The sequence below is a fragment of the Uliginosibacterium gangwonense DSM 18521 genome, from assembly GCF_000373965.1.
Classification (GTDB): Bacteria; Pseudomonadota; Gammaproteobacteria; order Burkholderiales; family Rhodocyclaceae; genus Uliginosibacterium; species Uliginosibacterium gangwonense.
Genome location: NZ_KB892834.1, coordinates 162,134 through 219,804 on the forward strand (window position 1 = coordinate 162,134; position 57,671 = coordinate 219,804).

Consider the following 57,671-nt stretch of genomic DNA (forward strand, 5'->3'; position numbering starts at 1 on the left):
ATGGGTTTCAACCGGGAAGGAGCCACCCTCATGATTGTATTCACGCGCGCCGACCGCTGCCTGAAACACCTGCGCCAGTACGGGCGAGAGCTGGCGGGCGGTCTCTGCACTCTTGAAGCGCGCCATGAAGAGCGGCGTCGCCAAGTGGGATTTGGCATACCAGCACACCCCGGCAGGGCCATCCAACCCGGCCACCAGAGGCGCCAGATCAATCTTCTTGCTGCCGTCTGCGGCCTTGTTCATCACCTCCTGCACGGCCTTCCAGTCTGCGGGCAAGGCAAAGCAGGCGGCGGGTTGGCCGGGTAGTGACTGCCACAAGGGGGCAAAGCCGGCGTTCAAGGCTTTGCCATCGGCCAGCACCTGACTGCTCCATTCCGTGCCGTTGAACTCAAAACCCAGGGCATCCACGCCAGGGAAGAAGGACTGGTATCCAAAAGAGAGGAATTGCGCCCCCAGGGCCACACGATGCCCGTTGGCAGGCACGCCTTCAAATTTGAAACGCTTGGCAATGAAGTTGTCGCCGGGCTTGCCTTCAAGCAGGCCGATGATCTTGTTGATGCGGCCATGGTCCAGCCCGGCCAGGGTATCCGGCTCGGCCATCACCGGGGCTTGGGCATAGGGCATGCCAAAGTCGTCTGACTGGGGTTGCTGCTCGGTCTTGGGCTTTTCCGCCGATTTGCGCTCGCCAAACAGCAATTCCGCATCGGAGAGCACCACCATCCGGTCCCCGGCGGCAGCAAACAGCAGGGTGCGCGCTGAATTCAGATGCAGGGCATAGAGCGTCGTCTTGGTACCATTGATCTTGAATTCCCCAGCGATGCGTAGCTGGCTGTCACTGACTGCGGCCTTGGCAAGGCTGTCGAGTACCTGGGTGAGCGCATTGCGGCGCATGGAGAGCACCCAATAGCGCAACTTGCCATCCGGGGCACGCCACAGGGCCAGATCGGCAGGTTCATCAAGCATGCTTGCCAGAATGCGGTCGGAGATGCGCAAGTCATGCTCAAAGGCGAGACGGCGGATTGCACCATCAACAGACATGCCGGTGTCGGTATGGGCATAGTAGAAGACGAAATCCTCCGTAAGCACATCACGAAGCATGGGCACTTTGAGGATATCAGCAGGCAGGCGCGATAGATGGGCACTGGAAACCAGCGCATCCGGGCGGTCCATGTCGATATCGACCAGTTGGCTACCGCCCAGGTGGGCCCAGGGGCGCCACAGCGCCATGACAGCGGCGACGCTCCCCAACACCAGCACCACCACGACAATCGAGATTTTGGCAACGCGCGACAAGATGTCCCCCTCGAAGCATATGAACGCTGGCTGACGCCCAAAACATTATTCCAGCATAGCGCGTGAGTATAGCCGCAAGAGGTCGCCCTCTTGCTCCACCATTGGTCGGGATTGGGCTTTATGCTGGCCCGTTTATTGCTAAAACGAATCCGGCGAAAGGAAATTCCCCACAAGGGATTCCTGAATCGGACAGAGCCCATTATTCTGTTTCACGCGTCTGGTTTTTTGCCGGATGGATCAGCCTGACGCGTATCCGTATTCCACCTATTGAATGAGCGGAGACCCACTTCATGATGAAGAAGAAATTGATCGCAGTTGCGGCACTTGCCTTATCAGGCAGCCTGAGCGCAGGCTTGGCACAGGCGGATGATCTAGTCGTCAAGATTGGCCATGCTGGGCCGCTGACAGGCAATATCGCCCACCTGGGCAAGGACAACGAAAACGGTGCACGTCTGGCGCTTGAGGAATACCAGGCCAAGGGCGTGACCATCGGCGGCAAGAAGGTCAAGTTTGAACTGATCTCTGAAGACGACCAGGGAGACCCCAAAACCGGCAACATCGTCGCCCAACGTCTGGTCGACGCAGGGGTGAAGGGGGTGGTTGGGCATTTGAACTCTGGTGTGTCGATTCCGGCTTCACGCATCTACAACCAAGCCGGGATCGTGATGGTCTCGCCCTCTTCAACCAACCCGACGCTGACCCAGCAAGGCTTCCCCTTCGTGTTCCGCACGATGAGTAACGACATTCAGCAAGGCACGGTGCTTGGTAAGTTCGCCACCGCCAAGCTGGGCAAGAAGGTCGCCATCATTGACGACCGCACCGCCTATGGCCAGGGGCTGGCCGACGAGGTGGAAAAAGGGGTGAAGGCCACCGGGGGCGCCGTCTCCTCGCGTGAATTCACCACCAACCAGTCGACCGACTTCATGGCGATTCTCACCAAGGTCAAGTCGCAGAACCCAGACGTAGTGGTCTACACCGGTATGGACGCCCAGGGCGGCCCGATGCTCAAGCAGATGCGCCAGTTGGGCATTGCCGCCAAATTCATGACAGGCGACGGCGGCTGTACGCTGGACTTCATCAAGCTGGCGGGCGACGCCATGAACGACAAGGCCTACTGTTCGCAAGCCGGTCTGCCGCTGGATCAACTGACGGACAAGACCTTCCGTGAGCGTTACAAGAAGCGCTTCGGCATTGAAGTCCAAGTCTATGCACCGTATGCCTACGATGCTGCATCCGCCATCGTGGAAGCCATGAAAGCAGCCAACTCGGTTGAACCAGCCAAGTACCAGCCCTTCCTCAAGAAAGTCGCCTTCAAGGGCGCAGGTGGCAATGTGGCCTTTGATGACAAGGGCGACGTGAAGGCAGGCGCCATCACGGTGTACCAGTTCCGCGCTGGCAAGTGGGAAGCCCTGAAGTAAGTCCCGAGCGCTGACTCATCAGCTAGGGCGACGCATCCCCGGCGTCGCCCGCTCTGCGTAATCAAAATCAAACGAATCATTAATTCGTCCTGGCAGACATCGCCAAAGTCCGCACTTCAAGAGATAATGGCTGATTTACTCCGATTTCGGGGTTCATGCAGCCTTGGCTGCATGCTTATGCTGCGCTAGGCGTCGATGCCAAGTCATTGATCCTGCCGCGCCGTGGAAGTTCCATTCCGGCGCGTCTATATCTATTGGCACCAAGCGATGCGCTCGTTTTGTACAACTTACTGACTCAAGTTACGCCGACTCTGAATACTATGGAAACTCTGCTACAACAGATCGTCAATGGCTTGGTGGTGGGCAGCGTGTATGCGCTGGTCGCGCTGGGCTATACCATGGTCTACGGCATTCTCGGCCTGATCAATTTTGCCCACGGAGATGTGCTGATGGTAGGTGCGCTGGTCGCCCTGCAAGTCGCCGCCTACCTGCAAAATACCTGGCCCGGCCTTGGAACCACCGCCATCCTGCTCATCAGCCTGGGGGCTGCGGTGCCCGTCTGCATGCTGATGGGTTACACCATTGAGCGTGCCGCTTACCGCCGCCTGCGCAACGCGCCCCGGCTGGCTCCGCTGATCACCGCCATCGGGATGTCCTTCCTGCTCCAGACACTGGCGATGATCATCTGGGGGCGGGCCTACCACAGCTTCCCGCCGCTGTTCCCCACCGCCCCGCTGCAACCCATTGAAGGGGTGTTCATCACCCCGGTACAGGTGACGATCCTGGTGGCCTCAGCCGTGCTGATGGTGGCGCTGGTGCTGTTGGTCAACAAGACTTCACTGGGCCGCGCCATGCGTGCAACGGCTGAAAACCACCGCGTTGCCAGCCTGATGGGGGTGGATACCAACAAGATCATCTCCACCACTTTCATCATCGGCTCTGGCCTGGCTGCCGTGGCCGGGGTGATGATCTCCTCCAACTATGGGGTGGCGCACTACTCCATGGGCTTCATGCCGGGGCTCAAGGCCTTTACCGCTGCGGTGCTGGGCGGGATCGGCAACCTGGGCGGCGCCATGGTCGGCGGAATTGTGCTGGGTCTGGTGGAATCCATCGGTGCTGGGTATATCGAGCAACTCTCGTTTGGCCTGCTCAACTCCAGTTATCAGGACATCTTCGCTTTCGTCATCCTTGGCATCGTACTGATCTTCCGCCCCACCGGTTTGCTGGGTGAGCGGGTATCTGATCGCGCCTGATCCAGTCACGACCCAATTGGAAGATTACCTACCATGAATGAACTTGCTCAAGCCATTCCTTACTTTGGCAGCCGGAACCCGCGCGTGGCTCGCGGGATTGTCCTGGCGCTGATGCTGCTCGCCCCACTGCTGGCGGGCATGATCGGCAACACCTGGATTCGCGTGCTGGACGCCGCCCTGCTCTACGTGATGCTCGCCCTCGGCCTGAACCTCGTGGTCGGCTTTGCTGGCCTGCTCGACCTGGGTTACATCGCCTTCTACGCCGTAGGCGCCTACACCTGGGGCTTTCTTGCTTCGCCCCACATGGGCGTGCATCTGCCGTTCTGGATCGTGCTGCCTGCGGGTGCCGGTCTGGCAGCCATGGCGGGCATCCTGCTGGGCTTCCCGGTGTTGCGTCTGCGGGGTGACTACCTTGCCATCGTAACCCTGGGCTTTGGTGAAATCGTCCGTATCTTCATGGGCAACCTGAATGTCACCAACGGCCCGCAAGGCATCAACATGCTGGATTCGCTGAACATCTTCGGCTGGGATGTATCTCGCAACATCCAGATCACCGAGAGCTTCCAGATCAACGCGCTGACTTCGTTCTACTACGTGTTCCTGCTCTTCGTGGTGGGCTCGGTGATTGTGATGCGCCGCCTGCAGATCTCCCGCATCGGGCGGGGCTGGGCAGCGATTCGGGACGACGAGCTGGCCGCCAAGGCCATCGGCATCAATACCCGCAACATGAAGCTGCTCGCCTTTGCCATGGGGGCAACCTTTGGTGGCGTCTCCGGCGGGCTGTTCGGCAGCTTCCAGGGCTTCGTTTCGCCCGAGTCCTTCACCCTGCTCGAATCGATTGCCGTGCTCACCATGGTGGTGTTCGGCGGCATGGGCAACCTGGGTGGGGTGATCGTGGGTGCGGTGGCGCTATCGCTGCTGCCTGAAGTGCTGCGCTATATCGCACTGCCCATCCAGCAGGCGATCTTTGGCAAGGTGCTGCTTGACCCTGAGGTGCTACGGATGTTGTTGTTGTCACTGGCGATGATTTTCATGATGCTGATTCGTCCGGCCGGGTTGCTGCCCGCCAATGCACGCTACTCGCGTGAGGAACTGGTCAAGGGCCTGAAGGAGAAGCAGGCATGAGCATCGTTCTCCTTGAAGCCAAAAATATCAGCAAGCGTTTCGGCGGCATCCAGGCACTCTCCGACGTGTCGCTGACCATCCGCAAGGGTGAGGTCTACGGCCTGATCGGCCCGAACGGCGCGGGCAAGACCACGTTCTTCAACGTGCTCACCGGGGCCTACACGCCGGACCAGGGCGAATTCGTCTTTGCCGGCACCGAGTTGCCCACCGGCAAGCCCCACCTGGTGGTGGAACGCGGTATTGCCCGGACGTTTCAGAACATCCGCCTGTTCCGCGAAATGACGGCGCTGGAAAACGTGATGGCAGGCCACCACATCCGCACGGATTCCTCGTTGTTCGGCATCCTGCTGCAAAACCGCCATACCCGCGAAGAAGAACGGCTCATCACCGAACGCGCCTATGAGCTGCTGCGTTACGTGGGCATTGAGCGCTTTGCCGATACGCTCTCGCGCAACCTGTCTTACGGCGACCAACGCCGTCTGGAAATCGCCCGTGCGCTCGCCACCGAACCGCAACTGCTGGCGCTGGACGAACCCGCCGCCGGGATGAACGCCACCGAAACCGCACAACTGCGCGACCTGATCGAAACCATTCGTCATGACGGCGTGACTGTGCTGCTCATCGAACACGACGTCAAACTCGTCATGGGCCTGTGCGACCGTGTTGCCGTGCTGGACTTCGGCAAGAAGATTGCCGAAGACGTCCCCGCCGTGGTGCAAAAGAACCAAGCCGTGATTGAAGCCTATCTTGGAGGGGGTCACCATGCCCACTGACAACGCAACCCCCATCCTGCAGCTCAAGGATGTGAAGATCTCCTACGGCCAGATCCAGGCCGTCAAGGGGATTGATCTCGAACTGTACAGCGGCGAACTGGTGTGCCTGATCGGCGCCAACGGTGCGGGCAAAACCACCACGCTGAACGCCATCTCTGGCACCCTGCCGATTGCCAGTGGCGAGCTGCTCTACCAAGGCCAGCGCATCAACACCCTGCCTGCCCACCTGCGCCTGCGCCAAGGCTTGGCATTGGTGCCGGAAGGCCGTGGCATCTTCACCCGCCTCACGGTAGAAGAAAACCTGCGCATGGGTGCCTACACCCGCAAGGACAAGGAAGGCATCGAAGCTGACCTGGAGCGGGTCTACAGCATGCTCCCCCGTGTCAAGGAACGTCTGGCCCAGGTGGCGGGTACGCTCTCGGGCGGCGAACAGCAGATGGTGGCCATTGGCCGTGCGCTGCTCTCCCGCCCCAAGCTCCTGTTGCTGGACGAACCCTCGATGGGATTGGCTCCCTTGGTGGTAGAGAAGATCTTTGAAGTAGTGCAGACCGTGGTCAAGGAAGGCGTGACCATCTTACTCGTGGAGCAGAACGCCAACCTCGCCCTGGAATTCGCCCAGCGCGGCTATGTGATGGATGGCGGCAAGGTCACCATTACCGGCAGCGGTGAAGATCTCCTCAAAGACCCCAAGGTACGCAGCGCCTACCTCGGTGAAGTGGACGAAGCCGCATGAGCCATAGCGACCTGCCCAGCCATCAGACCAGCATGACGGTGTTGATGACACCGGACATGGCCAATTTCTCCGGCAATGTCCACGGTGGCGCCATCCTGCGCCTGCTGGATCAGGTCGCTTACGCCTGCGCGGCACGCTACGCCAGCAGCTACGTGGTCACGCTCTCGGTCGACCAGGTCATGTTCCGCCAGCCCATCCATGTGGGTGAGCTGGTCACCTTCCTCGCTTCGGTCAATTACACCGGCTCCACCTCCATGGAGATCGGCATCAAGGTGATTACCGAAAACATCGTCAAGAAAACCGTCCGCCATGCCAATAGCTGCTTTTTCACCATGGTGGCGGTCGACGAAAACTTCAAACCCAGCAAAGTTCCCCCGCTCACCCCGAGCACGCCCGACGAAACCCGCCGCTTCGCCGCCGCCAAACTCCGCCGCGAACTGCGCCAGGAACTCGAAGCACGCTTCCGCGAGATTCGTTGAGCATCAGACACATGCTTTCAGCCCCCTGTCTCTCTACGAGAGATGTGGCGGAGTAAGACAACTTGGTTTCATCAACCCACGCGATAACGGATGACCTGCCCACCTGACTGAATCGTGGTGGGCACCCTGCTCCGGTTGATGTTGGTTGAGACTGAATACTCACGCATGGGTTACGGTTTCACCTGACTCCTAGCGGACTATTCAAGCGCTGCGGATACCAAATGTCGGACAAGCGTGATACCGGTATCAAATCTCAAATCTTTTGTTGTATGATGCCTCCGTTCAGATCGCATGGCATCTTGCCAAGGACAAAAACCGATCCCGAACAGTCACTTATAAGCAAAATGTATCGAGGAGACCATCAAGATGAACTACAAGCTCAAGACCATCGTCGCATGCGTAGCACTGGCAGCCAGTAGTCTGACTTTTGCCGGTACCGGCGGATATTCAAACGCCACCGGCGGCACGGGGGCAACAGCCGCCAACACCTTTACCTACAACAACTACGCAGACTTGGTGACCAAGCTCACTGCGCTGCAGAAGGCCAAGTCCACAACGCCCACCATCATCAACTACACGGGCAATGAAGACTCCCTGATCGCTGCGGCGCAAGCCAATGTCTGTGGTCAATACGGCAAGGCTTCCCGTACGATTGATGTGAAGCGCATCTCCAATCTGACGATCGTTGGTAGCGACAAGTCTTCGGCCAACTTCGGTTTCAACCTTGTCAGCTCTTCAAACATCGTCATCCGTAACATGACCATCGCCATGATGCCCGGCGGCCTGAGTTCGGATGGCGTGACGGTTGATTCATCCACCAACGTGTGGCTGGATCACAACACGCTCTACACCCGTAACTACAAGTGCCCGAATGCACCGGGGGATGGTCACGATGGTACGTTTGACGGCCTGATTGACATCAAGAAGACGGCAGACAATGTGACGGTGTCTTACAACTACATCCACGACCACCACAAGGTGGGCCTGGACGGTTACACCACCAGTGATGTGGCCCGTAACGTCACCTACCACCACAACTATTATGACAACGTGGGTGCCCGTCTGCCGCTGCAACGTAACGGCATGATCCACGTGTATAACAACCTCTATAGCCGTGTCGGTTACGAAGACGCAAATGCCAGTTCCACCAACCCTGGCACGGCACTCGACCTGGCTAACGCAGGTTCAGGCATCAACGTTCGCCAAGGCGGCAAGGCACTGATCGAGAACAACTGGTTCGAAAATGCGGCCAACCCGGTCACCTGCCGGTACGACAGCAGCAATTGCGGCACCTGGACCTTGCGCGGCAACAACATCACCAGCGCATCCGATTTCACCAAGTACAACATCGTTTGGACTGATGGTGGCGCGGGTTCGGTTGATGCCAAGACCTGGGCTTCGACAGCAGTCATCACTTCGCCCTCCTACATGAGTTCTGCCACCGCACCCGTTACCGCCCAATGCGTGAAGAATACGCTGAAGGACTACGTGGGCGCTGGCAAGGGCATGCAAGAGCTGTCCGCAGCCAAGTGCAAATAATCACTGCACGCTGACGGCGCAGGCAGCATGCTCAGCACCCTCTCAATGTAGAGGGCGCTGAGCGAAACAAACTGTTCCGTCTGCCACCTTCGATAGCCTGGATTGCACCGCGTATGCGGTTCATCCAGGCTATTTGTTTTGATACGCAGGAATCTTTAGCCGTTGCAAAAGCCCCTTGTTAACAAGGAGCATCCGCGTCTCTTACTGCGCCTCCAGCGTGAAGGACGCATCAATTTTCTGCTGGCTCGTGCTGACCGTTGCCCCCAGGAATTGATAATTCATATGACGCAAGTAAAGGCTGCTGTTGCCATACCATTGGAATGACACCATGCCACTGTTGCCATTGAGCGCGGCCACCTTGCGGAAGCTTGCATCACTTTTGAAGACCGTGGTGTTGACATAGGGGTCCAGCCACACAAGATTCTTTTTATCTGCCGCAGCAAACCAGCCCAAGCCCGCACTACGGTTGGCCTGGGTGGCTGCATTGCCACTTGGCCAGCGTGTGGGGTTGGCGCTATCGATGCGCAGGTAGTAGCCAGGGTATCCCACCGCCTCAAAGGAAACCAGGGTGCTGTCTGTCGGGTCAGCCAGCCCGGCCACGGGCCGCCAGTCAAAATCCACCGGCAACTGCCCATTGGCTGTATCACTCAGATTCGTGATCATGCCGTGGAACCAGGAATGGGCCACGTAGAACGGCACACTGCTCTCCGAATAGGTAGTCTTGATATGGGAGACCTTATAGCGTGCCTTGAGCGCATCCAGCTCGGCCTGTGTGACGCGTACCGTATTGGCATGGCGCACCCCGACGGGCAATGAATAATCGGTGCCGCTGGCAAGCTTGGTCCAGGTCGCCGGATCGGCATCCAGATTGGTCGTGGTCCAGCAACCGAACACCCCACCGTTGCCGTAGTAATCGGCATACAGATACCACTTCGCCTGCCCGGGCACCTTGATGATCAACGGCCCTTCGGTTCCCTGCATCACACTCTGCGTGCTGCCCCGTGTCAGGTAATTCGAAGAGATGCGGCTAAAGCTGCCCGCCGTCAAGGCGGCGCCAGAAGAGCGGGCAACCTGGATATCCTTGCCCGCGCTGGTTTCATCTTTGTAGAAGAGGTAGTTCAAACCGTTATATGACGTAACCGTAGCATCAATCTCGTCATACCCAGGGTCAAACAATACCTCCGGCGTCGCACTGACCAGGGAATTGAAATCGGTGGTATAGCTCACATAGGTGCGGTTACGGTCGGCATTGCCCGACCACACAATGGCATACTGACCACGCGTGGAGTCGAAATACGCCTCTGGAGCCCAGGCGTGCGGTTGTGTATTGCTCCCCAGGGAACTGGTCAAGGTGAGAAAACGCGGATTGCTGAAGGTGATCAGATCCGCCGAATCGGCCACAAAAATGCGGGGGCTGGGGTGATTCCAATAATTCGAATCGTTGACCGACAAGGTCCAATCAGTCGCAATATAGACAAAGCTGCCATCGTTCTTTCGCAGAATGAAAGGATCGCGGATGTGTCCAGAACCAGCAATGCCAGCAATAGTGGTCGGTGCCTCATACACAGGCTGACCACCATTCAGGCTCGTCCAGTTCAAACCATCCGCGCTATATGCCAAATGCAATGAATCGTTTGCCAGATCCTGGTTCGGCCCGAAGTAAGACATCACCCAGGCCACCGTATTGTCTGACGGTGCGCTCACTGCAGCAACACCCGCTTTGGACGAAGTTGAATCACTGGCACTACTGGAACTCCCTGCGCCACAGGCGGCAAGGAAGGCCGAGGCCAAACACATCAACGCCCCCGCCAACCAAGCCTTCACAGGCTGGATGCTTGTCTTCATAAGGTCTGTCTCCTCTGGGAATGCCCCGCGTTCTATCCGGTCGAATGCCGTGCGAGATCAAATCCATGCTAGGCGACGTACCCCTATGTAGCCAGGACGATTTGAGCCCCTGGCGAGAAAATCCATACAAAAAGCAAAACCTTAGATATCAGTCAGTGCCCCATCACCGTTAAACCGTATTGCATAATCAAAAATTGGCGGGCAGAAGCAACTTTGGCATGATTTTACTTACACCTAAAACCCATACCAATATCATGCAGTGCCAAAAATTACCGTCTCCGCCATTTCTGCGCGGCAGGCATCGCCTCTTCAATCGGAATGAGTTGCACTTGCCCGTGGCGCACACCGGTTTCTGCGATCACCCCTTGGGCGAAGGCTTTGATCTGTTCGGTGGCTCCACGCAGGATGACCGTTTCAACACAGTCCTCGTGGCTGATGTGTGCGTGCATGGTGGCAATGGCCAGATCATGGTGGTCATGTTGCATGTCCGTCAGCCGACTGGAAAGTTGGCGTTCATGATGATCAAACACATAGCTGAGTACGGCCACGCAATGCTTGGCCGCACCGGTGCCCAGGTCGCGCTCGCCCAGCTCACGGCGCAACAGATCGCGCACGGCTTCGGAACGGTTGGCGTAGCCGCGCTGGCGGATCAGTTCATCGAAGGCGTCAGCCAATTCGTCATCCAGTGAAATCGTCAGTCTTTGCATGCTGGGCTCCAAGTCTTGAGCCTCAAGAATAGCGCGTTTGGCTGATATGGATCACGCACTACGCAAAACGACACATTGACGGCTCCACATACTTCATACAAACTACGAAAACTTCTTACGGATGATGTGGCGAGCACTGGCTGCTGCCATTTGCCTGGGGAAACTAGCGATGCATATCCCTGACGGTTACCTGAGCCCTACCACCTGCGCGGCCACCTATGCGCTGGCCTTGCCTGTTTGGTATCTGGCTTTTGCCAAGCTCCAGCGCCTGTTGCATACCCGCACCGTGCCGCTGATCGCGGTGTTTTCCGCCTTCAGCTTTGTCATCATGATGTTCAACCTGCCACTGCCGGGGGGCACCACCGGCCATGCGGTGGGCATGGCCATTGCTGCGATTGTGCTGGGGCCGTGGGCATCGGTAGTGGCGATTTCGATTGCGCTACTCATCCAGGCCGTATTCTTTGGGGACGGTGGCATCACCAGCTATGGTGCAAACTGCCTGAACATGGCCATCGTGGGTAGCTGGGTCGCGCACTGGATTTACCAGCTCGTAGCCAAGGGCGCCGCTGCCGGCCCCACACGTCGCATCTTTGCCGCAGGCTTGGCGGGCTATGTTGCGATTAATGCGGCAGCCTTGCTGACAGCCGTAGAGTTTGGCATCCAGCCGATGTTCTTCCATGATGCCAGTGGCACCCCGTTGTATGCACCTTATCCTCTTGGCATTGCCATCCCGGCCATGATGATCGGCCATGTCACCTTTGCCGGGCTGGCGGAGCTGGTGATTTCGGCCGGGCTTGTTGCCTATCTGCAACGCGCCAACCCGGAGTTGCTGGGTGCGGCAGCCCGTCCTGGGGGCACCCATGCTCAGGGCGGACGGTCTGCACGGGCGCTGTGGTATATGCTAGCTGGGTTGATGATCCTCTCCCCACTGGGCCTGCTTGCCGCAGGTACAGCCTGGGGCGAGTGGAGTGCGGAAGACTTTGCGGATGCGCAGGCCCGGCAGGAGATGCTGCTTGCGTCTGCCAACGCGGCACCTCCGGCTGATGTGCCACAAGGGCTGAAGGCACTTTCCGGCTTATGGAGCGCACCGATACCAGACTATGCCCCCAGCTTTATGCACAGTGCACATTTTGGTTATATGCTCTCTGCAATAGTGGGATGTGGCCTGATTCTGCTCACCTTCCTATTGCTATCCCGATTCCGCGCCAAAAAGGAACTCGCGCCTTCGCAACAATGAGCATACGCATGGAACCTCTCCGATTCCCTCAATATCTTTTGTCGCATGTGCACGCCCGCTGCAATTCCTGAGAAGCGTCGCCCACATGGCTTCGCTGCAAAATTGGCGCATGGCCTGACGCAAGCTTTGGAACACGCGCTGGAAGCGGAATCGTTCGGCGCCCGGCAAGGATTATTGCAAGGGCTTGACCCACGCATCAAACTGGCAGGTTGTGGGTTATTGATTTTGGGTGGGGTACTCGCCAAATCACTGATCATGCTGGCCGTGCTTTTCCTGTGCTGCCTGAGCTTGGCATATGCCTCGCAGATTCCTCTGGCGCGGCTCGCCAAGCAGGTTTGGCTGGGGGTGCTGTTCTTCACCGGGGTCATCGCCTTGCCAGCCGTGGTGCTGGTGCCAGGCCAGGTGCTTTGGCATTTGCCCCTCACCGGCTGGCCGATCAGCCTGCAAGGGCTGCGCAGTGCGGCCTTTTTGATCGGGCGGGCGGAAACCTCAGCCACGCTGGCTGTGCTACTGGTACTCACCACACCTTGGCCGCATGTCCTCAAGGCCATGCGCAGCCTGGGCATGCCGGTGGTACTGGTGGCTATCTTGGGGATGACACACCGTTACATCTTTGTGCTGCTGCACACAGCCATGCAGATGTTCGAGGCCCGCCGCAGCCGCATCGCGGCCCCCATGCTCAGTCGCCAGAAACGCCAGATGACGATGGCAGCGGTGGGGGTGCTGTTGGACAAGAGCATCCAGTTGAGTGGCGATATCCATCTGGCCATGATTTCGCGTGGCTATCGCGGTGACATCCATCTGCTGGACGAATTCCGAACCCGGCAGCGCGACTGGTGGGCCTTGGGCCTCGCGCTGATCGCCCCAACCCTAATCGTGTGGCTGCAAGCATGACTGAACCCATTTTTGCGCTGGAAGATGTGTCCTTCGCCTATCCCCGCCACCCGGCGCTGGCGCATATTTCGCTGCGCATTCAGGCGGGGCAGCGCATAGCCTTGCTGGGTGCGAACGGTTCGGGCAAATCCACCCTGCTCAAGCTGCTCGATGCGCTCTACTTTCCGACTCAGGGCACTTTGAAGGCGTTCGGGGATGCCCTCAGCGAAGAGCGTTTTGCAGATGAAGCGGTGAATTTTGCATTCCGGCGCCGGGTGGGGCTGGTCTTCCAGAACCCGGACATCCAGATCTTCAACCCCACGGTGTTCGATGAGATCACCTTCGGCCCCTTGCAAATGGGTTGGCCGCGCGAGGAAATCCTGCGCCGTACCGATGCCATCCTGGCCCGCTTTGGCATTGCCCATCTGAAGGATCGGGCGCCCCATCGACTCTCCGGGGGGGAGAAGAAACGTGTGGCGCTGGCCTCGGTGTTGATTCTGGAGCCTGAAGTGCTGCTGCTCGACGAACCCACTGCCGCGCTCGACCCGGAAAGCCAGGGCGAAGTGATCCGCTTCCTGATTGAAAGCCAGGGCGGTGGGCGCACCATCATCACGGCCACGCACGACCTGGAGATCGTTGCCGATATTGCCGATTACGCCTTTGTCCTGGCCGGGGGGAAACTGGTAGCAGAAGGCACACCGGCAGAAATCCTTGCCAACGAGGCGCTCCTGCGCGACACGCATCTGGCCCACGCGCACTGGCATCGCCACGCCGACGGGGCGCTGCATGCGCATGTCCACGCCCATCGCCATGATCACGCCCATGCGGACGGGCCTTCACGCTATCGCGCGATCAAGCGCAACGCCTGAAATACAACGCGGCGCACAAAACAAAAACGGCCTATGCAGGAGCATAAGCCGTTCAAGTGGATTTGGTGGGGGCAGTAGGATTCGAACCTACGACCAATTGATTAAGAGTCAACTGCTCTACCAACTGAGCTATACCCCCAACCGAGGGCGCTACTATAGCAAAGGCCAAAGCCAATTTGAAGCCCCTTGGTGCAGAAAATCTGCTGTGCAGGGGCGTTCTTAGAGCACGACCGGTTCCATCTCCAACGCAATACCGAAACGTTCGACCACATCGCGCCGCACCGATGCCACCACGCGCAACACATCTGTCCCCAGTGCGCCGCCCATGTTCACTAGCACCAGCGCCTGATGCTCGTACATCCCAACAGGGCCATCGGCATGGCCTTTCCAGCCACACTTTTCAATGAGCCAGCCTGCGGCAATCTTCTCATGCCCATCCGGCTGCGGGTAATGTGGCATATCGGGGTTGAATTCAAGCAGCTTCTTGCAACGCTCAACGCTGACGACCGGGTTTTTGAAGAAGCTGCCTGCATTGCCGATCACCGCCGGATCAGGCAGCTTGCGCTGGCGGATGGCAATCACCGCTTCCATGACCTGGGCAGGGCGTGGCGCAACAATCCCGCGCGAGGACATCTCGCGGGCCAGATCAGCGTAGCGCAGAATGGGCAACCAGCGTTTGGGCAGGCGGAAGGTCACCGCCGTCACCGCAAAACGGTTGGCCGCATCCTGCTTGAAGATGCTGTCGCGGTAGGCAAAGCAGCAGGCTTCACGGTCAAAGCTCACCAGGGTGCCACTGCGCAGGTCAACGGCTTCGAGCGAATGAATGCATTCGCCCACCTCCAGGCCGTAGGCACCAATGTTCTGGATGGGTGCGGCACCGACCGTGCCAGGAATCAGCGCTAGGTTTTCCAGCCCCGGCCAGCCCATCTCCAGCGTCCAGGCAACAAATTCGTGCCAATTCTCACCTGCCCCAGCGCGCACGTAGTGGGCGTCATCATCGCTGGCCACCAGTTCGCGGCCAGGGATGCACATACGCAGCACCGTGGCGTCCACGTCACCCGACACGACGATATTGCTGCCCCCACCCAGCACAAAAAAGCGCTCCCCGGTGAGCCCCCCACCCCGAACCAGCTCCACGAGCTGGCCTGCGGAGACGATTTCCGCAAAACGACGGGCCCGCCCCGGCAGGCGTAAGGTGTTGAGGGTGTCGAGCGGATAGTCTTTCTGAAAAACGGTGGGCATGGCGTTCCTGTGAAAAGGATTGTGTTCAGCGCACTGCGGCAATACGCTGAACAAAATCCCCTTCACCACGCTTGAGCGCACGCTGGAACCGTTGCCGTTCAGCCTGCCGTTGGGCTTTGCCCGATTTTTGATGCGCCCCGGCGCCATTGCGCTGACGCATGGCCACGATAATGGGGTTACGTGGCTTGGATGCCTTCAATTTCATACCTTCACACTCCAAAAAGAAACCGTCCCGGCCAAAAATAGCCGGGGTTGGGATGATACTGCCTTTATGGGCCCCCGCCCTACACTACTTGGCCGCTTCGTCAGCGGCTTTGAGCCGTTGCTCGGCCTGGGCGTTGGCAGCATCAAGCTGGGCGCGGATCTGCGCCTCCTGCTGCTTGGCCTGCTCGGCCTGTTTGGCCTGGGCGGCCGCCACCGTCGCAGCGGTCGAGGCACTCTCGGTCAGCCCGCAGGCGCTCAGCCCCAGGCAGACGAACAATACTGGTACAACCCGATGCAGGCACATTATGGGCCTCCTTGAATCGAACATTCGTGACACGCGGCAAGCACAAGCGGCGTTGAGGCCTTATCATCGCAACTTTTCAGCAGCCCTCATTTGCATCTATGTGGTTCCGCAACCTTCAACTGTACCGCCTGCCCCCCCACTGGGACATGACCGCTGATCGCCTCTCCGAGCAGCTTGCCCGCCTGGTCTTCCAACCCTGCGGGAGCCAGGATCAGGCCACCCAGGGGTGGTCCGCCCCCTTGCAAGACGCCCTCGTCCACAGTGTAGACGGTCAGTGGATGATCGCCCTGGGCGTGGAGCAACGTCTGCTGCCCTCTTCAGTCGTCAAGCAGGTGGCCGAAGATCGCGCCGAGGAATTGGAAGCCCAGCAAGGCTTCAAGCCCGGCCGCAAGCAGATGAAAGAGATCAAGGAAGCCGTCACCCAGGAATTGCTGCCGCGTGCCTTCACCCGCCGCCGCAAAGTGTACGCCTGGATCGACCCGAAGGATGGTTATCTGGCCGTGGATGCTTCCAGCCGCACCGCAGCCGAGCCCCTGATCGAATGCCTGCACAAGGCGCTCGACGAATTGCCGCTGAAGCTTTTGAACACCGAGATGAGCCCCGGTGCTGCGATGACAGGTTGGCTCGCCGGGGGCGAAGCGCCCGATGGCTTCACCATTGATCAGGATTGCGAGCTGCGTGCCGTGACCGATGAGGCCAGCGCCGTGCGCTACGTGCGCCACAGCCTAGAAGGGGAGGAAATCCGCGACCACATCGCTGCGGGCAAGCAGGTTTCCAAGCTGGCGCTGACCTTTGACGACAAGGTGAGCTTCATCCTGACCGACAAGTTCGAGATCAAGCGCCTGACCCCACTGGATACGTTGACCGATGAAGGCGGCGCCTCTGATGCAGCCACGCGCGAAGAGCAGTTTGATGCCGATTTCGCGCTGATGACCGGCGAGCTGCGTCGCCTGATCCCGGCCGTGCTTGAAGCGCTGGGCGGGGAGCAGGAAACCATCTGATGCGGGCCTATCTGGCTGGCCCGGATGTTTTCCGCCCGGATGCCCTGGCCTGGGCGGAAGCCGCCCGGGCCTTGTGCCACGCCCACGGGGTGGAAGCACTCATCCCGCTGGATGGCAACGCGAGTGATGCCGTGGGGATCTACCAGCAGAACATCGCCATGATCCATGCGGCTGACGTGGTGCTGGCCAACCTGAACGCCTTTCGGGGGGCCGAGCCGGATTCGGGCACCTGTTTCGAGGTGGGCTTTGCGCTGGCGCTGGGCAAGCGGGTCATCGGCTATGTGGCCGAGCGCATCGACACCACCACGCAAGTGGCACGCTGGCAGGCCCAGGACCTGACTGCACGTGACGGGCGCCTGTTTGACCGTGATGGTCAGCAGGTGGAGCACTTCGGCCTGCCGCTCAACCTGATGCTGGCCGTCCCCGCCAAAATCGTGGAAGGCGATCTGGCCGCTGCGCTGGCCGCACTCCACGCTACCTGATTGATCAATCAATCCGCAGTTAGGAAGTTGCGATTCGCCGTGGCCAGATTCAGCTCTACTTCCGCATCATCCTTGAGCGCCACGCCGGAAATCTTGCGCCGCCGTGACTCACTCAGCAGATAACACAGCTTGTGCGCAGCAGCCGGGGCAGGCAGCCCTGCCGGGCGCACGTTGGAGATGCAGTTGCGCGTGGCATCCGTCATGCCGGGGCGGGGCGTGTGGGTGAAATAGACCCCCAGGCTATCCGGTGAAGACAAACCGGGGCGCTCCCCCACCAGCACCACCACAATTGCCGCCTTGAGCAAGGCACCAATCTCGTCGCCCACCGCCACCCGCCCCTGATTGACCAAGGCCACCGGCGCAATGCGCCAGCGCTCGGCCTGCAACAAGAGCAACACGGCTTCGAGCAAGGGGACTGCCTGACGCTGTACGGCGTAGGCCGACAAACCGTCGGCCACGACAAACGCCACATCAAAACAGATGTCGGCACCATCTTCGGCCTGCTCCATCACATTCGCATTCAGCGCCCGCGAACAAGCCTGAAGCACCTCAATTGATTTGTCATCCAGGCGACGCCCCAAGTCCGGCCTTTGCAGATAGGTGCTGCGATCAGCCGCCTTGCTTGATACGCGCAGCGTCTGCAGCCCAAGTGCTGCGAGTGCGGTTTCGATCTCATCCCAATCGGGCCGGGCATGTACTGCATCTCGTGCCCGTGCGTGCGCGAGCTGGAATTCCAGTTGCGCCTGGGTCGGCAGGCTCACCCCGGCGCGCCCCAGCGCGATACGTGCATCGGTAAAACGGCGCAACCCCGTCCAGGGGTCCAGGCGAATGACATTGGGTTTCATGCGGCATTCTCCAGCACGCGTTGAAAGGCTGGCGAGAGGCTGTCGGCCAGGCGGAAGTCCGCCCCGCCAGCGGTGATGCGCATGTACGCAAGCCAGGCATCAAACTCCGGCGCGGGGCGCAGGCCCAGTACCTCGCGCACATACAAGGCATCGTGGAAAGAAGTGGTCTGGTAGTTGAGCATCACATCGTCTGAACCAGGAATGCCCATCACAAAATTGCATCCGGCCACGCCCAGCAGGGTTAGCAATACGTCCATGTCATTCTGATCGGCTTCAGCATGATTGGTGTAACACACATCACAGCCCATCGGCAGGCCCAGCAGCTTGGCGCAGAAGTGATCTTCCAGCCCGGCACGGATGATCTGCTTGCCGTCATACAGATATTCCGGGCCAATAAATCCGACCACCGTATTCACGAGAAGTGGCTTGAAATGGCGGGCCACGGCATAGGCGCGTGCTTCAATCGTTTGCTGGTCGCAGCCGTGATGGCCGTTGGCCGAGAGCGCACTGCCCTGCCCGGTCTCGAAATACATCACGTTGTCACCCATGACACCGTCAAAATCCGCCCCTCGCCGCAGACTCAATGCAGCCGCCCGTGCCTCCCCCAACACCGCGAGATCAATGCCGAAACCACGATTGGCAGCCTCGGTGCCCGCAATCGACTGGAAGACCAGATCCACCGGCGCTCCGCGTTCAATCGCCTGAATGGTATTGGTGACGTGGGTGAGCACGCAGGACTGGGTGGGTATCTCGTAGCGCTGGATGATGGCATCGAGCATTTCCAGCAGCCGGATCACCTGCGGGACATTATCGGTCGCGGGGTTGATGCCGATCACCGCATCGCCACTGCCATACATCAAGCCATCGAGCACACTGGCCGCAATGCCTGCGGCATCATCCGTGGGGTGATTGGGCTGCAGGCGCGTGGACATCTTTCCACTCAATCCGATCGTGTTTCTGAAGCGTGTAATCACCCGGCATTTCTTCGCTGCCAGGATCAAGTCCTGGTTGCGCATGATCTTGGAGACTGCGGCCACCATTTCTGGCGTCAGCCCCGGTGCCAGGGCGCTTAAGGTGGCGGCATCCACGTCTTCGGCCAGCAACCAGTTACGAAAATCCCCCACGCTCAGATGGGCCACGGGTGCAAAAGCCTCTGCATCATGCGTATCCATGATCAGGCGGGTGACCTCATCACTCTCGTAGGGCACCACGGCTTCATCCAGAAAGCGGCGCAGCGGCACGGCGGCCAGGGCCATCTGCGCAGCCACACGTTCCTCAGCCGTGGCGGCGGCTACGCCTGCCAAGCAATCGCCCGAGCGCAAGGGCGTTGCGCGTGCCATCAGCGTGCGCAAATCCTCGAACACGTAATTTGCTCCACCGACCGTATGCTTGTATGTCGTCATCACATCCCACCTTGGCTCATGGCATGGCCGTTGCTAGATAAACCGTGCCAGCACTCTTTGGATACAGCTTATTGAGGCTTGGCACCCAGCGTTATCGAAATTTGGCAATTCGGCAGGAGGTCGTCATGAACCCGCATCCAGACTATGGCATAAGCCACGCAAACATTCCAGATGCATTACGTCTGCGCAGTGTGAATGCCCATGATGTGGATGAGCACGCCGACAACCTCAGCGCCTGGGAGCAGCACTACGACCAGCTTTCGGCAGGGCGCTTTTCCGGCACACTCACCGAGTTCTGGACGCCGAACACACAGGTATTTTTTGAGCATACCAGCCAGGCGGTGCGCCAATCCTGCAAGGTCTGGAAAGAGGCTTTGTGGTTCGGCATTCCTGTGCATCACGACGGCACCAGGGTGGACGGACGTGAAGCCCCTGATGGCGCCATTCTGGTGCGCCCTGGAGACGCCGACTTTGAACTGGTGACCCCGGACGAGCATCGGATTTTCGGCTTGGTCGTGCGCCACGAAGCGCTGGACAACTTCTGTCAGGCCCAGGGCATCACGCCCGACTGGAGCAACCTGGAACACGCCCGCTGGATCGCCCTAAACACCGATCTGCGCAAAGCGGCAGTCGGCCTGCTCCAGCATCTTTTCAGCGAGTTGGCCCAACACTCGGTGCCCAATCCGCACCATGCGGCCTGCCGCGACCTTGAACATACGGTGATGGAACTCCTGCTGCCCTTTGTGGGCGCGGCCGGTTCCTGTCAGGATGTCGGCCACGACACCTGCGCCAGCCTTGCCCGGAGGCGGCAGGTGGTGGGCCAGATTCTCGAATACGCTCACCAGCACCCGGACTGGGTGCCCAGCGTGCCGGAACTCTGCGAGCGTTATCACCTAAGCCGACGCAGCCTGCAATATGCCTTTGAGGATGTGCTGGGCACCAGCCCGGCGGTGTACCTGCGTGCGATGCGGCTCAACGGAGTGCGCCGCTTCCTGCGCACGGGGCGCTGTACATCGGTGCAGGATGCGGCAACCGCCTGGGGCTTCTGGAATCTGAGCCAGTTCTCGGTGGACTACCGGCGCTTCTTTGGCGAGCGCCCCTCAGACACCCTGCATCAGTTCGAGACGCTGGCACCTGCGCCGCGTTACCCTGCGCGCAGGCATTAATAATCAGGACCTATTGAGAATCTGGTCAATCACCCAATCCGTCCGTGCCGCGCTCTCCCCTGTGCTGGGGCATTCGCCACGACCCAGCAAGGCATCCACCACCATCTGGACGAGGGGTTGCTGCACGTGGTCGGGGTTGGGGATGGTAAATTGCTCCACGCCTGCGGCCGTGATCAGGTTAACGGAAAAATCGTTGAAGGTGGCAAAGGCCAGCCGCCCCTTGTCACCCACAATTTCGCAGTGATCCAACTGATCCCCGGCAGCAAAACACCATGCGCCACTACCCAGCACACCATTGGCAAAGCGGAAGCTCGCCGTTACGGTGTCTTCCACCGCGTAGGCGCCACTCTGGCAGGCTGACTGGCCGTGCACCTCGGTGATCGGGCCAAACAGGTAATCCAGATAATCCAGTTGGTGTGAGCCCATGTCCACAAAGCGCCCGCCGCCTGCCAGCGCCGGGTCAACCCGCCAAGGCTGGGTAGCTGCATTGGCGTCCTCTGCCGGCATGGGTTGGTGCAGGGCCAGATTCACATACCGTACTGCGCCAACGGCACCATCGAGCACCAGCTCACGGATTTTCTGAAAACGCGGCATGGCGCGCCGGTAATAGGCCACAAAGAGCGGCACACCCTTGGCCGCAAAGGCCTCGCACATCGCGCGGCTCTGCGCCTGATTGAGCGCCATGGGCTTTTCCACATAGCAGGGCTTGCCTGCAGCCGCGCACTGCAAGGCGAGTTCATGATGCGAGCCGGGTGGCGTGGCCACATAGACGGCGTCAACCTCGGGGTCATTGATCAAGGCCTGGGCGTCGGCATACCAGCGTGGCACGCCGTGGCGCAGGGCGTAATCTTCCGCCAGGGCGGCGTTGCGACGCATCACGGCGACCAGTTGCGAACCAGCGGCCTTCTGAAAGCCCGGGCCGCTCTTGACTTCGGTGACATCACCACAGCCGAGGATGCCCCAGCGGATTTGCTGCATATCTGTTTCCAATATCAATCAGTCTTCTTCAGGCTCGGGCAATGCGATGCCACGCGCCTCCATCAGCACCCGCACACCTTCGGGAATCGGGCGGCATCTGCAATGCCGGGCGTGCTCCAGATGCCAGGCGATGCGTTGCTCGGGCGTTGCGCGCTCCGGCATACGGTATTGGGCATGCCATTCACGATTGAGCCTGGGCATCGGGGCCTCCACAAAATTCATTACAGGTTGAGCATGGCCTCATGCTCATTGGGTAGCTCGTTGAAACCGCGCTTTTCGTAGTGGCGGAAGATGGCTTCCACGATCTTTTCCGGCTCATCAATCACCTGGATGAGTTCCAGATCATCGGCATTGATCATTTTCTGCGCCACCAGGGTGTTCCTGAACCAATCCAGCAAACCACTCCAAAACTGGCTACCCACCAGGATCACCGGAATCTTGCGGCCCTTGCCGGTCTGGATCAGGGTGAGCGCTTCCATCAGCTCGTCGAGTGTGCCGAAACCACCGGGCATAGCGATGAAGGCAGAGGCAAACTTCACGAACATCACCTTGCGCGGGAAAAAGTGGCGGAAGGTCTGCGAAATATCCTGATAGGGGTTGCCACTCTGTTCATGGGGAAGCTGGATATTCAGGCCCACCGACAAGCCCTTGCCATAGAACGCGCCCTTGTTGGCTGCCTCCATGATGCCGGGGCCCCCGCCGGAAATCACCGAGAAGCCCGAGTCCGACAGCAGGCGGGCGATCCGCTCGGTGAGTTGATAGTTGGGGTCATCCGGCTTGGTACGGGCCGAACCGAAGATGCTCACCCCCGGGCGGATGGGCTTGAGGCGTTCAATCGCCTCGACAAATTCAGACATGATGCCAAAGACCCGCCAAGCCTCGCGCGCCTGTTCGGTTTGGTCATCGGCGGAAACAGCCTTGAAAGGCGGTAATTTTGTTTTTGCACTCATGGGTTCGTACCAACAGTGAAGGGGGAGAACGAGCGTCCGTGCCATCCTAACCCGCCCGCGCAGCCGCCACAAGGCACAATCAGGCACCATCAGCCCGGCGGAATGCGATAATCTCTGCGTTTGCTTTTTAGTGGGCGCCCTATCGCCCCTGTCAGGACTCCCCCAATGCCCAAACTCCTGCTCGTCGACGGTTCCAGCTACCTGTTCCGTGCCTTCCACGCCATGCCTGACCTGCGCAACCGAGCAGGCGAGCCGACGGGAGCGCTGCGCGGCGTGCTCAACATGCTCGCCCCCTTGCGCTACTCATCAGGTGCGAGCCATGCGGTATGCGTGTTCGATGCCAAGGGCAAGACCTTCCGCAACGACTGGTATCCCGAATACAAGGCCAACCGCCCGCCCACGCCCGAAGATCTGGTCGCCCAAATTGCCCCGATCCACACCTGCGTGCGCGCCATGGGCTGGCCGGTGATCGTGCAGGAAGGGGTGGAGGCCGATGACGTGATCGGCACGCTGACCCGCATCGCCGTTGAGCAAGGCTTTGAAGTGGTGATTTCCACGGGCGACAAGGACATGGCCCAATTGGTCCGCCCTGGCGTGACACTGATCAACACCATGACCAACGAAACCCTGGACGAAGCCGGGGTGCTAAACAAGTTCGGCGTGCGGCCCGAACGCATCATCGACTACCTCACGTTGACGGGGGATACGGTCGACAACGTGCCCGGCGTGCCCAAGTGCGGCCCCAAGACGGCGGTGAAATGGCTCACAGAATACGACTCGCTTGACAACATCATTGTCAATGCCAACGCCATCAAGGGCGTGGTGGGTGAGAACCTGCGCAATACCCTGGATTTCCTGCCCTTGGGGCGCAGGCTGGTCACCATCGCCACCGATGTGGCATTGCCCGAGCCGCTGGAATCATTGACTTGGCGCGAGGTGGACAAAACCACCCTGGCCGAGCAATTCGCCCGTTACGAATTCAAGAGTCTGTTGCGCACCGTGCAGGCGGACGCACCCGCAGAAACACCCAATGCTGCACCCGCGAAAGCACAAGGCGGCCTGTTCGCAGCAGAGGATATGCCCCCGGCGGAACGCAGCAGCGCCCATCGTGAGAAATACGAGTGCATCCTGACGCATGAGGCGCTCGCCCAGTGGCTGGAAAAGATCAACGCAGCAGCCCTCACCGCCTTCGACACCGAAACCGATAGCCTGGACCCGATGCTGGCACAATTGGTTGGCATGAGCTTCTGCATCACCGAAGGCGAAGCCGCCTACCTGCCGCTCACCCACCGCTACCCTGGCGCGCCGGCGCAATTACCGCTGGATGAGGTGCTGGCCACGCTCAAGCCCTGGTTTGAGGATGCCAGCAAACCCAAGCTGGGCCAGAACCTGAAGTATGACATGCATGTGCTCGCCAATCACGGCATACGCCTGCGGGGCATCGTCGATGACACCCTGCTGGAATCTGCCGCTTGGGAGAGCGACAAGAACCACGATCTGGATTCGCTGGCCAACCGCCACACCGATCTGGCCACACTGTCTTATACCGACATCTGTGGCAAGGGTGCCAAGGCCATCGGCTTCTATGACGTTGAACTTGAACAAGCCACCGCCTACGGCGCAGAGGATGCCGATGTCACCCTGCGCGTGCACCACAAACTCGCCCCCCGCATCGCGGCAGAGGCTTCGCTGACCCGCGTGTACAAGGAGATCGAGCTACCCGTGCAGGAAGTGCTCTGGGCCATGGAGCGCCAGGGCGTGATGATTGACGCTTTCCTGCTCGCCCAGCAAAGCGACGAACTGGGCCGCAAGATGATGGAGATTGAGCAGGAAGCCTTCAAGGTCGCCGGTCAGCCATTCAATCTGAATAGCCCGAAGCAGATCCAGGAACTGCTCTTTGAACGCGACAAGCTGCCGGTACTCAAGAAGACCCCCGGCGGCACCCCGAGTACCGATGAAGAGGTACTGGCCCAGCTCGCGCTCGACTACCCGCTACCCAAGCTGATCCTGGAATACCGTGGGATGGCCAAGCTCAAGAATACCTATACCGACAAGCTGCCGCGCATGGTCAACCCGAAAACAGGACGCGTGCATACCAGCTTTTCGCAAACCGGCGCAATTACCGGGCGGCTTGCCAGCTCAGAGCCCAATCTGCAGAACATTCCCGTGCGCACGCCAGAAGGACGACGCATCCGTGCCGCCTTTATCGCGCCAAGTGGATGGCATATCGTCTCTGCCGACTATTCGCAGATCGAACTACGCATCATGGCGCATCTGTCGGGTGACGCACGGCTGTTGGAAGCCTTTGCTGCAGGGGAAGACGTGCACCGCGCCACGGCTGCCGAGGTGTTCGGCGTGGAAACCGCAGAAGTCACCAGCGAGCAACGCCGCTACGCCAAAACCATTAACTTCGGCCTGATCTATGGCATGAGCGCGCACGGGCTGGCCAAGTCACTGGAAATCGAGCGCAGCGCAGCACAAAGCTGGATTGACCGCTACTTTGCCCGCTACCCCGGTGTGGCCGCCTATATGGAAGCCACCCGCCACGCGGCCCGCGATCAGGGTTATGTTGAAACGGTATTCGGGCGCCGCCTGTGGCTGCCGGAGATCAAGAGCAGCAACGTCGGGCGCCGTCAGGGGGCGGAGCGTGCCGCCATCAATGCGCCCATGCAGGGGACGGCAGCCGATTTGGTCAAGCTCGCCATGCGCCGCGTCTATGACTGGCTCAACAACGATGGCCTGCAAAGCAAGCTCTTGCTGCAGGTGCATGACGAACTGATCCTGGAAGTGCCACCCGAGGAACTCGAACTGGTCAAGACCACCCTGCCACGCCTGATGGCCGAGGTGGCCACGCTCAAGGTGCCGCTGCTGGCTGAAGTGGGCGTGGGTGCCAACTGGGACGAGGCGCATTGATCAACGCGGACGGTAATACTTGGTAACAAGATCGCCCTCCCCTTGCTCGCGGAGGGCGGCTAAGATCATGGCAGACCTTGACTGAGAACCTGTTCAGAATCTGTAGCGAGAGGCTGTCAGCGGGGTGAAGAGCAGCGCAGAAACCGGAGTTTATGTGGATAAATGAGGATTTCGAGTAGCGCATGAACCCCGATCACAGCCTCGCAGTAAGATTATGAACAGGTTCTGAAAGGACCGCCATGAAACGTCTGCTGTTACTGCTTCTCTGTGCCCTGTGTACCAGCCAGGCCTTTGCCGGGCCGCTCCTGGATCGTCTGCGCGAACGGCGCGAGGCCAGCCAGGACGACGCACTGGAGCAGGACGACGATACCGGCTCACGCTTGGCCCTGCCTGCCGGTGCCAAGGTGCTGCACGATGTGGCCTATGGCAGCGACGCCAAGCAAAGCATGGACGTGTACCTGCCCGCCAACCCAGCCAATGCGCCCGTCATTTTCATGGTGCATGGCGGGGCGTGGCGTACGGGCGACAAGGCGATGTCCCGTGTGGTCAACAACAAAGTGGCCCGCTGGCTGCCGCGCGGCATCATCTTCATCTCGGTCAATTACCGCCTGCTCCCCAAGGCCGATCCGCTGCAACAGGCAGAGGATGTGGGGCGTGCCCTGGCCACGGCACAAGGCAAAGCGCGGGAGTGGGGCGCCAATCCCGATGCCTTCGTACTCATGGGGCATTCGGCGGGCGCCCATCTGGTGAGCCTCATCAACAGCCCGCCGGAGCGAACCCTGGCCCTGGGTGCCCGACCCTGGCTGGGAACGGTGTCGCTGGATACGGCAGCCATGGATATTGTCACCGTCATGCAGAATCGGCACTTCCGGTTTTATGACAAGGCGTTTGGCAGTGACCCAGCTTTCTGGCAGGCCACCTCCCCCATGCAGCAGTTGAACAGGCAGGCCCCGCCCCTGTTCGCGGTATGTTCCTCCACGCGGCCCGATCATCCATGTGATGGCACACAGACTTTCGCCGACAAGGCGCATGACATGGGCTTACGAGTAGAGATGCTGCCACAAGCCCTGAAGCATTCGCAAATCAACGAAAACCTTGGCCAACCGGGCGCTTACACCACTGCCGTGGAGCGCTTCATGGCAGGCCTTTCGCCTGCGCTACGCACACGCCTGGGCGAGCCGTAACATCAATTCACGCACACTATGGCCGGGACTTGGCGGTGGACTGCTGGTCAGCGAGCCAATACCGTGCATCACCCGCATGCGGCATGGCCTTGTATTCCGGGTTATCCATCTGCAGGATGCGGCGCTGGTCCAGATGGGCCGTGCGGATAGTTTCAGCAAATTCGCGCTGAAACAGCTTTTCATAAGAGCCATCCGCCACCGCAGCTTCCAGCCCTTTGCGCAGGCGCTCGGCCAGTGCCTCATTACCCTTGCGCACCCAGAAAAAATCCGGAGACGGATAGTAGAGCGCCAGGGTTTTCTCTAGCGCCAGATGAGGCATCTGCTGGGCGTGCTGTTGCACTTCCATGAAAGGTTCATACACGCCACGGGGGAAGAAATCAAAGCGCCCGGACATCAGCATGGCGAACAAGCCTTCATAGCTGGCAGTCGTTTCCACCTTGAAGCCATTGCCCTGCAGAATACGGGTATCCACCCAATCCCGCCCCTGGCCGGCGGTGAGCTTTTTCAAGCCTGCCAGATCATGGATGGCAGAAAACTCTGCCTGACGGCGTCCGTCAATCAGCAGCAAACGGATGCCCAGAATCCCTTTGCGGATGCAGATGGGCACCGGCACAAACTGCTGCGCCAAGCCATGTTCGGCGGGGAAACTCGCCACATCCAGAAGCTCGCCACGACCCAGCTCGGCCATAATGCGCGCAGTCGTCATGGGTTGCGGTGCCTGTGTGGCACGCGCAGGGCCATACTCATGCGCGGTTTTGTCCAGCGCCAATTGCAACATGCGTACTGGATAGGCATAGCGGAAATCCCCCGGCGCAACCCCTGCCGGGTAACGTATCAATTGTTCCGCCCCTTGCGCCAATGATGCCCAGGCCAACGCCACACAGGCCAACACCCCTGCCACCGCTCCTCGCACACGCATACCCGCCCCCTCTGGATGCCAGATAGTCATCCACTCCCCGCATGGCAGACACTTTAGCACTCCCCTCGGCTTCCTGCCCCATCGTCCATCAGGGCATAGCTGCCAAGAAAGGCTCGCCAGGACAAGCACTTGGAACACATCAAAGACGCCAAGGTTTCCGGCCCAAGGGTTTTCTACAAGGCTATAATGGTGCGTTCAGTTTTCCCCTTGCCCTTATTTGGAGCCAGTCGTGAAGCCAACCGTCAAGCCGCAATCGCCGAATTTCTCCTCGGGCCCCTGTGCCAAGCGCCCGGGGTACTCACTCGCCAACCTGCCGACCGACATTCTGGGCCGCTCCCACCGCAGCACCCTGGGCAAATCCCGTCTGACCAAGGCGATTGTCGACACCAAGCGTATCCTCGGCATCCCTGCTGACTACCACGTCGGGATCGTCCCCGCGTCGGACACCGGCGCGTTCGAGATGGCCATGTGGAACATGCTCGGTGCCCGCCCCATCGACATTTTCAGTTGGGAATCCTTCGGCGAAGGCTGGGCTACCGACATCGTCAAGCAGCTCAAACTGCCTGAGGTACGCCACATTCAGGCCCCGTATGGCGAATTGCCCGACCTCGCCCAGTGGAACCCCAAGCATGACATCGTGTTTACCTGGAACGGCACCACCTCCGGCGTCAAGGTTCCGAACGGGGACTGGATTCCTGCCGACCGCGAAGGCCTGACCCTGTGTGACGCCACCAGCGCCGTCTTCGCCATGGACATGCCGTGGGACAAGCTCGACGTGGTCACCTACTCCTGGCAGAAAGTGCTCGGCGGTGAAGGTGCGCACGGCATGCTGGTACTTTCGCCCCGCGCTGTAGCCCGTCTGCAAAGCTACAAACCCGCATGGCCGCTGCCGAAGATCTTCCGCATGGTCAAGGGTGGTGAGCTGATGGCCGAAATCTTTGAAGGCTCGACCATCAACACCCCATCGATGATCGCCAACGAAGATTATCTGGACGCACTTGCCTGGGCCGACTCCATCGGCGGCCTGCCGGAACTCATCCGCCGCAGCAACGCCAATCTGGCCGCGTTCGAGCAATTCGTTGCCAAGACCCCGTGGATTCACTTCCTGGCCAAAGACGCAGCCTGCCGCTCCAACACCTCGGTCTGTTTCTCGCTGGATGCAACCCCGGAACAGGTCAAGAAGATCGTCAAGCTGCTGGACGCTGAAGGCGTGGCGTATGACATCGGCTCCTACAAAGACGCCCCCCCAGGGCTGCGCTTCTGGTGCGGCGCCACCGTCTGCACCGCCGACATCGAAGCCGTACTCCCCTGGCTGGAATGGGCCTACGCGGAAGTTACCAAGGCCTGATTTTCGATTATGCCAAACAAAAACGCCCGGTTATGCCGGGCGTTTTTGTTTTGTCAAAACACACACTACTTCAATGACATATCTACAAGACCATAACCCAAACTACCATCCTTCTGCTTCACTATTTGAATGGTGATCTTTGACAAAAATTTGGAGGGTGTCGCAATCCATCTGATCACTGCAGATTTTTCTTCACCTCCCGAAATGCCTACATTGGTTTCATAGTCCTCCAACAAATCCTGAACTACGCCAGCGGCTAAATCAGAGACGCTCAGAAGGTCATCCAAATGACCCTTTTCGTCAAAAGACTTACCTAGCCCCATGCTGTTGAGTTTATGCTCCATATACATACCCAGAGTCTGAGTAAATATATCGGTAGTGTGCAAGAAATTCTTTTTTCTACCATTTTCATTGATAGAGTCTTCATCGCAGTACCAGATTAGCTTCTGATTTTCATAGGTCAGCAATGCAACAAACGCTGCGATAATATTAGTTACCCGAAGAACTTTTTCCGCAGAGAGCCCTTTCCATTCACCAAGCCCTCTATCCTTGAGTTGCTCAAGTATTTCAGGGTGAGCTTGTTGCTTATCTCGTCCAAACACAGTTTGGATCTGCTTACTAATTGCAATAGTAATAAGTGCCCCATGAATATATTTATCAACTAATTGCAGGTACTCTTGCAGGGCGCGACTTCTAGGGCCATACGTAAGATCTTTATAGGAAAATTCGCTATAAGGCTTTAGCAATCCATACTTAGCCCTCAATTCTCTTATATTTTCTTGAAAGACTTTTATCTTGTCGTAGGCGAGAAACAAAAAAGAGTATGTATTAAATCGTGCCCCTGGGTGTTCTCCGCCAAAATCCGACATAACCGCAACACCTTTATCATCGGAAAAATCAGGTAGCTCTTGGACAAAACTCTGCACCATCCCATTTAATAGATGTGAGAAATATGGGTATTCGTCAGTAACTCTCGACAATTTGAACGGCCCGCTCTTATTGATTTTCTGCTGTGCAGAACCAACCGCAACGACAATTTTATGAGTATTGAGCCCGTTTGCGCCGAGACCCTCTATTGCATCATTAATTGTTGATCTTTTAAATGGGACTCTCATTTTTCTATCTCAAGGCCAGTTAAATTTATCAATCTTTACCAAACACCTTCAGCGAGACCAATACTACTAAGCGACACATGGTGAGATTATGTAGCGGTGTTTGTAGTTAGTTTTATAGCCTTAATGGGAAACTAACAAAGTTTACTTGGCGCAGCAGCCTCAGAATCAGCCATTGCTCCGCCCACCCTTTCCAGAACAGGCGGCGCAATCCTCAAGCCTTGAAACTCACCAACGGGCGCATGCGGGCAACTGTATTGATCAGACCTGCCTGCTCCTGCACTTCAATCACTGGGCCGATGGGTTTGTAGGCCTGGGGTGCCTCCTCCATACGGCGTTCCTCGCGCAAGGTCACACAATGCCATGCGTAGGCAGCCTCAACATTTTCTGCATGGCGCATAGCTTGGCGACGCACGCGCCTTCCCGCCCCATGGCTGCAGGAGCACAGCCAGTCTTGCTGGCCCTGCCCCATCACCAGAAACGAGGCGTCTCCCATCGAGCCAGGAATCAAGGCCAGTTGTCCGGCATGCGCGGGGGTTGCACCCTTGCGATGGATATTCATGCCCTGTTCCTGCGTCACGATGTTGTGGGACACTTCCACCACCGTGCTGGAATCATCCTTGCCACAAATCACCTTCAATTCACGGCGAATCAGCTCGGTGATCACAACACGGTTGAGCCACGCATAACGTGCGGCAGTGCCCATGGCCACGAGGTATTCTTGCGCCAGTGCACCTTCCAGACCATACAGGCCGCTGGCGGGATACTTGCGCCCGGCAGGCCAGGCTTCACGCGCCCGATCCATCCAGCGCCCGCCCACGTAGAAACCCACATCACGCGAGCCGGTGTGGATCATGATGACCACCTCATCCAGTGCAATCCCTGCGGCATAGGCGGCATGCCGATCCAGAATTTTTTCGACGCATTGCAGTTCGATAAAGTGGTTGCCAGAGCCAGGGGTGCCCAGTTGCGGATCACGCAGCACCTCGCGCCCGCCGACCAGCGCTTCTGGTGCATGGCGAGAGGCAGCCTGTATATCGGCAAGCCCGACACTGGCTTCCAGTTCGCGGGCGATCCGTTGCACATCCACGTATTGCCAGAGCCCTTCGCGGGGCAGACAATCGAGGAAATCCAGCGGGCCACCGTCAAACAAGGCACAGAAGGCGGCGCTGCTCAGTGGCACATTCCGTTCGTTATCCAGCAGCACAGCGCGCAGACGGGTGATGATGCGCTCACGGTGCTGTTCATAATCCGCCAGACGCAGGCCTGTGCGGATCAGGCGCATGCCGCAGGCGATGTCCGTCCCCACACTGGCAGGGATCACAAAATCAGCATCCGTGGCCACAACAGCACCCACCGGGGCAATCGTACCAGGGTGAAAATCCGGTGTGGCGCAGGCTACCTTGACGCCACGCTGCCCATCTGGGCTGCGCACGGAGGCAAATGCCAGCAGTTGTTCAACCGCTTTTTCTTCCAGTGGAAGATCAGCAGGCAACAATACTCGGGCAGACGCGTCCGCGCGGCTTAAGTGATAAACGCCATTTTCATAAGACAATGCAACGCCATGGCGGCCAAGCGCTTTTTGCATTCGGGAATAGTGGGACATTTGCTGCTTTCATATCAGGCATAAGAGATCGCCAAGGCAAAAAGCCTTGGGCATATGCCCTCCGCAGCAGCAAACCTAGAGGGGAATCGGTATTAATGTAGCCGAGTCCTCATTGCTGTGCAAGCCTTGCCCCTTTGGCGAGTTGCCCGCTTCCCGGTACACTTGCGCCATTACCTTTGCTGAAAGCCCATACAATGCCTTTCATTACCGACCTTGCTGCCGCGTGGCAAAAGAACAACTCCCTGCTCTGCGTGGGGCTGGACCCGGATCTGGCGAAGTTTCCGGCGCATCTGAAAGACAAGCCGGATGCGATCTTTGAATTCTGCCGGGCAATTGTGGATGCCACGGCGGATCTGGTCTGTGCTTACAAGCCGCAGATAGCCTACTTTGCAGGCGAGTCGGCAGAGACTCAGCTTGAGGCGCTGATCGATTACATCCATAGCGAACATCCGGACATCCCGGTGATTCTGGATGCCAAGCGTGGCGACATTGGCGCGACTGCCGCCCAATACGCCCGCGAAACCTTTGTGCGCTACCAGGCGGATGCGCTGACGGTGAATCCGTACATGGGTTTCGATTCGGTGGAGCCTTATCTGGAGTACCCGGATTGTGGGTTGATCGTACTGTGCCGCACCTCCAACCCCGGCGGGTCTGATCTGCAGAACCTGGAGGTGGCAGGCGGGCGCAAGCTGTATCAGCACGTAGCCGGTCTGGTGGCAGAGAAGTGGAATCGCCACGGCCAAGCCGCGCTGGTGGTCGGGGCAACCTTCCCGGCGGAACTGGCCGACGTGCGCAAGATTGTGGGTGAGATGCCGCTGCTGGTGCCGGGTATCGGTGCGCAGGGGGGTGATGTGCAGGCCACAGTGAATGCGGGCAAAACGGCTGCGGGGACGGGGCTGATGATCAATTCTTCCCGTGCGATCCTGTACGCAGGCCAGGGTGAGGATTTTGCCGAGGCGGCCCGCAAGGCAGCACTCGCCACGCGGGATGAGATCAACCAATATCGTTGAAATACCGTTGATTGTGTAACAAAACGCGAGCGGCAAAGCGCTGCCTGATTCGCGTTTTAGCGCAGTAGACATAGGGCTGGACCATGTTGTGACATGGCCCAGCCTTTTTCTTTGATACAGGGGCGATTGAAAATTGGTTGCTATACACAACAATCACGCCTAGACTGTTGCGTATAGCAACTAGTTAAAACGCCATGTCTGATCTTCCCTCCTCCTCCCACACGCCCGGTCATTTGATGCGGGAATTCGTGCGCCTCTACCTCATCCGCCAAAGGCGCTTTGCCCATGACCAAGGGATTCCGCCGCAAGGGCGCCTGCTCGGGATGCTGCTCCGTAACGGCCCGCTGACGCAGGGCGAGCTGGGGCGCATCGCGGGGCTGGATAAGAGCTGGATCAGCCGAGGGATCGACCGGATGGTAGAGGAAGGCTGGGTGGAGCGCGTACCGCTGGCCTCTGACCGGCGCTGCATGGAATTGCACCTCACGGACAAGGGGCGCGAGCTGGCCCAAGTCACCAATGGGCAACTGGATGAACACGCGGAAGCCTTGTTCGAGCATATCCCGGAGGAGCGCCACGCCCCGATTGCGCAGGCGCTGCAAACCTTGATTGATGCCTTGGCGCAACTGGATCAGCCGACCAAGCGGGAGGGTGTATGAGCCAGCCCCGACCCCAAGCCCGCAGCTTTCGCGCCTCTTTGCTGGCCATGCTAGGCATCAGTCTGGTGATTGTGCTGATCGCCATTGATTCCACCGTAGTGGGTACCGCCATGCCACGTATTGTGGCGGAGTTGCGCGGCTACGATCTGTATGCCTGGATCGCCTCGGCCTACCTGATGACCAGTGCCGTCTCCATCCCCATTGCCGGGCGCTTGGGCGATCTGTATGGGCGCAAGCCTTTCGTGCTTGCCGCCATCGTGTTGTTCACACTGGCCTCTGGCGCCTGTGGCTTGGCACAGAGCATGATGCAGTTGATGGTCGCTCGTGGGGTACAGGGCCTGGGCGGGGGCATGCTGATCGGAGTGGCCTTTGCGTGCGTGCCGGATTTGTTCCCGGATCGGGTGCAGCGGGTGCGCTGGCAGGTCATCCTCTCTGCAAGTTTCGGGGTCGCCAATGCCATCGGCCCAGCACTGGGGGGCTGGCTGACCGAGCATGCGGGCTGGCGTAGCGTGTTCTATGTGAATCTGCCCATCGCGGTGGTAGCACTGGGCATGGTATGGCGTTACCTGCCCTTCATCGTGCAGCACGATGGCGAGAATCGCAGTATCGACTGGTTGGGGGCGCTTTTGCTAGCCATCGCAATCTGCGGACTGCTGCTGGGTTCGGAACGCGCCCAGACTGCTGGCTTTGGCCTGCTGACGCTGGGCATGGTCGCATTTGCCAGCGCCTGCGGGGCATTCTTTATCTGGCACCAGTACCACACCCAGGCCCCCATCGTACCGCCCGACCTGCTCAACAATTCCGGGGTGCGCAAGCTGATTGCGCTGGGGGTACTCACCGGCACCACCATGTTTGCCCTGATCTTCTACGCGCCTTTGCTGCTGCAGGGAGGCTTTGGCCACTCACCCAAGGAAGCCGGGCTGGTGATGACGCCGTTGCTGGTCTGCATCACCCTTGGCAGCATCATCAACGGACGCATCCTGCCCCATCTGAGTCAGGCGGAGCGGGTGATCAGTTGGGGGCAGGTCGGCACCCTGACAAGCTGCCTGCTGCTGAGCCTGCTGACCCCGCAGACGCCAAAAGTCTGGACGATGCTTGCCTTTGGCCTGTGTGGCATCAGCCTGGGTTTCCAGTTGCCCAACCTCACCCTGCAGATGCATGCGGTGGCGGGCGCCCGCAATCTGGGGGCTGGCACGGCGCTGGTACAGACCACGCGCATGCTGGGCAGCATGATCGGCGTGGCCTTCGCCGGGGCCTTGGTCAATACAACCTTCACGCACTACACCCAGGCTGCGCTGGCAGCCGCACACCAGGGGGACGTGAGACTTGCGCAACTTTTGAGCACTCCCCAGGTACTGATCCGGGCAGAAGACCAAAGCGCCCTTCATGCTGTGGGCCAGCAAATAGGGGCGCAGACCGCCCCCTTGCTGGAGGCTGCCCGTCAGGGCCTGATTGGCGGGATTCACATGACCTTTCTGGTCTGCGCCGCCATTGCTGCGGTGAGTATTTGCATCGGTTTGCGTTTGCCGCGTTACGAACTGAGCAAAAACCGTTAGGATTCGGATAATGGCAGTTGTGTCGCGCTGGCACGCTGCACATTACAATTTACATATATCCATCCACACCACTCTTCGGGATTTTCCAAAATGGGGATCTTCAAAGGCGTCGAACACGTAGCCATCTTTGCGGCGGATACCAAGAAGCTGGCCGACTGGTATGTCCAATACCTGGACATGGTCATCATCCAAGACAATGGGCAGGGCATTCTTTTTCTGCTCATGAGCGATGGTTCTATTGTCGAGTTGATTCCCAGCCCCGATGGGCAAGCCGCGCGTGAGCGTTTGCAGGAGAAGGAAAGCGGCATTCATCACATCGCTTTTTCGGTCGAGGCTGACCACTTTGGTGCGGCCATCCAGCGCATCACGGCTGAAGGCGGCGCCGAGACGGTGGGCGAGACACCCCGGCAGTTCCCGGAAAATCTGGCCACCTTCCACTTCCGTGACCCGGAAGGCAACATCCTGCACCTGATCTCGCGTGCGCATCGCCTGAGTCTGGCGGCCCCGCAGATCCTCAAGAGTGCGCCGAAAAATGCGCTGCTCAAAGGCATTGAGCATATCGGCATCGTGGCCCGAGACCCGGATGCGCTACGCCAATGGTATGTCTCCACCTTGGGTTTCAACCTGATCGTCAGTGACGATGGGCATGGCACCGCCTTTGTGCTGACCTCCGATGGCCGCTCGGTGCTGGAATTCACCCAATGCAAACGGGATCGGGGCCTTCTGCCCTACAACGCCCCCGGCCTGCGCCACATCGCCATTGCCGTAGCGCCTGAGGATGCCGACCGTGCCGCCCGCCTGCTCAAGGCTGACCGCGTGGAGGTGCTGGAGGATTATCAGAAGCTACCCAACGGGCAACATCTGTTCTACTTCCGTGACCCTGAAGGCAACGTGTTGCACCTGATCGCCCGCACCCAACCCCTCGCCCACTAAAAGCAGGATGACGAAGAAACTTTATCGCCGCACAGCGCGCGAAGCGGATCGTTTGCTCTGGATTTCGCTGATCATTGGCGTGGTGTGCGGCGCTTTCACCTATATGATGGTGACATCAAATCTGGCCATTGTTGCCGCCGTTGTCGCCGTGCCGTTCTACAGTGCGATTCGCCGTGCACTCAAGGGGCCACCGATGGGCGTCCCCCTGCTGGAAGTAGCAGAGGATGTACTCGTATTGCGCAACCCCCTGTTCATTCCCCCCAAGGTGGATCGTATCCCGCTGAATAAGCTTCACTCGGTCTGCTATCGAGGTGAAGAAGGGCGGCGTTTTTTTGATTGCCTGGACAACGACGGGGTACAGCGCAGCATTGGCCCGTTTGAGCGCATGCCAGAGGTGCAGATCATCGCCCGCTGGTTTGCCGAGACCTTGCCGGAGCACCCCTTCCGCGTACACGTATCCGTCTTGCCCCAGCATCAGGATCTGCCGCCAGGGCTGTAGGCGCCACGTAGGGGGCCTGCCACCCGCATGCCTCCGACATGGTGAAGATGGGACAGAGCCTCGCATTCACCTGTCCCTGGATTGACGTGATGTCTGGTTACGGTCTTACCCCATCTGTGTATTCTGCTATCCATCACCGCCATCAGGCGCAAGCGCTCTGATTTTGCGTACTACTTCGCGCTGGAATCAGCACAAGGCAACGAACAAGGCACCTGATGGGTGCCTTTTTTTATTTCTTCATGATCTCGTACATTTTGTCACTCGCGCTGATACCGCTTGGTAATTACGATGTTGACTTGATGGATGCTTGGCGATATCCAGCCTTCATCGACTAGACTTCAAGGCAAGCGTTGTAGGTTGGTGCAAGCCGAAGGCGCCGCCCAACGACTTTTGTGGGGCAATTTGTGGCAACACGTTATTGATGTCACCCAAAAATATGTTCATCACATCTATAATTTTTTCGACGGATCTTTGATAAAAGCGTTGGGTGACGCCTCCGGCTTACCCAACCTACCGCTGGGGTCACTGGCTAATCATGACACATGCCTCTAGAAGCAGCGTCGGGAGCACATCGCTTGAAAGCGAGATCACAGAGTGGCTAGTTCAGTTGATCAAGGACGAAAAGCTGCTCGACGCTATAGACGAACAAGAAGGCATCAACGCTACTATCGAATCGATAAAAAAAAGAATCGGAGTTCCGGCCTTTGGTTTCGATCACTTGTCACGACGCGCGAACGTACGCGCTGCTTCCGTTGTACTGAAGAACCTAGGACTCCTCGAAGTTATTGCTGTCGACAAAAGCATCTCTTTGACAACCGGAGAGGTGCTACGTCCTGACATCCTGTGCTTCAACCCCGAGTCACGAACACTGGTGGTATTCGAGGTCAAACGAGACAAACTAACTGAACGGCAAGCCGTCACCGAACTCGCGGGGTATGAACAGGAACTAAGGAATACGCTTCCATTCCTTGGTAACTTCGATGTGAATTTTGTGTTGATATCCACGCATTGGGACGTCCTCTTGAACCACGCTGTGGCGAATTTCAACACATGGTCAGGAAAGAATTGCCTTGCGCTCAAAGTCTCAACCGATCAGCGGCCGTTCACCTTAGCTTGTCACCTTCCTGATGCCTGGCAGCTTCGTGGGAGCAGTACGCTTCCTCACGAGGCACTGTAATCGATCGACCTCTATCTCTACGAGGAGGATGGCAATGATGAAGATCAGTCAATTCCCGCTGAGCTAATCACTGCGATCGACATCATTGCTAGGTCGGGAGATCGATATGAATCCCATGGATTCGCCATGTTGTGGCGGGATCATGCCCAATTTGGGAATGGGCACTGGAGCCTTACGCTATACGGCGTCGATCCGCTCGCGATGTACGCTTGGTGCAGCAAGCATGGGCTAGCGATTCGGTCGTCTAAACTCACGGAGTATCTGGACAAGCATGCCGCAGAAGGCATGTCTCAAGCGCCTGCATTGCTCTACAAAATCGCAAAGGAATCTTTCCCTGTACTTCGGGGAAAGTACTGTCCGACGTTTGAGGCCGACTGCACTTGGGAGGAGAAGTCGACGCTTCTCAGACGGCGGGCGTCGCCAGTGTACTTCGAGTTCTGGGGAAGCCTTGGCGACTATGCGCGAGAGTTCATCTGCTATCCAGACGTTCGAGAAAGGTACATGGCGTATATCGACCATCATGGATTTGATTGGACTCACCCAAGTGTTGCCTTCCCATTGATCGGAAATATCTGTGGTGACATTCCATTTCCCGATGGCATCGTTCGGTGCAGCGATGCCTTCAACGCCGGGGTCAAATTGGGCTTGCACGAACTGCTTGCCAAGATTGCTGATGAATCTGAAGATGAAGCCCGAAAACTGAGTCCCTTGCTCCAATGGAGCATGCTAGAGGCGACACGGGTCGCCATTGAGATGGCGGAGATTTATCGCACAGCGAAGGAGGTTGACGAGCCTCCACCACCTCTATCGACCGCCCTGGATAAGCGCGCATCATCTACAGTAGAACTTTGCGAGTGGGCAGTGAGGCACTTGATCGGAGGCAATCACCCAGTTCATCAGCGCTGTTTCGAACTAGGGCGTTGGGGCGCTGCGTTCTTCAGCGAGTGGTTAGATGAGTTGGAGCGGCATGCGTTTTTAGTGGCGCACGCTGATGTACTTGCGGATTCGCTGCGTGGGATGTTGGTGCCTATCCTAGCCAAGTTCCAACCCTTCGACATAGAGCCTGAGAGAACGTGTGCGCTTCGGGGATTCTTCCGCAGGATCGAGGTCGATTCAGCGGACACGCTAGCGGCACAGTCACAGCAGATTCGTTCGATTTCAGCATCAGACCTACTCTCTGCGTTTCGGGATCATGGAGCAAGTTGGCTAGATGAAGTCGTGCCAGCTGTCCTGCATACCGTTGGCGAGTTGCCCGACATGGCGCTCGATTGGGGAGGAATGAAGGAGAGCATTCTGAAGATTTTCGAGAGCGGTTGTCGTTGGCCGGCCATCATGCTCAGCCAGAACGGCCGCTACGGAGTGGGCATGGTGGATGAGCCGCTCAGATCATTGTTGGTTCCCGTCCAAGACCCCAATATCGAGGTCTACTTTCTTGACCAGAAAGCTGTGGCGAGTTTTTGGGTCAAGATGACTTGGTCCGAGCTTCAAAATAGGCTGTCACCTTCAACATGAAGAAAGAAGAGCGTACTGCCAATATATATAGCCGAAGACTGGAGTGGATGACCTGAGTTGATTACTCAAGTTGACCGCTTTCGGAAGCAAACCGTGACCTGATGGCAAGGTTGCGACTGGCTGCAACCGCAGCAAAGGAGGCAATAGTATCTCTACCGCGAACGACAGCAACGAGGCGGTTTCTGCCGCTCAGTTTTATCTTGATCACCCAAATCTGATTCCTCACTGAGCTGATCAAACATGACAAAGCGGCAGAGTTACCCGACTTTCCATAGGATGGAAGTTATTTCTATTTCCTATCTCTCGGTTCTCAGAACAGCGCCCCCACATTCAGCAAGGCCAGCACCCCCAGCAGGGCAAAGATGCCTGCACACACGATGTGAACCACCTTGATGGGAACCAGTCGGGTCAGCTTGTCACCAAAGAACACCACAGGGGCATCCGCCAACATCATGCCGGTGGTGGTGCCTGCCACCACCGCCAACAAGGAAGAGCTGTATTTCGCGGCCAGGGCAATCGTGGCAAACTGGGTTTTGTCGCCCATCTCGACCAGGAAGAAGACGATTACCGTGGTCAGAAATGCGCCAAAGCGGGCGGGCTTGGGGTCTTCATCCTCATCGAGCTTGTCGGGGATCAGCATCCAGCCCGCCATGGCCAAAAACGATACGCCGAGAATCCAGCGCATCACGTCCGCCCCCAGGTACACCGTGATCCAATGGCCTACCGCAGCCGCGCAGGCGTGATTGATCAACGTGGCGGCCAAGATGCCCAGGCAGATGGGGATGGGTTTTTGCAGGCGTGCCGCCAGCACCAGGGCCAGCAACTGGGTTTTGTCGCCCATTTCAGAAAAGGCGACGATACCGGTTGAAACGAGAAAAGCTTCCATGATGGGGTGAGTCGAGGCGGGTCGGCAGCGTACATACCAATGACTGCCCCAGCCCGCCAACCCGCGTTGACGCTGAAGCAGTCAAAGGTCTCGCCAAGCACGGCCCCCTGTACCATGACGCGTGGCGTCAAGTCTGTTGATACAGAGCCTTCGTAGAGAAGGAGGCTACTCCCCAGTGACGGCGCGGATTCTATCAGCTTTTGGCTGATTTTTCCTGTTTGCGATAGGCCCAGACCAACATCCCAATACCAATCAGGACCATCGGCAAACTCAGCCACTGCCCCATCGATAGGTTAAAGCGCAGCAAGCCCAGGAAGGCATCAGGCTCCCGCCCGAATTCGGCCAGGAAGCGGAACAGGCCGTAGCCCAGCAGGAAGAGGCCCGAGATGGCGCCCACCGGCCGGGGCTTGCGGGCAAAGAGCCAGAGGATGACGAACAGCAGCACGCCTTCGAGCCCGAACTGGTAGAGCTGCGAGGGGTGGCGCGGCAGGTTGTTGTACTGGTTGAAGACTTCGGCCAGTGCCGGGTTGGCGATTGCCAGCATGTGGTCTGCCTCACGCGCCTGGGGGAACAACATCGCCCAGGGCAGGCTGGCGTCAGCCACGCGCCCCCACAATTCGCCATTGATGAAGTTGCCCAAACGTCCGGCCGCCAAGCCTAATGGCACCAACGGGGCTACAACGTCCCCCACGCTGAGGAAGTGGCGCCCAGTCTTGCGCCCAAATAGCCAGAGTGCCGCCAGCACCCCGAGGAAGCCGCCATGAAAGGCCATGCCCCCTTGCCATACCGCAAAAATTTGCAAGGGATGTTCAAAATAGAACAAGGGTTTGTAGAACAATACGTAACCTAGGCGCCCCCCTAGAATAACGCCCAGCATGCCGTAGAACAGCAGATCATCCAGATCCTTGTCACTCCAGCCCAGGTCGGGACGCTTGCGCAGACGGTACTTGCCTAGCAGGATGAACAGGGCAAAAGCAGTGATATACATCAGCCCGTACCAGTGCACACGCAGAGGGCCGAGTGAAAAAGCGACAGGATCAAATTGAGGATGAATGAGCATGATGCGTGGCTTGGGCTAAAATCGAGTGTTCCAATTGAACCACAATGAAGTGATCGGCGTGATACTACACGCCTTGCACCGGAGATCTCCACCATGCCTGATTATCGTTCCCGCACGTCAACCCATGGCCGTAACATGGCGGGTGCCCGTTCCCTGTGGCGCGCCACAGGTGTCAAAGATACTGATTTCGGCAAGCCGATCATTGCCGTGGTCAATAGCTTCACGCAGTTCGTACCGGGCCATGTCCACCTGAAGGATCTGGGCCAGCTGGTTGCACGCGAGATTGAAGCCGCAGGCGGGATTGCCAAGGAATTCAACACCATCGCGGTGGATGACGGGATCGCCATGGGCCACGGTGGCATGCTGTATTCGCTGCCCTCCCGCGAGCTGATTGCAGACTCCGTGGAATACATGGTCAATGCCCACTGTGCGGATGCCATGGTCTGCATCTCGAACTGCGACAAGATCACCCCGGGGATGCTGATGGCGGCACTGCGCCTGAACATCCCGGTCGTGTTTGTGTCGGGCGGGCCGATGGAAGCAGGTAAGGTGACTGTTGTAGACGCTGGCGGTGGCCAGAAGGTGGTCAAGCTCGACCTGATTGACGCGATGATCAAGGCAGCGGACAAGCGTGTCTCCGACGCCGAAGTTGCCGAAATCGAACGCTCGGCCTGCCCCACCTGCGGGTCTTGCTCGGGGATGTTCACCGCCAACTCGATGAACTGCCTGACCGAAGCGCTGGGGCTGTCCTTGCCGGGTAACGGCACCCTGGTGGCCACTCATGCCGACCGCAAGCAACTCTTCCTGAAGGCGGGCCGCCTGATTGTTGATCTGGCCCGCCGCTATTATGAGAAGAACGATGAGCGTGTATTGCCGCGCTCAATCGCCACTTTTGAAGCATTCGAGAACGCCATGAGCCTGGATGTGGCCATGGGAGGCTCCACCAACACCGTGCTGCACCTGCTGGCCGCAGCGCGTGAAGGCGGAGTGAATTTCACCATGAAGGATATTGACCGCATCTCGCGCAAGGTGCCCTGCCTGTGCAAGGTAGCCCCGGCGACTGACAAGTTCCACATTGAAGACGTGCATCGCGCCGGTGGCGTGATGGGCATCCTCGGCGAACTGAACCGGGCGGGGCTGCTCAATGCCGGCACCTTTACCGTCCACAGCCACACCTTGAAGGGTGCGCTGGAGCAGTGGGATGTGATGCACTCGGGCACCTCAGCCGTGCTGGATTTCTACCGTGCCGCCCCCGGTGGCGTGCCCAGCCAGGAAGCCTTCAGCCAAGCCCAGCGTTACCCCGAGCTGGACCTGGACCGCACGGCAGGCTGCATCCGCGACAAGCGCAATGCCTACTCGCAAGATGGCGGGCTGGCGGTGCTGACCGGCAACATCGCCCGCAATGGCTGCATCGTGAAGACAGCCGGGGTGGATGAATCCATCTGGAAATTCACCGGCAGGGCCCGCGTGTATGAGAGCCAGGAAGACGCCGTCAAGGGCATCCTTGAGGAAGATGTCCAGGCTGGCGACGTGGTGGTGATTCTCTACGAAGGCCCCAAGGGCGGGCCGGGCATGCAGGAAATGCTCTACCCCACCAGCTACCTCAAGAGCCGTGGTCTAGGCAAGGAATGCGCGCTGCTCACCGATGGGCGCTTCTCGGGCGGCACCTCGGGGCTGTCCATCGGCCACGCTTCACCCGAGGCAGCCTGTGGCGGCGAAATCGGTCTGGTCGAAGAGGGGGACACCATCGAGATCGACATCCCGAACCGCCGCATCCACCTGGCGATCAGTGACGCAGAAATGGCCCGCCGCCGCGAAGCCATGGAAAAACGCGGCAAAGAAGCCTGGCTGCCGAGCAACCGCGCCCGCAAGGTGTCGGCTGCGCTGCAAGCCTATGCCGCGCTGACCACCTCTGCCGATACGGGCGCGGTGCGCGACGTGAACCAACTCAAGCGATAACCCCGCACCACCTCCAGATAAAGGCCCTACGGGGCCTTTATCTTTTTTGGCGCAGGCACTCTAGTTTCTGGCGGTGCTGCCGTTATTGAAGGGGCAGGAGAGACGACCCACATACCAACCCGTGATCTCAAGTCGCCGTGGCCCCGTTCGATAACAGCAAGAACCATTTGCAGGCCTGCTTCATTCGCCTGGCTAAAGATGAACATCTTTGGCAGGGCGATTTGCATGGAGCCTTACGTGATATCACCAGTACCTTGAGCGAGATACTGGAGGTCAGCCGTGTTTCGGTCTGGCTGCTGGATGCTTCGCGCAAGGCGCTGGAATGCCGCCTAGAATTTCGCGCCGCAGATGAAGGGCGCTTTGAATCCGGCATGCATTTCCCCGTGGTGGATCTGGCTGACTACCTGCATCGCCTGGACGAAGAGCGCATCCTGGCGGCAGACAACGCGCAAAACGACCCACGCTTGCATGCCTTCCTGGCAAACCACCTGACTCCCCAGGATATCCGCTCCACACTGGATGCAGCGCTTTACGCTGGCAGCCAGCTCGCCGGGGTGCTGTGCCTGGAGCAGACGGGGATGTCACGTCACTGGAGCAGGCAGGAAGCCGAGTTTGTGCGCTCCGTGGCGGATCTGCTCTCCCAGCTATTGGTCGTGCATGCGCTACGCGATAGCGAGCGCAACTATCGTCTCCTGTTCAATGCAGCGGGCGACGCCATCTTTGCCATCCAGGCAGAACACATCAGTGATTGCAACCTGCAAGCGACGGAACTCTTCGGCTACACCCGAGAGGCCATGCTTGACCAAGCCCTTGATGCCTTTTCCCCGCTCTACCAACCCAACGGGGAACGCTCCTGCCAGAAATTCCTGGCTTATGCCAAAGCCGCCGCAGAGATCGGGCCGCAGGTTTTCGAATGGACCTACCAGCGCGCAGACAAACAGATCTTTGAGGCGGAAGTCGCCCTGTCAACAATGTGCTCCGGCAACGAGCAGCGCATCACGGCCATCGTCCGGGACATTACCGAGCGGCGCCGCACAGAAAGCATCCTACGAGACTCCGCGTCGCAACTGGAGCGGCGCAACCGCGTCCTGCAGGTGGTGGGGGACCTGGCCAGCCGCCTGCACCGCACCACGGACAACCGCCTGATTGCCGAGGCCACCTTGCGGGTGCTCCAACAACTCCAGCGCTCGCCTTTATCACTGTTTCATCTCATCAACCCGGCTACGGGCGAATTCGAGCTACTGGCAGGCAACGGCTTCACCGAAGCCCAGCTCAAAGCCCGCCAGATCATGCCCCTGGGCAACAGCTTGAGTGCCCATGCCCTGGCCGGTCGCCAGATTCTGCGCTGCGTGGATGTTGAAACAGACGATCGCATCGCGCCACCGATCCGCGACCTGATGCTCGCCGATGGCATCCGCTCCATGACTCTGCTGCCCTTACTGTACCAGAGCGAACCCTTGGGCACCATCAGCCTGCAGTTCTTCGCCCATAGCGAAGACTCCGGCGAATTCGAGTTGGAGACATTGCGCGCCATCTGCGAAACCGTTTCCTTGGCACTTGCCAATGCCCGCAATATCCAGGTACTCGAATACCAGGCCCTACATGACTCGCTGACCAGCCTGCCCAACCGGGCCATGCTCCACCGCGCCACCGCCGATACCCTGCGTGCCAACAACGGTAAAAAAGGACTGGCCCTGCTCCTGCTGGACCTGGACAAGTTCAAAGAGGTCAACGATACCCTGGGCCACCGCACGGGCGACCAGTTGTTGAAACTCGTAGCCGCCCGCCTGCAGGCCACGCTGTCCCCCTTCGACGCCCTGCTGGCACGCCTGGGGGGGGACGAATTTGCGATCCTGCTGCGTGACTGCGCGACTGCCGAAACAGCCACCGACATTGCCCACATCCTGGTTGCGGCGCTACGCCAGCCACTGGAAGTAGAGGGCATCTTCATCGAACTCGGGGGCAGTATCGGCGTAGCCGTCTACCCCATGCATGGGGGCACCAGCCACGCCCTGCTGCGCTGTGCCGATGTGGCCATGTATGCCGCCAAGGCCCAAGGGGTGGGGGTGAGCCTCTACAACAACACCTACGACGCCCACAATCCGCGTCGGCTGGCGATGATCACGGATCTGGGCACCGCCATCCGCAACAAGCAGCTCAAGGTCCACTACCAGCCCCGATACGATCTGCAACAACGCCAATGGCGTGGCTGCGAGGCTCTGCTGCGCTGGCAGCACCCTTCGCTGGGCTTTATCCCGCCCTGCGAATTTGTGCAGTTCGCCGAAACCAGCGACCTGATCCGCCCGCTCACCCTGCTGGTGGCGCGGGGGGCAATCGAGCAGATCCGCGCCTGGCGTGACCGAGGGCTGAATATCGCCGTCTCGGTCAATCTCTCCACGCGCAACCTCCTGGATGTCACCCTACCCGAAGCACTTTCCGGGCTGCTGGAAGAATATGGCGTACCGCCTTCGGCGCTGGAACTGGAAATCACCGAGACGGCCCTGATGACTGATCCCGAACGCGCCATGCAGGTGGTGGCCCGGATTGCAGCGCTAGGCATGGCCCTGTCCATTGACGATTTTGGCACGGGCTACTCATCGCTGGCCTACCTCAAGCGCCTACCGCTCCATGCCCTGAAGATTGACCGGTCATTTGTGATGGACATGCTCGATGATGAGCAGGATGCCATCATCGTCCGCTCCACCATCGGGCTGGCCCATAGCCTGGGCCTGCGGGTGATCGCCGAGGGGGTGGAAAACACTGCCACGCTGGAACAACTGCGTGAATTCGGCTGTGACGAGGCGCAGGGATACCTGCTCGGCAGGCCCCTGCCCCCGGAAGCAGCATTTGAACTGATGCAGACCACGGCGGAAGGGAGCGAGGATCGCCCCCAAGCCTAGAATGACAATGTCAAAAGCCGTAAGCCCTGCAACCCGAAGGGGCCTTTGGAAACAGTTTACGATCTGTAACGTGAAGGCGTCAGCCGTGCGCAAAGCGGCGCAGAAACCAGAGTGTATAGTGAGACATGAGGATTTTGAGTCGCGCGCAAACCTCTCCAGGCCAATACGCGCCCTCGCAGCACGATCATAATCAGCTTCATAAAAAAGCCATAACGAGGAGAGGCCAGATGCGGATATCCGTCAGCGCCCTGTTTACACCCGCCATTCGCCGCCTGGACAAACTCAGCTATCCATACAAGCTGGGTCTGGTCGGCATTGGTGCCGTAGTGGCCATCGCGTTTTTCGTCATCTCTTTGCACGTAGCCATGCGTGGCGCCATCAGCGATGCCCGTGATGAACGCCTGGGGCTCAAAGTCTACGGCCCCGTTGCCCAGGTCATGCTGCTTACCCAGCAGCATATGACGCTGGCTGCAGGCGCAGCGGGGGAAGCCACGCTCAAACCGGCCTTGCAGACCAAGAGCCAGGAGATTGACACCGCCATCAAGACCGTTGACGGTCTGCTGGCAGGGGATGCCCACGCACTGGCACTGGAGAAGAGCTGGAAGAATTTCAGCACCGAGTGGCAACAGCTCAAAACCAAGGCCGCCACCCTGCCTGCTCCACAGGTTCTACCCGCCTACCAGAAACTCAACGCTCTGCTGGAAAACTTTATGGGCGATCTGGGTGAGGCCTCCAGCCTGATCCGCGACCCAGAACACGACACCAGCGTGCTGGCCGATATCCTGTTCCGCAAATTGCCGGAGACCAATTTGCAGGCAGGCCGCCTGTATGCCTTGAGCATCATTCCGCTACAAACCCGAGACATGGCTGAAGACTGGCTCAAGGTGGCCCCCCAGCTTGCCAAATCCAGCCGCGCCAGAGCTGATCTGATGGAATCCATCCTGCGCGCGGACACCACCACCCCCACCTTGCAGGCAGCGGGCGCGACAACGCGTGGAAGCATCCAGAGCACAGGGGAGAAAATCGACCAAATGGTCGACCAGGAGATCATCAAAGGGGCTTTTAGCACCGAGGTTGCAAACTTCATCCCCCAAACCTCACAAGCGCTGGCAGGCGTACAAGGCGCAGTCCTCAAACTGATCCCTGACCAAATGCAGCAATTGCTAGATGCCCGGCTCAAGCAATTGGAAGCACGGTTCTGGAACTATTCGATTGGCGCCGCACTGATCGTGCTGGTGCTGTTGTACTTCTCCGCTGGCATGTTCATCACGATCCTACAATCGGTCAGCGAACTCTCATCCGGCGCCCAGCAGATCGCGGAAGGCAACCTTGCCGCGCAGGTCAGTTTCAGCGCACGCGATGAATTGCGGACCGTGGCCGAGCACTTCAATACCATGGTCCGCTCATTTGCGGCCATCATCCGCGAGGTCAACCGCACCGCCGATGGTCTGCTGGAGTCCTCCAGCACGCTGGCAGCGGCATCCAACACCATTACAGCGGGGTCTGAGCAGCAAAGTGAGGCCTCCTCGACCATGGCCGCTGCAATTGAGCAGATGACAGTAGGCGTGGATGAGATTTCCCGCCATGCCAGCACCGCAGAAGAGATTTCCCGCCAGTCCGGCGAGCAATCCACCGCAGGCTGCGAGGTGGTTCGCAAAGCCATCAATGAAATGGAGAACATCGCCACGGCCGTGCGCGCCTCCGCCGACGTCATCAGTACCCTGGGAAAGAATTCTGCCCAGATCAACATGATTGTCAGTTCAATCAAGGAGATTGCAGACCAGACCAATATGCTGGCCCTGAATGCCTCCATTGAGGCGGCACGCGCAGGCGAAGACGGCCATGGCTTTGCCGTGGTGGCCGACCAGGTACGTGGTCTGGCGGAACGTACAACCGAAGCCACACAGGAAATCACAGGCATGGTCACCGCCATTCAGAACGGCACAAGCCGGGCGGTGAAAGCCATGCAGGACGGTGTTGCCTGTGTGCACCAGGGGGTGGAGCTGACCAACAAGGTGGGGACGGCAATGGAGCGCGTACAGGGTGAATCGGGCAAGGTCGTTGGGGCTGTCACGGATATCTCACACGCTTTGCGCGAACAAAGTACGGCCAGCACGGAAATCGCCAAAACCGTTGAAAACATCGCGCGCATGGCCGAGGAGAACCGGGAGGAAGTCACCGTGCTGGGTTCCACCGCAGCCCGGCTGAAGACCCTGTCTGGCCAGCTTGCCAACGAAATCAAACTCTTCCGGGTCTGAGCACCAACTGGGAACCAAGGTGATTGTCATGAAACAGTTTCTTTTCCTGATCTTGTCCCCTGCGGCAGCGCTGCTCAAACGTTTGTCATACCCTGCCAAGTTCGGCCTGATCGGCAGCATGGCCATTCTGGCCATGGGCTTTTTCATGCTGACTCTGGCCATTGAGCTGCGTGCCGATCTCAGTGTTGCCCAACGCGAACAGCAGGGCCTCGCGGTCTATTCGGCCACGCTTGCCGCCTTTGAGCAGACCCAGAACTACGTGGGCCTCGCAGTCGGTGCCAAAGGTAGCGATCCGCTCAAGCCTATGGCGGCGGAAGCCCTGAAGACCACTGATGCGGCATATGCCCGTGTCAATACGCTTGTCTCCCAACTTGGCGGTGACGAGAAACTACAGACGCGCTGGAAGGAGCTTGATGGAATGTGGGCGGGCTATAAGGCCCAGGTCGCCAAATTGGATGTGCGCAGCCTGACCACCGCACATCAGACCCTGACGGGCAAGATGTTCGAATTCATGCGTGAGCTGGGTGACGCCACCGCACTCTCACGCCACCCCAGCACCAAGGGCGCCCATTTGGCTGATGCAGTCATCAACCATGTGCCAGACGTGCTGAACCGTTTTGCCCAGATCCGCAATACCGGCATCATGGTACTGGGGGTGCCGGAACTCAACCGCGAATGGCGCCGGATGAGCACGATGGGTGACGAATTGAACGTGGCCCAAGGCGAGCTGGCCACCTCCATGCAAAGAGCATTTGGCGGAGAAAGCAGCACCGTCAGTGCCGCCACCAAGAAGCTCAGCGCCCAAAGCGATGGCTTCCTCGCGGTGGTGAAACAAAACATCCTCTCTGGCACCCGCAGCATGCCCGCCAAGGATTTTTCCACGACTGCCACCAAGGCACTGAACGACTACACCGCGATGCTTGATGATGAAGTGGTAGGCGAATTGCGTAGCGTGGTGCGCTGGCGCGTGGCTTCACTCTCGCTGCGCTATTGGGGGATGAACCTGATTGCGCTCCTCATGGTGGCGGCACTTGCCTACATCATGATTGCGATCTATCTGGCGATCAACCATTCGGTCAAGGCACTTACCGAAGGCACGCAACGCATCGGGGCGGGGGAACTGAACCATCGCATCACCCTGGATTCACAGGATGAATTGGGGCGGGTGGCAGGCCAGTTCAACAAGATGGTCGACTCACTTGCCAGTGTCATCATGCGTGTGGAGCAGGCCGCCAATGACGTCACCCAGGCGTCGGCAGGCTTGGGCAATTCGGTTGAGAAGGTTTCGCACGGGGCCGGCCAGCAAAGCGAAGCCTCTTCCCAGATGGCGACAACCATCCAGCAGATGACGGTTGGCATCGCGGAAATCGCCCGACTGGCGACAGAAGCCGAGCGTATGTCATCCGAATCCGGCAAGGTTTCCCTGGATGGCGAACAGATCGCTGCAAAAACGACCCTGGAGATTGAGCGGATTGCCGACGCGGTGCGCCAATCCTCCGTGGTGATTGATGATCTGGTCGCCAATTCAGAGAAAATCAGCACGATTGTCAGCACAATCAAGGAAATTGCCGAGCAGACCAATCTGCTTGCGCTCAATGCCGCCATTGAGGCGGCCCGTGCCGGAGACACGGGCCGGGGCTTTGCCGTGGTGGCCGATGAAATCCGCAAATTGGCTGACCGCACCACCCGCGCCACCGAACAGATCACGGCCATGATCCTGAGCATCCAGAGCGGCACCAATCAGGCCGTGGAGGCCATGCGTACCGGTGTGGACCGCGTGGCCGAGGGAGTATCGCTCACACGGGCGGCGGGGGATGCCATGCGCGAAATCCAGAAATCTTCGCAAACCGTGGTGGAGCTGGTGAGCAACATTTCCAGCGCCTTGCGCGAGCAATCCTCTGCCAGTTCGGAAATCGCCTCCGGCGTTGAGCGGGTGGCGGAAAACGCCGAAGAGGTCAGCGCCACCTCCAAGCAGACACAACAGATAGGGATCACGCTGGAAACCCTGTCCCAAGGCCTGAGCGAGCAGATCAGACTGCTGCACAGCGCCTGATTTTCAGGAAGGAAGAATCATGGCAGGTCTGGAAGAATTCATGTGGCGCAGCACCATCAAATGGAGCGACTTGATCGCCACTGCGCAAAGTGTGATCAGTCGCTGGAACACGATCACGGACTTCGTGGTGGTCATGGACACCCGCGAGCATATCTGGACCGTGCGCCATAGCAGCGTTGCGGCCCCCTTCCTGGTGCTGGCGGAAGACTCCATGCGCGGTTCCGTTCCGCGCATCGGCAACCCCATGCCTTTCCTGCTACTACTGGGCATGGCAGTCACCCGACCGGGCTGTGTGGAGCTATCGTTTGCGAATGGTCAGAAAATTGATCCAGGCCGCTTTGAACTGAATGATCTGACCGCGCTGCTCCCCCATGCCACCCACCCAGTGCACCGCAAATTGGCGCAACTGGCCGTCATGGCCACGCCTGCGACACCGGCGGACACACAAGGAAGATCATGAGTAACCGGCTTGCTGACGAGTCTTCACTCTACCTGCAACAACACGCCAACGATCTGGTTGATTGGTGGCCCTGGTGTGATGAAGCCTTGCAGCAAGCCCGTACCGATGGCAAACCCATCCTGCTGTCGATCGGCTATTCGGCCTGCCACTGGTGCCATGTGATGGCCGAGGAATCCTTTAAGGATGAGGAAACCGCCACACTGATGAACCGCCTGTTCATCAACATCAAGGTCGACAGGGAAGAGCGCCCCGATCTGGACCAGATCTATCAGGCCGCCCACATGTTGCTTGCCCATCGCCCCGGCGGCTGGCCGCTGACCTTGGCGCTGACCCCGGAAGGAATTCCCTTCTTTGCAGGCACCTATTTCCCGAAAGCTTCTTCCGGCGGCCTACCCGCCTTTGCCGATATCCTCCAGCATCTGGCACAACTCTACGCCCAGCAGCAGGACAAGCTTGTCGGCATGGCCCCCGTGCTGCTCAAAGCCCTAAGCCAGAGTCTGGCCTTGCCGGCTGAATCCAGCGATACGGACGACCAGACCATCATCCAGACCTGTCTGAGCAACCTGCTCATTAGCCATGACCGGCGCTTTGGTGGCTTTTACGGTGCGCCAAAATTTCCCCACCCTGCCGAACTCGCACTCCTGGCCCGTGCCGCCGATAACTTGCGGCACACCGAAGCCGAGGCAGCACTGCTGCTGAGCCTGCGCAGCATGGCCAATGGCGGTCTCTACGACCACCTGGGCGGTGGATTTGCGCGCTACTGCATTGATGAGTGCTGGATGCTGCCGCATTTCGAAAAGATGCTCGGCGACAATGGCCTGCTGCTCCACCTCTATGCCAGTGCGTGGGCAAGCAGCCACGATGAATTGTTCCGCCGTGTAGTGGAGCAGACCGCAGCATGGCTCCTGCGCGAAATGCACAACCCCGAAGGCGGATTCCACGCTTCAGTGGATGCCGACAGCGAAGGCCATGAAGGCCACTATTACCTATGGGACACGCATGAGGTCGAGCGCCTGCTGCATGCAGAGCAATTGGCCTTGGTGCAGGCCCATTATGGACTGGACAGGCCGCCGAATTTCGAACGGCGACTATGGCATCTGCATGTATCCCGCCCACTGGACGAAGTCGCCCACGCCTTGGCCATCCCGAGCCATACCGCGCGCATGCATATTGACACTGCCCGCACCAAGCTGTTGGCTGCACGTGAAAAGCGCCCTGCCCCGCAGCATGACCACAAGGTGCTCACGGGTTGCAACGCGTTTGTCATTCAAGGTCTGGCCCACGCAGCCGTACTAATGGAACAGCACGAGTGGCTGCAAGCGGCCCAGCACGGAATGGATTTTCTGCGTAACAATCTCTGGCACGAAGGGCGCTTGCTGACGGCTTGGAACGACGGCAGAAGCCAGATACGCGCCTATCTGGATGACCATGTCGCACTTATCCAGGCCTGCCTCACTTTGCTGACAGCAGAATTCCGCCCGCAAGACCTGCAATTCGCCATCACCCTGGCCGAGCATGTGTTGGAACACTTCCAGGATGCTGAAAACGGGGGCTTCTTCTTTACCGCAGACGATGAGCGGGCCCCACTGGTGCGTTTCAAGCCCTGGCACGATGCAGCCAGCCCATCCGGCAACGGCTTGGCCGCACAGTCCCTGATACGCTTGGGGCATCTTACCGGTGAAACACGTTTCCTGGATGCGGCCAAACGCACACTCGATGCGTTCCGCCCGCAAATGCAAACCCATCCTCATTCAGCAAGCAGCTTGGTTTTGGCGCTGGATGACTGGCTGAATCCGCCTGAAACGGTATTGATCAGCGGCACAAACGCCGAAGCCTGTAAGCATTGGCTACGCAATCTGCTTAAGCTCCCCGGTCATACCCGGCGCATGATGCTCATCATTCCAACAGGCAAGGTTTCCGGCCTACCTGCCAGCATCCAGAGCGCATTGCAGATGGAGGTCAGCGCCCAAGTCTGCAAAAACCATCAGTGCCTGCCCACCTTCACACAGCTTGCCTCACTGATTGAAACCCTGGAAAAACCTTTCAATGACCAAGGCATTTAACTAATCGTCATTTCACCCTGCTTGCAGGCGCACCACGAACTCGGCACCACCACCTAGGCGGCAACACGCAAAAATCTCGCCCCCGTGCAGGGCCACGATTTCTTTACAGATCGCCAGCCCCAGGCCCGTGCCGCCTGCCCCGCTGCGGGTCAAGCTGCTCTGCACGAATTTCTCAAAGATCAGATCTTGTTCCCCTTCAGGAATCCCCACCCCACGATCAGCCACCGCGAACTCCAGCATATGATGCTGCACGTCACCTTCTACCTTGAGGTAGGGCGCCATGCGTATATCCATCTGGGCTTCAGGTGGCGAATATTTGACTGCATTGGAGAGCAGGTTGCGGATCACTTGCCCCAGCAACAAGCCATCACCCCTCACAACGGACGTGCCTTCGATATACCGTGCCACGCGTAACTGACGTGCAGCCAGCAACGCCTCAAACTCCGCCAATACCTCGTCCAGCACGTGCACCAGATCAACCTTGTCAAAACGCAATGTCATGCGCCCGGACTCAAGCTTCGAGATATCCAACAAGGAGTCGAGCAAGCCCATCAGGCGCTCGCCACTGCTGACGATGCGTGAAAAATAACCCCGGAGCCGGGCAACGCTCTCCACCGAGGCGCGCTCCTGCCCAATGCGGGCAAAACTCAGAATCGCATGCATCGGCGTGCGCAATTCATGCGACATATTTGCCAAGAACTCTGTTTTGGCAGCATTAGCCTTCTCGGCAGCTTCCTTGGCCTGGAACCAGCGCGTTTCGGCTTCGCGTAAACAAGTAATCTCGCTGGCCATGCCCAGCACGATACGCTGATCTTCAATACCCCTTGTGCATACCTGACGCACCATGAACCAACGCTTTGCTCCATGATGGCTGTTAAACGTGATCTCCCGCTCGTGTACGTCACCATCCTGTGCTTCACGCAGCCATTGTCCTTCGTCACCAGACCGGGCAACAATCTCTGGCGACAGGAAATCCTCTGTCAGATGGCCGATCACGGCTTCCACGGGTTGCTCTACTGCATCCAGATACGCACGATTGACCATGAGATATCTTAATTCGGCATCGCACACAAATAACGGATTGGGTACGCTATTGAAGATCGATTGCAGAAAATCATACGTCCTGCGCTGGAGCTCAAACGCCCGCATGGCCCGATGCTCCGCCTCCCGCCAGAGGCTGACATTGAAATGCGTCCCCACAATAACGGGCCGCCCATCCGCATCCAGGCAGGCCCCCTTTGCGATGATCAGATACACATCTGCACCACTGATCGGGCTGCGCACGCATTCTTCTTTATAGATCGAGCAGCCGCCCAACACGTCCGCATCTTCTTTAATCATGACGCCCGCATCACGCATCGGGGACAAGATGCTGGCGGAATCTGCACCAATCGCAGCCTGACGCTCCACGCCATATTCCTTGGCAAACGCGTCATTGATCATTAGTAGCGTGCTTGAGGCGTCCTTGACGTACACCGGCTCGGGGATCACATCAATCAGACGTTGGATAAAACTCTGGGTCATCTCCCGGCGCTGGACTTCACGCGTCAACGCTTCCTGCAAACCACGCTCTGACATGCGCTGGGGGGTCAGATCAAAACTGGCACAGACGATGACCGGTACGCCATCGATATCTTCACACCGCGCCTTGGAAATCTGCCGATAACGCATGGCGCCCGTCTGTGGATGCGGTTTGCATTCTTCCTTGAAGATCACCTTGCCAGAGAGTACCTCACGATCTTCCTCCTGGGTGGTGTGACCAAAAGCGTCGTCGGGACTCAGTGCACGGAAATGCTGCCCGACGACCTCTTCCTTGCCGCGCCCAAGGCTTGCCGCCAGGGCATCGTTGACCATGACATAACGGCTTTGCGCATCCTTGATGTAGACCGGTTGCGGGATCACATCGATCAATCTTTGCACATAGGCACGCGCCCTCGCGGTACTCTGAGCAAGCACCCTGCTTGTCTGTGCGTGGGCGTCCTCTTCGGCAATACGGCGCAGCACGTGATAGTCCAGATTCCAGCGTGCGGCCTCCAGATTGACGCCGAACACCACGCGCTGATTGTCCTCATCCACAATTGCGGCTTTGGAAATCACCCGATAATGCGTCTTGTTGGTCACCGGGCTGTGATATTCCTCCTGCTTATAGACCCTACGCCCAGCAATGACTTCCAGATCCTCCTGCATGGTCAGCGGCACTCTGTTGCGGTCTACAAACAGTTCCTTGGCAGACAGACCCAGAATCTCGTCCCTGCTCTGATTACGATCAAGGCAAAAAGACTCGTTGACCCACAGGTAGCGCCCTTGCGCATCCTTGATATAGGTGGGCGCCGGTACAACCTCAAGCGCATCCCACAACATGGCCCGGCTACGTTGCAAGCGAGCCTCAAGATCCTCCTGAAGCCTTTTCGATGCAGTCAGGTCTTCAACGCAAAGCAGGCATTGCCTGGACGGCGCAGGGAGCGCCTGCAGACGAAAACGCAGATACGCGGCCTGCCCCGTGGCACTTTTGAGCCAATCTTCAAACTCAAATTCACGCAGAGCAGTAGTATTGAGCCGGGCAAACAGAGAAGTTGGCAGTGGTTCATCGCCCAACAAACGGGCAAATGCCGGGTTACGCGCTACAACAATGGAATTTTCGTCCAGCATTGCCGCAGCATAGGGCAGCACATCAAAGCTGCCTTTCCAGAAGGATAACTCACGCTTTGTTGATTGCAACAATAGGCAGCGCGTGGTGCATTGCCAAGCAATGCACAGCAGAAGATACGCCATCAGACACATTACATATGAATATGCCGACAATGGCGAAAAATGCCCTGCCACCAAGAGTGCCAGCAGGACGGCAATACCTATAAGAACAAACCAGAATGTAGTCCGCATGAAATTTGTGCTTGCTCCACTCAGGCTTGCGCAATGCTATATGGCAGGCATACACGCAGGCGCTATGTGACCTCCTCCAATGGCCCTATTGTGCAGGACTTGCGCCCAGGATTCAAAGCAAAGCTTACGATCGGTTGTGATACATCACCGACCGGAAAAGCCCAAAGGCCAGCAAGTGCTGGCTTGCTGGCCTTTGGATTGGAACAAACGAACTTATCAAAACCTGTTCAGAATCTGTAGCGAGAGGCCGTCAGCGGCGCGAAGAGCAGCACAGACACCGGAGTTTATTCGTATAAATGAGGTTTTCAGAGCAACATTCCTGCACCCACCGTGTTATTGGTACTTTCATCAATTACGATAAAGGCACCGGTCGCACGGTTTTCACGATAGGCATCACCGAACAGCGGCTGCGCGAGTTTCCAGCTGACCTTGGCAATATCATTCATCGCCAGGGTGGTGGCGTCCACGTGTTCCTGCGAATTCACATCCACCTTGAACGCCACGCCGGTCAGCTTGGCCTTGGTGGTACGCGTCGTGTGACGGATCAGGTAGGTGCGGGCGGGTGACAAAGGCGCTTCGGCAAACCAGCACATCATGGCCTCAGTTTCCTTACGTGCCTCGGGCACTTCGCTGCTCTTGACGATCATGTCCCCACGGGAGATATCCACTTCATCTTCCAGCAGCAGGGTGATGGATTGCTCGCTCACGCCTTCTGCCACCGGCTCGCCGCCAATATGCACAGCCTTGACCCGGCTTTCGCGCCCGCTGGGCAGCACCGTGACTGCATCGCCTGCCTGGATCGAACCCGATTCAACCCGCCCCATAAAGCCGCGATAGTCATGCAGCTCCGGGTTGGCCGAATCCTGCGGACGGCAGACGAATTGCACGGGGAAGCGGAAGGCTTCTGCACGCTCATCGGCATCCGTGCTGGAAGCGGATTCCAGCACATCCAGCAGGGTTGGGCCTTGATACCAGGGCATGGTCTCCGAGCTATCCACCACGTTGTCGCCAGTGAGCGCGGACATGGGGATGAACTTGATATCACGATCTTCGCCAAATAGGCCCATCTTCTCAACAAAAGCCTTGTATTCGGCGACGATCGCATCAAATTTTGCCTGATCGTAGTCGATCAAGTCCATCTTGTTGACCGCCACCACGATGTGCGGAATGTTCATCAGATGCGCCAGATAGCTGTGGCGGCGCGTTTGCACCAGCACGCCCTTGCGCGCATCGATCAAGATGATCGCCAGATTCGCGGTGGAAGCGGCAGTCACCATATTGCGGGTGTACTGCTCGTGGCCGGGTGCATCCGCGATGATGTACTTACGCGTACCGGTCGAGAAATACCGGTAGGCCACATCAATGGTAATCCCCTGCTCGCGCTCGGCTTGCAGCCCGTCGGTGAGCAGCGACAAATCCACCGCTTCCATGCCACGCTTCTTCGAGGTCTTCTCGATCTGGGTCAGCGTATCGGTCAAGATCGCCTTGGTGTCATATAGCAGGCGCCCGATCAGGGTACTCTTGCCATCATCCACACTGCCGCAGGTCATGAAGCGCAGCAGGCCGTTGTCTTGAATGTTTTCGTATGCAGACATGATTAGAAATAGCCTTCCTTCTTGCGTTGCTCCATGGATGCGTCCGAGGTCTGGTCATCCAGCCGCGTCGCCCCCCGCTCGGTAATGGTAGTGGTCGCTGTTTCCAGCACGATCTTCTCGATCGTGTCGGCGTCGGATTCCACCGGGGCCGTGCAGGGGATGTCACCCACGGTACGGAAACGCACTTGCAGATCAATCACCTCTTCACCCGGCTTAACCGGTGTGAGATGCGTCACCGGCACAATCGCGCCAGCGCGGCGCACAATCGGACGCACATGCGAGTAATAAATACTCGGCAATTCCAGCTGTTCGCGCTGGACGTACTGCCACACGTCCATTTCCGTCCAGTTGGAAATCGGGAAGGCGCGGATGTTCTCACCACGATGCACGCGGGCGTTATACAGGTTCCACAG

48 protein-coding genes, 1 tRNA gene, 1 pseudogene and 1 riboswitch (2 of these 51 running past the window's edge) are annotated in these 57,671 nt (G+C 58.6%); of the genes and pseudogenes, 29 read left to right on the forward strand and 21 right to left on the reverse strand.

The window, feature by feature from the left end; all coding sequences use genetic code 11:
• Positions 1–1,293 carry the 5' portion of a DUF2138 family protein gene (locus B145_RS23910; protein ID WP_018604472.1) on the reverse strand. 465 nt of this gene lie to the left of the window's left edge, so 1,293 of the gene's 1,758 nt are visible here — the first part of the coding sequence; it begins with the start codon at positions 1,291–1,293; the stop codon falls past the left edge of the window.
• Positions 1,294–1,586: 293 nt separating this feature from the next.
• Here B145_RS23910 and B145_RS0100755 point away from each other — a divergent pair, with 293 nt between their 5' ends.
• The 7 genes from B145_RS0100755 to B145_RS0100785 all read left to right on the forward strand — a co-directional run bounded on the left by B145_RS0100755 (position 1,587) and on the right by B145_RS0100785 (position 8,613).
• Entirely contained in the window at positions 1,587–2,711 is a 1,125-nt protein-coding gene (locus tag B145_RS0100755; RefSeq protein ID WP_026258694.1) for a branched-chain amino acid ABC transporter substrate-binding protein, read from the forward strand.
• Between the two features lie 320 nt (positions 2,712–3,031).
• Entirely contained in the window at positions 3,032–3,964 is a 933-nt protein-coding gene (locus B145_RS0100760) for a branched-chain amino acid ABC transporter permease (RefSeq protein ID WP_026258695.1), read from the forward strand.
• A 33-nt stretch (positions 3,965–3,997) separates the two neighbouring features.
• A complete protein-coding gene (locus B145_RS0100765) occupies positions 3,998–5,089 on the forward strand; it encodes an ABC transporter permease subunit (protein WP_018604475.1) in 1,092 nt (363 codons plus the stop codon).
• A complete protein-coding gene (locus tag B145_RS0100770; RefSeq protein WP_018604476.1) occupies positions 5,086–5,862 on the forward strand; it encodes an ABC transporter ATP-binding protein in 777 nt (258 codons plus the stop codon). The genes B145_RS0100765 and B145_RS0100770 overlap by 4 nt, the downstream gene beginning before the upstream one ends.
• Entirely contained in the window at positions 5,852–6,595 is a 744-nt protein-coding gene (locus tag B145_RS0100775) for an ABC transporter ATP-binding protein (RefSeq protein ID WP_018604477.1), read from the forward strand. Before B145_RS0100770 ends, B145_RS0100775 begins: the two co-directional genes overlap by 11 nt.
• Positions 6,592–7,074, forward strand: coding sequence for an acyl-CoA thioesterase (locus tag B145_RS0100780; protein WP_018604478.1), 483 nt, complete (start codon positions 6,592–6,594; stop codon positions 7,072–7,074). The genes B145_RS0100775 and B145_RS0100780 overlap by 4 nt, the downstream gene beginning before the upstream one ends.
• Before the next feature lie 366 nt (positions 7,075–7,440).
• Positions 7,441–8,613: a pectate lyase family protein gene (locus B145_RS0100785; protein WP_018604479.1), complete on the forward strand. Its 1,173-nt coding sequence runs from the start codon at positions 7,441–7,443 to the stop codon at positions 8,611–8,613.
• A 201-nt stretch (positions 8,614–8,814) separates the two neighbouring features.
• On the opposite strand, the gene B145_RS23915 is transcribed toward B145_RS0100785, so the two are convergent.
• Both B145_RS23915 and nikR read right to left on the reverse strand, forming a co-directional pair.
• A complete protein-coding gene (locus tag B145_RS23915) occupies positions 8,815–10,458 on the reverse strand; it encodes an AbfB domain-containing protein (protein WP_018604480.1) in 1,644 nt (547 codons plus the stop codon).
• A gap of 269 nt (positions 10,459–10,727) precedes the next feature.
• Positions 10,728–11,165 (reverse strand): nickel-responsive transcriptional regulator NikR, encoded by a 438-nt coding sequence (nikR, locus tag B145_RS0100795; RefSeq protein ID WP_018604481.1) that lies wholly within the window; start codon positions 11,163–11,165, stop codon positions 10,728–10,730.
• 169 nt (positions 11,166–11,334) lie between these two features.
• On the opposite strand from nikR, the gene cbiM reads away from it, so the two are divergent.
• The 3 genes from cbiM to B145_RS0100810 are packed head-to-tail and all read left to right on the forward strand — an operon-like array spanning position 11,335 to position 14,144.
• Entirely contained in the window at positions 11,335–12,402 is a 1,068-nt protein-coding gene (gene cbiM / locus B145_RS0100800; RefSeq protein WP_018604482.1) for a cobalt transporter CbiM, read from the forward strand.
• 45 nt (positions 12,403–12,447) lie between these two features.
• Positions 12,448–13,296: a cobalt ECF transporter T component CbiQ gene (gene cbiQ / locus B145_RS23920; RefSeq protein ID WP_018604483.1), complete on the forward strand. Its 849-nt coding sequence runs from the start codon at positions 12,448–12,450 to the stop codon at positions 13,294–13,296.
• The gene (locus B145_RS0100810; RefSeq protein ID WP_018604484.1) at positions 13,293–14,144 is read left to right on the forward strand and encodes an energy-coupling factor ABC transporter ATP-binding protein; all 852 of its coding nucleotides are present in this window, start codon (positions 13,293–13,295) and stop codon (positions 14,142–14,144) included. The genes cbiQ and B145_RS0100810 overlap by 4 nt, the downstream gene beginning before the upstream one ends.
• 63 nt (positions 14,145–14,207) lie before the next feature.
• Here B145_RS0100810 and B145_RS0100815 read toward each other — a convergent pair.
• The 4 genes from B145_RS0100815 to B145_RS0100830 all read right to left on the reverse strand — a co-directional run bounded on the left by B145_RS0100815 (position 14,208) and on the right by B145_RS0100830 (position 15,894).
• Positions 14,208–14,283: transfer RNA gene (locus B145_RS0100815), tRNA-Lys, on the reverse strand.
• Between the two features lie 80 nt (positions 14,284–14,363).
• Entirely contained in the window at positions 14,364–15,386 is a 1,023-nt protein-coding gene (gene murB, locus B145_RS0100820; RefSeq protein ID WP_018604485.1) for a UDP-N-acetylmuramate dehydrogenase, read from the reverse strand.
• A 25-nt stretch (positions 15,387–15,411) separates the two neighbouring features.
• Positions 15,412–15,591: a hypothetical protein gene (locus B145_RS23925; RefSeq protein ID WP_018604487.1), complete on the reverse strand. Its 180-nt coding sequence runs from the start codon at positions 15,589–15,591 to the stop codon at positions 15,412–15,414.
• 84 nt (positions 15,592–15,675) lie between these two features.
• A complete protein-coding gene (locus B145_RS0100830) occupies positions 15,676–15,894 on the reverse strand; it encodes a hypothetical protein (protein ID WP_018604489.1) in 219 nt (72 codons plus the stop codon).
• Between the two features lie 98 nt (positions 15,895–15,992).
• On the opposite strand from B145_RS0100830, the gene B145_RS0100835 reads away from it, so the two are divergent.
• Both B145_RS0100835 and B145_RS0100840 read left to right on the forward strand, forming a co-directional pair.
• On the forward strand, positions 15,993–16,895 hold the full coding sequence (locus tag B145_RS0100835; RefSeq protein WP_018604490.1) for a recombination-associated protein RdgC: 903 nt from the start codon (positions 15,993–15,995) through the stop codon (positions 16,893–16,895).
• Entirely contained in the window at positions 16,895–17,377 is a 483-nt protein-coding gene (locus tag B145_RS0100840) for a nucleoside 2-deoxyribosyltransferase (RefSeq protein ID WP_018604491.1), read from the forward strand. The genes B145_RS0100835 and B145_RS0100840 overlap by 1 nt, the downstream gene beginning before the upstream one ends.
• 8 nt (positions 17,378–17,385) lie before the next feature.
• On the opposite strand, the gene eutC is transcribed toward B145_RS0100840, so the two are convergent.
• Together eutC and B145_RS0100850 are read right to left on the reverse strand one after the other, a co-directional pair.
• Positions 17,386–18,222, reverse strand: coding sequence for an ethanolamine ammonia-lyase subunit EutC (gene eutC / locus B145_RS0100845; RefSeq protein WP_018604493.1), 837 nt, complete (start codon positions 18,220–18,222; stop codon positions 17,386–17,388).
• Positions 18,219–19,625, reverse strand: a complete 1,407-nt coding sequence (locus B145_RS0100850; protein WP_026258696.1) for an ethanolamine ammonia-lyase subunit EutB — start codon at positions 19,623–19,625, stop codon at positions 18,219–18,221. Before B145_RS0100850 ends, eutC begins: the two co-directional genes overlap by 4 nt.
• Positions 19,626–19,750: 125 nt before the next feature.
• Here B145_RS0100850 and B145_RS23930 point away from each other — a divergent pair, with 125 nt between their 5' ends.
• Positions 19,751–20,791 carry a helix-turn-helix domain-containing protein gene (locus tag B145_RS23930; protein ID WP_018604498.1) on the forward strand — a complete coding sequence of 347 codons (1,041 nt, stop codon included), beginning with the start codon at positions 19,751–19,753 and terminating at the stop codon, positions 20,789–20,791.
• A gap of 3 nt (positions 20,792–20,794) precedes the next feature.
• Here B145_RS23930 and B145_RS0100860 read toward each other — a convergent pair whose 3' ends face one another.
• From B145_RS0100860 to B145_RS0100870, 3 genes are read right to left on the reverse strand one after another with little or no spacing between them, the layout of a single operon-like run.
• Positions 20,795–21,769, reverse strand: a complete 975-nt coding sequence (locus tag B145_RS0100860; RefSeq protein ID WP_018604500.1) for a Gfo/Idh/MocA family protein — start codon at positions 21,767–21,769, stop codon at positions 20,795–20,797.
• A gap of 18 nt (positions 21,770–21,787) precedes the next feature.
• On the reverse strand, positions 21,788–21,970 hold the full coding sequence (locus B145_RS0100865) for a hypothetical protein (protein ID WP_026258697.1): 183 nt from the start codon (positions 21,968–21,970) through the stop codon (positions 21,788–21,790).
• Between the two features lie 20 nt (positions 21,971–21,990).
• A complete protein-coding gene (locus B145_RS0100870; protein WP_018604503.1) occupies positions 21,991–22,719 on the reverse strand; it encodes an LOG family protein in 729 nt (242 codons plus the stop codon).
• A 165-nt stretch (positions 22,720–22,884) separates the two neighbouring features.
• Between B145_RS0100870 and polA the strand changes: the two genes are divergently transcribed.
• On the forward strand, positions 22,885–25,632 hold the full coding sequence (polA, locus tag B145_RS0100875) for a DNA polymerase I (protein WP_018604504.1): 2,748 nt from the start codon (positions 22,885–22,887) through the stop codon (positions 25,630–25,632).
• 239 nt (positions 25,633–25,871) lie between these two features.
• Positions 25,872–26,816, forward strand: a complete 945-nt coding sequence (locus B145_RS23935) for an alpha/beta hydrolase (RefSeq protein ID WP_018604505.1) — start codon at positions 25,872–25,874, stop codon at positions 26,814–26,816.
• A gap of 16 nt (positions 26,817–26,832) precedes the next feature.
• On the opposite strand, the gene B145_RS23940 is transcribed toward B145_RS23935, so the two are convergent.
• The gene (locus B145_RS23940) at positions 26,833–27,765 is read right to left on the reverse strand and encodes a substrate-binding periplasmic protein (RefSeq protein WP_157288214.1); all 933 of its coding nucleotides are present in this window, start codon (positions 27,763–27,765) and stop codon (positions 26,833–26,835) included.
• A 199-nt stretch (positions 27,766–27,964) separates the two neighbouring features.
• On the opposite strand from B145_RS23940, the gene B145_RS0100890 reads away from it, so the two are divergent.
• The gene (locus B145_RS0100890) at positions 27,965–29,083 is read left to right on the forward strand and encodes a phosphoserine transaminase (protein ID WP_018604507.1); all 1,119 of its coding nucleotides are present in this window, start codon (positions 27,965–27,967) and stop codon (positions 29,081–29,083) included.
• A 65-nt stretch (positions 29,084–29,148) separates the two neighbouring features.
• On the opposite strand, the gene B145_RS0100895 is transcribed toward B145_RS0100890, so the two are convergent.
• Complete coding sequence (locus tag B145_RS0100895) at positions 29,149–30,198, reverse strand: hypothetical protein (RefSeq protein WP_018604508.1); 1,050 nt, start codon at positions 30,196–30,198, stop codon at positions 29,149–29,151.
• Positions 30,199–30,409: 211 nt separating this feature from the next.
• Positions 30,410–31,801, reverse strand: a complete 1,392-nt coding sequence (locus B145_RS0100900) for an RtcB family protein (protein ID WP_026258699.1) — start codon at positions 31,799–31,801, stop codon at positions 30,410–30,412.
• Between the two features lie 194 nt (positions 31,802–31,995).
• On the opposite strand from B145_RS0100900, the gene pyrF reads away from it, so the two are divergent.
• The 7 genes from pyrF to B145_RS26925 all read left to right on the forward strand — a co-directional run bounded on the left by pyrF (position 31,996) and on the right by B145_RS26925 (position 39,144).
• The gene (gene pyrF, locus B145_RS0100905; protein ID WP_018604510.1) at positions 31,996–32,811 is read left to right on the forward strand and encodes an orotidine-5'-phosphate decarboxylase; all 816 of its coding nucleotides are present in this window, start codon (positions 31,996–31,998) and stop codon (positions 32,809–32,811) included.
• A 194-nt stretch (positions 32,812–33,005) separates the two neighbouring features.
• Complete coding sequence (locus tag B145_RS27105) at positions 33,006–33,467, forward strand: MarR family winged helix-turn-helix transcriptional regulator (protein WP_018604511.1); 462 nt, start codon at positions 33,006–33,008, stop codon at positions 33,465–33,467.
• A complete protein-coding gene (locus tag B145_RS0100915; protein WP_018604512.1) occupies positions 33,464–35,023 on the forward strand; it encodes an MFS transporter in 1,560 nt (519 codons plus the stop codon). Before B145_RS27105 ends, B145_RS0100915 begins: the two co-directional genes overlap by 4 nt.
• A 90-nt stretch (positions 35,024–35,113) precedes the next feature.
• Positions 35,114–35,956: a VOC family protein gene (locus B145_RS27110; protein ID WP_018604513.1), complete on the forward strand. Its 843-nt coding sequence runs from the start codon at positions 35,114–35,116 to the stop codon at positions 35,954–35,956.
• Between the two features lie 7 nt (positions 35,957–35,963).
• The gene (locus B145_RS0100925) at positions 35,964–36,455 is read left to right on the forward strand and encodes a hypothetical protein (protein ID WP_018604514.1); all 492 of its coding nucleotides are present in this window, start codon (positions 35,964–35,966) and stop codon (positions 36,453–36,455) included.
• A gap of 607 nt (positions 36,456–37,062) precedes the next feature.
• On the forward strand, positions 37,063–37,632 hold the full coding sequence (locus B145_RS27115; RefSeq protein WP_157288215.1) for a hypothetical protein: 570 nt from the start codon (positions 37,063–37,065) through the stop codon (positions 37,630–37,632).
• 501 nt (positions 37,633–38,133) lie between these two features.
• Entirely contained in the window at positions 38,134–39,144 is a 1,011-nt protein-coding gene (locus tag B145_RS26925) for a hypothetical protein (RefSeq protein ID WP_157288216.1), read from the forward strand.
• Positions 39,145–39,454: 310 nt separating this feature from the next.
• On the opposite strand, the gene B145_RS0100940 is transcribed toward B145_RS26925, so the two are convergent.
• Together B145_RS0100940 and lgt are read right to left on the reverse strand one after the other, a co-directional pair.
• A complete protein-coding gene (locus B145_RS0100940) occupies positions 39,455–40,030 on the reverse strand; it encodes a TMEM165/GDT1 family protein (protein ID WP_018604518.1) in 576 nt (191 codons plus the stop codon).
• Positions 40,031–40,043: 13 nt separating this feature from the next.
• A riboswitch (yybP-ykoY riboswitch) is annotated at positions 40,044–40,216 on the reverse strand.
• 7 nt (positions 40,217–40,223) lie between these two features.
• Positions 40,224–41,090 (reverse strand): prolipoprotein diacylglyceryl transferase, encoded by an 867-nt coding sequence (lgt, locus tag B145_RS0100945; RefSeq protein WP_018604519.1) that lies wholly within the window; start codon positions 41,088–41,090, stop codon positions 40,224–40,226.
• A 93-nt stretch (positions 41,091–41,183) separates the two neighbouring features.
• On the opposite strand from lgt, the gene ilvD reads away from it, so the two are divergent.
• The 6 genes from ilvD to B145_RS0100975 all read left to right on the forward strand — a co-directional run bounded on the left by ilvD (position 41,184) and on the right by B145_RS0100975 (position 52,783).
• Positions 41,184–43,049, forward strand: coding sequence for a dihydroxy-acid dehydratase (ilvD, locus tag B145_RS0100950; RefSeq protein ID WP_018604520.1), 1,866 nt, complete (start codon positions 41,184–41,186; stop codon positions 43,047–43,049).
• Between the two features lie 137 nt (positions 43,050–43,186).
• The gene (locus B145_RS27120; RefSeq protein WP_018604521.1) at positions 43,187–45,949 is read left to right on the forward strand and encodes a bifunctional diguanylate cyclase/phosphodiesterase; all 2,763 of its coding nucleotides are present in this window, start codon (positions 43,187–43,189) and stop codon (positions 45,947–45,949) included.
• A gap of 227 nt (positions 45,950–46,176) precedes the next feature.
• Positions 46,177–48,207, forward strand: coding sequence for a methyl-accepting chemotaxis protein (locus B145_RS0100960; RefSeq protein WP_018604522.1), 2,031 nt, complete (start codon positions 46,177–46,179; stop codon positions 48,205–48,207).
• 28 nt (positions 48,208–48,235) lie between these two features.
• The gene (locus tag B145_RS0100965; protein ID WP_018604523.1) at positions 48,236–50,260 is read left to right on the forward strand and encodes a methyl-accepting chemotaxis protein; all 2,025 of its coding nucleotides are present in this window, start codon (positions 48,236–48,238) and stop codon (positions 50,258–50,260) included.
• A gap of 19 nt (positions 50,261–50,279) precedes the next feature.
• Positions 50,280–50,720, forward strand: a complete 441-nt coding sequence (locus B145_RS0100970; RefSeq protein WP_018604524.1) for a hypothetical protein — start codon at positions 50,280–50,282, stop codon at positions 50,718–50,720.
• A complete protein-coding gene (locus tag B145_RS0100975) occupies positions 50,717–52,783 on the forward strand; it encodes a thioredoxin domain-containing protein (RefSeq protein WP_018604525.1) in 2,067 nt (688 codons plus the stop codon). The genes B145_RS0100970 and B145_RS0100975 overlap by 4 nt, the downstream gene beginning before the upstream one ends.
• 12 nt (positions 52,784–52,795) lie before the next feature.
• Here the strand turns inward: B145_RS0100975 and B145_RS29575 are convergent, their stop codons facing one another.
• The 4 genes and pseudogenes from B145_RS29575 to cysD form a co-directional block, all read right to left on the reverse strand.
• On the reverse strand, positions 52,796–53,284 hold the full coding sequence (locus tag B145_RS29575) for a sensor histidine kinase (RefSeq protein WP_425425538.1): 489 nt from the start codon (positions 53,282–53,284) through the stop codon (positions 52,796–52,798).
• A 15-nt stretch (positions 53,285–53,299) separates the two neighbouring features.
• Positions 53,300–55,663: pseudogene (locus B145_RS27125) on the reverse strand (PAS domain-containing protein); the annotation flags it as partial.
• Positions 55,664–55,968: 305 nt separating this feature from the next.
• Positions 55,969–57,258 (reverse strand): sulfate adenylyltransferase subunit 1, encoded by a 1,290-nt coding sequence (locus tag B145_RS0100985; RefSeq protein ID WP_018604527.1) that lies wholly within the window; start codon positions 57,256–57,258, stop codon positions 55,969–55,971.
• Between the two features lie 2 nt (positions 57,259–57,260).
• Positions 57,261–57,671, reverse strand: partial view of a sulfate adenylyltransferase subunit CysD gene (gene cysD, locus B145_RS0100990; RefSeq protein ID WP_018604529.1) — the end only. It continues 504 nt past the right edge of the window; only the last 411 of its 915 coding nucleotides appear in the window; its start codon lies beyond the right edge, outside the window; it ends in the stop codon at positions 57,261–57,263.

Excerpts from the sequence above, each read along its gene's own strand:
- B145_RS0100860 (WP_018604500.1), bottom strand. The coding sequence starts at position 21,769 with ATGCAGCAAATCCGCTGGGGCATCCTCGGCTGTGGTGATGTCACCGAA.
- B145_RS0100960 (WP_018604522.1), top strand. The coding sequence starts at position 46,177 with ATGCGGATATCCGTCAGCGCCCTGTTTACACCCGCCATTCGCCGCCTG.
- B145_RS0100810 (WP_018604484.1), top strand. The coding sequence starts at position 13,293 with ATGACTGAACCCATTTTTGCGCTGGAAGATGTGTCCTTCGCCTATCCC.
- B145_RS23930 (WP_018604498.1), top strand. The coding sequence starts at position 19,751 with ATGAACCCGCATCCAGACTATGGCATAAGCCACGCAAACATTCCAGAT.
- nikR (WP_018604481.1), bottom strand. The coding sequence starts at position 11,165 with ATGCAAAGACTGACGATTTCACTGGATGACGAATTGGCTGACGCCTTC.
- B145_RS0100775 (WP_018604477.1), top strand. The coding sequence starts at position 5,852 with ATGCCCACTGACAACGCAACCCCCATCCTGCAGCTCAAGGATGTGAAG.
- B145_RS23915 (WP_018604480.1), bottom strand. The coding sequence starts at position 10,458 with ATGAAGACAAGCATCCAGCCTGTGAAGGCTTGGTTGGCGGGGGCGTTG.
- B145_RS0100785 (WP_018604479.1), top strand. The coding sequence starts at position 7,441 with ATGAACTACAAGCTCAAGACCATCGTCGCATGCGTAGCACTGGCAGCC.
- B145_RS27110 (WP_018604513.1), top strand. The coding sequence starts at position 35,114 with ATGGGGATCTTCAAAGGCGTCGAACACGTAGCCATCTTTGCGGCGGAT.
- B145_RS0100915 (WP_018604512.1), top strand. The coding sequence starts at position 33,464 with ATGAGCCAGCCCCGACCCCAAGCCCGCAGCTTTCGCGCCTCTTTGCTG.
- B145_RS0100830 (WP_018604489.1), bottom strand. The coding sequence starts at position 15,894 with ATGTGCCTGCATCGGGTTGTACCAGTATTGTTCGTCTGCCTGGGGCTG.
- B145_RS0100840 (WP_018604491.1), top strand. The coding sequence starts at position 16,895 with ATGCGGGCCTATCTGGCTGGCCCGGATGTTTTCCGCCCGGATGCCCTG.
- B145_RS23940 (WP_157288214.1), bottom strand. The coding sequence starts at position 27,765 with ATGACTATCTGGCATCCAGAGGGGGCGGGTATGCGTGTGCGAGGAGCG.
- murB (WP_018604485.1), bottom strand. The coding sequence starts at position 15,386 with ATGCCCACCGTTTTTCAGAAAGACTATCCGCTCGACACCCTCAACACC.
- B145_RS0100765 (WP_018604475.1), top strand. The coding sequence starts at position 3,998 with ATGAATGAACTTGCTCAAGCCATTCCTTACTTTGGCAGCCGGAACCCG.
- B145_RS0100965 (WP_018604523.1), top strand. The coding sequence starts at position 48,236 with ATGAAACAGTTTCTTTTCCTGATCTTGTCCCCTGCGGCAGCGCTGCTC.
- B145_RS0100940 (WP_018604518.1), bottom strand. The coding sequence starts at position 40,030 with ATGGAAGCTTTTCTCGTTTCAACCGGTATCGTCGCCTTTTCTGAAATG.
- B145_RS0100900 (WP_026258699.1), bottom strand. The coding sequence starts at position 31,801 with ATGTCCCACTATTCCCGAATGCAAAAAGCGCTTGGCCGCCATGGCGTT.
- B145_RS0100760 (WP_026258695.1), top strand. The coding sequence starts at position 3,032 with ATGGAAACTCTGCTACAACAGATCGTCAATGGCTTGGTGGTGGGCAGC.
- B145_RS29575 (WP_425425538.1), bottom strand. The coding sequence starts at position 53,284 with ATGACATTGCGTTTTGACAAGGTTGATCTGGTGCACGTGCTGGACGAG.
- B145_RS23925 (WP_018604487.1), bottom strand. The coding sequence starts at position 15,591 with ATGAAATTGAAGGCATCCAAGCCACGTAACCCCATTATCGTGGCCATG.
- eutC (WP_018604493.1), bottom strand. The coding sequence starts at position 18,222 with ATGAAACCCAATGTCATTCGCCTGGACCCCTGGACGGGGTTGCGCCGT.
- B145_RS23935 (WP_018604505.1), top strand. The coding sequence starts at position 25,872 with ATGAAACGTCTGCTGTTACTGCTTCTCTGTGCCCTGTGTACCAGCCAG.
- B145_RS0100970 (WP_018604524.1), top strand. The coding sequence starts at position 50,280 with ATGGCAGGTCTGGAAGAATTCATGTGGCGCAGCACCATCAAATGGAGC.
- B145_RS0100985 (WP_018604527.1), bottom strand. The coding sequence starts at position 57,258 with ATGTCTGCATACGAAAACATTCAAGACAACGGCCTGCTGCGCTTCATG.
- ilvD (WP_018604520.1), top strand. The coding sequence starts at position 41,184 with ATGCCTGATTATCGTTCCCGCACGTCAACCCATGGCCGTAACATGGCG.
- pyrF (WP_018604510.1), top strand. The coding sequence starts at position 31,996 with ATGCCTTTCATTACCGACCTTGCTGCCGCGTGGCAAAAGAACAACTCC.
- cbiQ (WP_018604483.1), top strand. The coding sequence starts at position 12,448 with ATGTGCACGCCCGCTGCAATTCCTGAGAAGCGTCGCCCACATGGCTTC.
- B145_RS0100770 (WP_018604476.1), top strand. The coding sequence starts at position 5,086 with ATGAGCATCGTTCTCCTTGAAGCCAAAAATATCAGCAAGCGTTTCGGC.
- B145_RS26925 (WP_157288216.1), top strand. The coding sequence starts at position 38,134 with ATGGCGTATATCGACCATCATGGATTTGATTGGACTCACCCAAGTGTT.
- B145_RS27105 (WP_018604511.1), top strand. The coding sequence starts at position 33,006 with ATGTCTGATCTTCCCTCCTCCTCCCACACGCCCGGTCATTTGATGCGG.
- B145_RS0100870 (WP_018604503.1), bottom strand. The coding sequence starts at position 22,719 with ATGAGTGCAAAAACAAAATTACCGCCTTTCAAGGCTGTTTCCGCCGAT.
- B145_RS0100895 (WP_018604508.1), bottom strand. The coding sequence starts at position 30,198 with ATGAGAGTCCCATTTAAAAGATCAACAATTAATGATGCAATAGAGGGT.
- B145_RS0100850 (WP_026258696.1), bottom strand. The coding sequence starts at position 19,625 with ATGACGACATACAAGCATACGGTCGGTGGAGCAAATTACGTGTTCGAG.
- B145_RS0100865 (WP_026258697.1), bottom strand. The coding sequence starts at position 21,970 with ATGCCCAGGCTCAATCGTGAATGGCATGCCCAATACCGTATGCCGGAG.
- lgt (WP_018604519.1), bottom strand. The coding sequence starts at position 41,090 with ATGCTCATTCATCCTCAATTTGATCCTGTCGCTTTTTCACTCGGCCCT.
- B145_RS0100925 (WP_018604514.1), top strand. The coding sequence starts at position 35,964 with ATGACGAAGAAACTTTATCGCCGCACAGCGCGCGAAGCGGATCGTTTG.
- B145_RS0100975 (WP_018604525.1), top strand. The coding sequence starts at position 50,717 with ATGAGTAACCGGCTTGCTGACGAGTCTTCACTCTACCTGCAACAACAC.
- B145_RS0100755 (WP_026258694.1), top strand. The coding sequence starts at position 1,587 with ATGAAGAAGAAATTGATCGCAGTTGCGGCACTTGCCTTATCAGGCAGC.
- B145_RS0100835 (WP_018604490.1), top strand. The coding sequence starts at position 15,993 with ATGTGGTTCCGCAACCTTCAACTGTACCGCCTGCCCCCCCACTGGGAC.
- cbiM (WP_018604482.1), top strand. The coding sequence starts at position 11,335 with ATGCATATCCCTGACGGTTACCTGAGCCCTACCACCTGCGCGGCCACC.
- polA (WP_018604504.1), top strand. The coding sequence starts at position 22,885 with ATGCCCAAACTCCTGCTCGTCGACGGTTCCAGCTACCTGTTCCGTGCC.
- B145_RS0100780 (WP_018604478.1), top strand. The coding sequence starts at position 6,592 with ATGAGCCATAGCGACCTGCCCAGCCATCAGACCAGCATGACGGTGTTG.